The organism is Ensifer oleiphilus (assembly GCF_013371465.1).
Lineage (GTDB): Bacteria > Pseudomonadota > Alphaproteobacteria > Rhizobiales > Rhizobiaceae > Ensifer > Ensifer oleiphilus.
This window is the reverse complement of the sequence record NZ_JABWDU010000010.1, coordinates 57,672-115,342: the sequence shown is the minus strand read 5'-3', so window position 1 is coordinate 115,342 and position 57,671 is coordinate 57,672. Positions and strand designations below refer to the sequence as shown.

Annotated in this window: 52 protein-coding genes (1 of these 52 only partly in view); 43 read left to right on the top strand and 9 right to left on the bottom strand. The window is 61.2% G+C overall.

Features of this window, described 5'->3' with window-relative positions; all coding sequences use genetic code 11:
- Nucleotides 1-59 precede the first annotated feature (59 nt).
- Complete coding sequence (locus HT585_RS27680; RefSeq protein ID WP_176356007.1) at nt 60-548, top strand: RidA family protein; 489 nt, start codon at nt 60-62, stop codon at nt 546-548.
- Between the two features lie 84 nt (nt 549-632).
- On the opposite strand, the gene HT585_RS27675 is transcribed toward HT585_RS27680, so the two are convergent.
- Entirely contained in the window at nt 633-1,622 is a 990-nt protein-coding gene (locus HT585_RS27675) for an SCO family protein (RefSeq protein WP_176356006.1), read from the bottom strand.
- A 103-nt stretch (nt 1,623-1,725) separates the two neighbouring features.
- Entirely contained in the window at nt 1,726-4,047 is a 2,322-nt protein-coding gene (locus HT585_RS27670) for a multicopper oxidase family protein (protein ID WP_176356005.1), read from the bottom strand.
- A 365-nt stretch (nt 4,048-4,412) separates the two neighbouring features.
- On the opposite strand from HT585_RS27670, the gene HT585_RS27665 reads away from it, so the two are divergent.
- From HT585_RS27665 to HT585_RS27625, 9 genes are read left to right on the top strand one after another with little or no spacing between them, the layout of a single operon-like run.
- Nucleotides 4,413-5,543, top strand: coding sequence for a type II secretion system F family protein (locus HT585_RS27665; protein WP_246707975.1), 1,131 nt, complete (start codon nt 4,413-4,415; stop codon nt 5,541-5,543).
- Nucleotides 5,544-5,548: 5 nt separating this feature from the next.
- On the top strand, nt 5,549-6,013 hold the full coding sequence (gene gspG / locus HT585_RS27660) for a type II secretion system major pseudopilin GspG (protein ID WP_176356004.1): 465 nt from the start codon (nt 5,549-5,551) through the stop codon (nt 6,011-6,013).
- Entirely contained in the window at nt 5,982-6,458 is a 477-nt protein-coding gene (locus tag HT585_RS27655; RefSeq protein WP_176356003.1) for a prepilin-type N-terminal cleavage/methylation domain-containing protein, read from the top strand. The genes gspG and HT585_RS27655 overlap by 32 nt, the downstream gene beginning before the upstream one ends.
- Before the next feature lie 10 nt (nt 6,459-6,468).
- Nucleotides 6,469-6,882, top strand: coding sequence for a type IV pilus modification PilV family protein (locus HT585_RS27650; RefSeq protein ID WP_176356002.1), 414 nt, complete (start codon nt 6,469-6,471; stop codon nt 6,880-6,882).
- The gene (locus tag HT585_RS27645; RefSeq protein WP_176356001.1) at nt 6,879-7,544 is read left to right on the top strand and encodes a PulJ/GspJ family protein; all 666 of its coding nucleotides are present in this window, start codon (nt 6,879-6,881) and stop codon (nt 7,542-7,544) included. The genes HT585_RS27650 and HT585_RS27645 overlap by 4 nt, the downstream gene beginning before the upstream one ends.
- The gene (locus HT585_RS27640) at nt 7,531-8,412 is read left to right on the top strand and encodes a type II secretion system minor pseudopilin (protein WP_176356000.1); all 882 of its coding nucleotides are present in this window, start codon (nt 7,531-7,533) and stop codon (nt 8,410-8,412) included. The genes HT585_RS27645 and HT585_RS27640 overlap by 14 nt, the downstream gene beginning before the upstream one ends.
- Nucleotides 8,413-8,428: 16 nt before the next feature.
- Complete coding sequence (locus HT585_RS27635) at nt 8,429-9,484, top strand: PilN domain-containing protein (protein WP_176355999.1); 1,056 nt, start codon at nt 8,429-8,431, stop codon at nt 9,482-9,484.
- Nucleotides 9,481-10,047 (top strand): type II secretion system protein GspM, encoded by a 567-nt coding sequence (gene gspM, locus HT585_RS27630; protein WP_176355998.1) that lies wholly within the window; start codon nt 9,481-9,483, stop codon nt 10,045-10,047. Before HT585_RS27635 ends, gspM begins: the two co-directional genes overlap by 4 nt.
- Nucleotides 10,044-10,496: a hypothetical protein gene (locus HT585_RS27625; RefSeq protein WP_246707974.1), complete on the top strand. Its 453-nt coding sequence runs from the start codon at nt 10,044-10,046 to the stop codon at nt 10,494-10,496. Before gspM ends, HT585_RS27625 begins: the two co-directional genes overlap by 4 nt.
- On the opposite strand, the gene HT585_RS27620 is transcribed toward HT585_RS27625, so the two are convergent.
- Nucleotides 10,497-12,191, bottom strand: coding sequence for a GspE/PulE family protein (locus HT585_RS27620; protein ID WP_176355997.1), 1,695 nt, complete (start codon nt 12,189-12,191; stop codon nt 10,497-10,499). It lies immediately after the preceding gene.
- A gap of 310 nt (nt 12,192-12,501) precedes the next feature.
- Between HT585_RS27620 and gspD the strand changes: the two genes are divergently transcribed.
- Together gspD and HT585_RS27610 are read left to right on the top strand one after the other, a co-directional pair.
- Complete coding sequence (gene gspD, locus HT585_RS27615) at nt 12,502-14,505, top strand: type II secretion system secretin GspD (RefSeq protein ID WP_246707973.1); 2,004 nt, start codon at nt 12,502-12,504, stop codon at nt 14,503-14,505.
- On the top strand, nt 14,505-15,083 hold the full coding sequence (locus HT585_RS27610; RefSeq protein WP_343214097.1) for a prepilin peptidase: 579 nt from the start codon (nt 14,505-14,507) through the stop codon (nt 15,081-15,083). The genes gspD and HT585_RS27610 overlap by 1 nt, the downstream gene beginning before the upstream one ends.
- 92 nt (nt 15,084-15,175) lie before the next feature.
- Here the strand turns inward: HT585_RS27610 and HT585_RS27605 are convergent, their stop codons facing one another.
- From HT585_RS27605 to HT585_RS27595, 3 genes are all read right to left on the bottom strand, one after another.
- Nucleotides 15,176-16,141, bottom strand: a complete 966-nt coding sequence (locus tag HT585_RS27605) for a CorA family divalent cation transporter (protein WP_176355996.1) — start codon at nt 16,139-16,141, stop codon at nt 15,176-15,178.
- Between the two features lie 72 nt (nt 16,142-16,213).
- The gene (locus tag HT585_RS27600) at nt 16,214-18,112 is read right to left on the bottom strand and encodes a potassium transporter Kup (RefSeq protein ID WP_176355995.1); all 1,899 of its coding nucleotides are present in this window, start codon (nt 18,110-18,112) and stop codon (nt 16,214-16,216) included.
- A 315-nt stretch (nt 18,113-18,427) separates the two neighbouring features.
- Nucleotides 18,428-19,072, bottom strand: coding sequence for a TetR family transcriptional regulator C-terminal domain-containing protein (locus HT585_RS27595; RefSeq protein WP_176355994.1), 645 nt, complete (start codon nt 19,070-19,072; stop codon nt 18,428-18,430).
- 256 nt (nt 19,073-19,328) lie between these two features.
- Between HT585_RS27595 and HT585_RS27590 the strand changes: the two genes are divergently transcribed.
- From HT585_RS27590 to HT585_RS27545, 10 genes are all read left to right on the top strand, one after another.
- Complete coding sequence (locus HT585_RS27590) at nt 19,329-20,156, top strand: uracil-DNA glycosylase family protein (protein ID WP_176356133.1); 828 nt, start codon at nt 19,329-19,331, stop codon at nt 20,154-20,156.
- Between the two features lie 3 nt (nt 20,157-20,159).
- Nucleotides 20,160-21,785 (top strand): GMC family oxidoreductase, encoded by a 1,626-nt coding sequence (locus tag HT585_RS27585; protein WP_176355993.1) that lies wholly within the window; start codon nt 20,160-20,162, stop codon nt 21,783-21,785.
- A 12-nt stretch (nt 21,786-21,797) separates the two neighbouring features.
- Nucleotides 21,798-22,118 (top strand): NIPSNAP family protein, encoded by a 321-nt coding sequence (locus HT585_RS27580; RefSeq protein WP_176355992.1) that lies wholly within the window; start codon nt 21,798-21,800, stop codon nt 22,116-22,118.
- A 107-nt stretch (nt 22,119-22,225) separates the two neighbouring features.
- Nucleotides 22,226-23,251, top strand: a complete 1,026-nt coding sequence (locus tag HT585_RS27575; RefSeq protein ID WP_176356132.1) for a BMP family ABC transporter substrate-binding protein — start codon at nt 22,226-22,228, stop codon at nt 23,249-23,251.
- 246 nt (nt 23,252-23,497) lie between these two features.
- A complete protein-coding gene (locus tag HT585_RS27570; RefSeq protein ID WP_176355991.1) occupies nt 23,498-25,078 on the top strand; it encodes an ABC transporter ATP-binding protein in 1,581 nt (526 codons plus the stop codon).
- Nucleotides 25,075-26,112 (top strand): ABC transporter permease, encoded by a 1,038-nt coding sequence (locus tag HT585_RS27565; RefSeq protein ID WP_176355990.1) that lies wholly within the window; start codon nt 25,075-25,077, stop codon nt 26,110-26,112. Before HT585_RS27570 ends, HT585_RS27565 begins: the two co-directional genes overlap by 4 nt.
- Nucleotides 26,109-27,002, top strand: a complete 894-nt coding sequence (locus tag HT585_RS27560) for an ABC transporter permease (protein WP_176355989.1) — start codon at nt 26,109-26,111, stop codon at nt 27,000-27,002. The genes HT585_RS27565 and HT585_RS27560 overlap by 4 nt, the downstream gene beginning before the upstream one ends.
- Before the next feature lie 8 nt (nt 27,003-27,010).
- The gene (locus tag HT585_RS27555; RefSeq protein WP_176355988.1) at nt 27,011-27,436 is read left to right on the top strand and encodes a VOC family protein; all 426 of its coding nucleotides are present in this window, start codon (nt 27,011-27,013) and stop codon (nt 27,434-27,436) included.
- On the top strand, nt 27,433-28,371 hold the full coding sequence (locus HT585_RS27550; protein WP_176355987.1) for a nucleoside hydrolase: 939 nt from the start codon (nt 27,433-27,435) through the stop codon (nt 28,369-28,371). Before HT585_RS27555 ends, HT585_RS27550 begins: the two co-directional genes overlap by 4 nt.
- The gene (locus tag HT585_RS27545) at nt 28,368-29,894 is read left to right on the top strand and encodes an amidohydrolase family protein (RefSeq protein ID WP_176355986.1); all 1,527 of its coding nucleotides are present in this window, start codon (nt 28,368-28,370) and stop codon (nt 29,892-29,894) included. Before HT585_RS27550 ends, HT585_RS27545 begins: the two co-directional genes overlap by 4 nt.
- Before the next feature lie 14 nt (nt 29,895-29,908).
- Here HT585_RS27545 and HT585_RS27540 read toward each other — a convergent pair whose 3' ends face one another.
- Nucleotides 29,909-30,808, bottom strand: coding sequence for a LysR family transcriptional regulator (locus tag HT585_RS27540; RefSeq protein ID WP_176355985.1), 900 nt, complete (start codon nt 30,806-30,808; stop codon nt 29,909-29,911).
- A 118-nt stretch (nt 30,809-30,926) separates the two neighbouring features.
- Between HT585_RS27540 and HT585_RS27535 the strand changes: the two genes are divergently transcribed.
- The 15 genes from HT585_RS27535 to HT585_RS27465 all read left to right on the top strand — a co-directional run bounded on the left by HT585_RS27535 (nt 30,927) and on the right by HT585_RS27465 (nt 47,226).
- Nucleotides 30,927-31,859, top strand: a complete 933-nt coding sequence (locus tag HT585_RS27535) for a VOC family protein (RefSeq protein WP_176355984.1) — start codon at nt 30,927-30,929, stop codon at nt 31,857-31,859.
- A gap of 147 nt (nt 31,860-32,006) precedes the next feature.
- On the top strand, nt 32,007-32,693 hold the full coding sequence (locus tag HT585_RS27530; protein ID WP_176355983.1) for a hydrolase: 687 nt from the start codon (nt 32,007-32,009) through the stop codon (nt 32,691-32,693).
- A 68-nt stretch (nt 32,694-32,761) separates the two neighbouring features.
- The gene (locus HT585_RS27525; RefSeq protein WP_176355982.1) at nt 32,762-33,043 is read left to right on the top strand and encodes a XapX domain-containing protein; all 282 of its coding nucleotides are present in this window, start codon (nt 32,762-32,764) and stop codon (nt 33,041-33,043) included.
- Nucleotides 33,043-35,025, top strand: coding sequence for an amidohydrolase (locus HT585_RS27520; RefSeq protein WP_176355981.1), 1,983 nt, complete (start codon nt 33,043-33,045; stop codon nt 35,023-35,025). Before HT585_RS27525 ends, HT585_RS27520 begins: the two co-directional genes overlap by 1 nt.
- Nucleotides 35,026-35,269: 244 nt before the next feature.
- Nucleotides 35,270-35,713: a DoxX family protein gene (locus HT585_RS27515; RefSeq protein ID WP_176355980.1), complete on the top strand. Its 444-nt coding sequence runs from the start codon at nt 35,270-35,272 to the stop codon at nt 35,711-35,713.
- On the top strand, nt 35,710-37,314 hold the full coding sequence (locus HT585_RS27510) for an MFS transporter (protein WP_176355979.1): 1,605 nt from the start codon (nt 35,710-35,712) through the stop codon (nt 37,312-37,314). The genes HT585_RS27515 and HT585_RS27510 overlap by 4 nt, the downstream gene beginning before the upstream one ends.
- A gap of 168 nt (nt 37,315-37,482) precedes the next feature.
- The gene (locus HT585_RS27505; protein WP_176355978.1) at nt 37,483-38,319 is read left to right on the top strand and encodes an alpha/beta fold hydrolase; all 837 of its coding nucleotides are present in this window, start codon (nt 37,483-37,485) and stop codon (nt 38,317-38,319) included.
- A gap of 475 nt (nt 38,320-38,794) precedes the next feature.
- Nucleotides 38,795-39,319 carry an Lrp/AsnC ligand binding domain-containing protein gene (locus HT585_RS27500; protein WP_176355977.1) on the top strand — a complete coding sequence of 175 codons (525 nt, stop codon included), beginning with the start codon at nt 38,795-38,797 and terminating at the stop codon, nt 39,317-39,319.
- Nucleotides 39,316-40,863, top strand: coding sequence for a hydantoinase/oxoprolinase N-terminal domain-containing protein (locus HT585_RS27495; RefSeq protein ID WP_210270589.1), 1,548 nt, complete (start codon nt 39,316-39,318; stop codon nt 40,861-40,863). Before HT585_RS27500 ends, HT585_RS27495 begins: the two co-directional genes overlap by 4 nt.
- Nucleotides 40,860-42,023 (top strand): DUF917 domain-containing protein, encoded by a 1,164-nt coding sequence (locus HT585_RS27490; RefSeq protein ID WP_176355976.1) that lies wholly within the window; start codon nt 40,860-40,862, stop codon nt 42,021-42,023. Before HT585_RS27495 ends, HT585_RS27490 begins: the two co-directional genes overlap by 4 nt.
- Nucleotides 42,023-43,600, top strand: coding sequence for an ABC transporter substrate-binding protein (locus HT585_RS27485; RefSeq protein WP_176355975.1), 1,578 nt, complete (start codon nt 42,023-42,025; stop codon nt 43,598-43,600). Before HT585_RS27490 ends, HT585_RS27485 begins: the two co-directional genes overlap by 1 nt.
- A 19-nt stretch (nt 43,601-43,619) precedes the next feature.
- The gene (locus HT585_RS27480; protein ID WP_176355974.1) at nt 43,620-44,639 is read left to right on the top strand and encodes an ABC transporter permease; all 1,020 of its coding nucleotides are present in this window, start codon (nt 43,620-43,622) and stop codon (nt 44,637-44,639) included.
- The gene (locus HT585_RS27475; RefSeq protein WP_176355973.1) at nt 44,639-45,478 is read left to right on the top strand and encodes an ABC transporter permease; all 840 of its coding nucleotides are present in this window, start codon (nt 44,639-44,641) and stop codon (nt 45,476-45,478) included. The genes HT585_RS27480 and HT585_RS27475 overlap by 1 nt, the downstream gene beginning before the upstream one ends.
- Entirely contained in the window at nt 45,465-46,418 is a 954-nt protein-coding gene (locus HT585_RS27470) for an ABC transporter ATP-binding protein (RefSeq protein WP_176355972.1), read from the top strand. The genes HT585_RS27475 and HT585_RS27470 overlap by 14 nt, the downstream gene beginning before the upstream one ends.
- Entirely contained in the window at nt 46,411-47,226 is an 816-nt protein-coding gene (locus HT585_RS27465) for an ABC transporter ATP-binding protein (RefSeq protein WP_176355971.1), read from the top strand. The genes HT585_RS27470 and HT585_RS27465 overlap by 8 nt, the downstream gene beginning before the upstream one ends.
- A 129-nt stretch (nt 47,227-47,355) precedes the next feature.
- On the opposite strand, the gene HT585_RS27460 is transcribed toward HT585_RS27465, so the two are convergent.
- The gene (locus HT585_RS27460; protein ID WP_176355970.1) at nt 47,356-47,583 is read right to left on the bottom strand and encodes a nodulation protein; all 228 of its coding nucleotides are present in this window, start codon (nt 47,581-47,583) and stop codon (nt 47,356-47,358) included.
- Between the two features lie 339 nt (nt 47,584-47,922).
- Between HT585_RS27460 and HT585_RS27455 the strand changes: the two genes are divergently transcribed.
- The 5 genes from HT585_RS27455 to HT585_RS27435 all read left to right on the top strand — a co-directional run bounded on the left by HT585_RS27455 (nt 47,923) and on the right by HT585_RS27435 (nt 54,890).
- Nucleotides 47,923-50,991, top strand: coding sequence for an ATP-binding protein (locus HT585_RS27455; RefSeq protein WP_176355969.1), 3,069 nt, complete (start codon nt 47,923-47,925; stop codon nt 50,989-50,991).
- Nucleotides 50,992-51,058: 67 nt separating this feature from the next.
- Nucleotides 51,059-52,213, top strand: a complete 1,155-nt coding sequence (locus tag HT585_RS27450; protein WP_343214108.1) for a YcaO-like family protein — start codon at nt 51,059-51,061, stop codon at nt 52,211-52,213.
- Nucleotides 52,214-52,221: 8 nt separating this feature from the next.
- On the top strand, nt 52,222-52,992 hold the full coding sequence (locus HT585_RS27445) for a TfuA-like protein (protein ID WP_176355967.1): 771 nt from the start codon (nt 52,222-52,224) through the stop codon (nt 52,990-52,992).
- Between the two features lie 34 nt (nt 52,993-53,026).
- On the top strand, nt 53,027-54,211 hold the full coding sequence (locus HT585_RS27440; RefSeq protein ID WP_176355966.1) for a gluzincin family metallopeptidase: 1,185 nt from the start codon (nt 53,027-53,029) through the stop codon (nt 54,209-54,211).
- A 16-nt stretch (nt 54,212-54,227) separates the two neighbouring features.
- Nucleotides 54,228-54,890 (top strand): hypothetical protein, encoded by a 663-nt coding sequence (locus HT585_RS27435; protein ID WP_176355965.1) that lies wholly within the window; start codon nt 54,228-54,230, stop codon nt 54,888-54,890.
- A 56-nt stretch (nt 54,891-54,946) separates the two neighbouring features.
- Here the strand turns inward: HT585_RS27435 and HT585_RS27430 are convergent, their stop codons facing one another.
- Nucleotides 54,947-56,326, bottom strand: a complete 1,380-nt coding sequence (locus HT585_RS27430; protein WP_176355964.1) for an enoyl ACP reductase FabMG family protein — start codon at nt 56,324-56,326, stop codon at nt 54,947-54,949.
- 379 nt (nt 56,327-56,705) lie between these two features.
- Between HT585_RS27430 and HT585_RS27425 the strand changes: the two genes are divergently transcribed.
- Nucleotides 56,706-57,671: the 5' end (the start) of a carboxy terminal-processing peptidase gene (locus HT585_RS27425; RefSeq protein WP_176355963.1), read on the top strand. Its footprint extends 1,128 nt past the window's final position; only the first 966 of its 2,094 coding nucleotides appear in the window; its start codon is at nt 56,706-56,708; its stop codon lies beyond the right edge, outside the window.

Genomic DNA, 57,671 nt, shown 5'->3' with positions numbered 1-57,671 from the left:
TTCAATCCTGCAGACCGCGAGCGTACGTTGCTCGCAGTTCTCAAGGCCGGGAGAAAATCATGTCACGCACAATGAAGCATGTGCTTATCGGAGGGATAATCAGCATGACCATGGTAGTTCCCACGGTGGCGCCAGCGAATGAGAAAGATCGCAAGCTGACCATCGTCAATCCACAGACGCTCTATGACCCGACACCGAACGGCTACAGCACGGTCGTGATCATGCCGCGCGAAGCCCGGGTCGCCTATATCTCCGGGCAGGGAGGCCAAGACAGCACTGGAGCCTTGTCGCCCGACTTCGCTATTCAGGTTAAGCAGAGCTACGCAAATTTGCGCACTGCCCTCGATGCGCTCGGCGCCCAGCCCGATCAGGTTGCCAAGCTCACGGTCTTCGTGGTCGACCATGATATGTCCAAGCTTGGAGTGTTGACCGAGGGCGTCAAGGAAATGTTCGGCGAGGCGCTGCCGGCTCAGACCTTGATCCCGGTACCGAAACTGGCCGTCGACGGCATGCTGTTCGAAGTGGAGGCCGTGGCCCTGCTTGATTAGCAAGGCAGTGCGTCGTCATCGTCTGCCTACCGGGTGATGTGGCGGGTGGGCGTTCGCGCTCTCTGCAGCCACCGGCCTGCCGAATTAATTGTGCTGGTGGCCAGCGCCATCCGTGCTTTGGTGGAGATGCTGCTCCTCGGGTTGGGCCCGCAATTCGTTAATCTGCGCCGTCCTGGTGGTCAGATACGAGATGAGGTCCGATGCGTCGCTTGCCGACAGGCCGAGATTTGGCATGCGGACGCCTTTGTATTTCGCGTCGAGATCGGTGAGGATCGGGTCTTTGTTTGCGCGCAGTCCGGCCGGATTCATGATCATCTCCGACAGCCACAGCCGGTCACGACGGTCGGTGACACCGAGCAGATCGGGGCCGACGTGGTCGGTTACGCCGACTGTGTGGCAAGGTGCGCAGATCTTCTTGAACAGAACTTGGCCCGGCTCACGGCCGATCGTCAGGTCTCGCGGGTCATGGTTTGCCGCCAGCGCATCCTGAGGAACGTGACGGCGGTCCCGCCAGTCCGGGTCCATGTCCCGGATGGCAAGCTCGAGGTTTTCGATGTCTGCGAACGGCGAGTTTCGCGTCCATTCCCCCGTTCTGTCGTTGCCGAGAACGATTTCATTGCGGTGCTGGGTCGCCACATCGCTCTTATTGCCGAGCTTTGAATTGATGGCACGAATGTCGGCGGGTTTCCCGGTGATGAACGTCCAGCCAGGGCCACTGTAGAAGGCGTCGGCGAAGGTTTTCAGTTTCTCCGGCGTGTCGTTTTCGGGATCGACGGTGATCGAGAGGACAAAAATGTCCTTGCCGATTTCGTCCCTCAACCTGTCAACCACCTGCGCAATACGCGCTGTCGTCAGCGGGCAGAGGTCCGTGCAGCTGGTGAAGATGAAGCTGATGAGGACGATCCTATCCTTGATCAGGTCGTCATAGAAGCGAACCCTTTCGCCATCCTGAGTGACGACATCGACATTCGGGAAATAGTCCTTGCCCCAACGCGAGCTCTTGGCCGCCGGTCCGCCGGGACTGAACAGAAGGATCGCGGTTATCGCCGCGACGACCGCAAACCATCGTTTCATCTGCTTCTCCAAGCGGTGGGCATGCCGGCGCGGCCAACGCGCCAAGCAGATGCAACAGGAACGAATGTCTTCTGGTTGACCGGGTTTCGGTGCGGCCAACCCTTTAAGGAGTAACGGTTTCTGCGAGCTGCGCCGCCTGTATCGGCTGACTGTCCCGCCAGCCTTTGGGCGCACCTTCCGGCATGATCTCCGGGGTGGTGAAAACGACGCCGTCCGGGGTCGGGTTTGGAGTGGGGGTCACCGCGGTTTGCGGCGAACCGGCCACGCCGGTCAGCAATTGAATGCGCGCCAGCATTGCGAAGTCCTCATGAATGGTGTTGTGGCAATGATTGACATAGGCCCCGCCGAACTCACCAAACTGCACCTGGAAGGTAACGCTGCCGTTTTCACCGAGCCGCCAGACATCTTTTCGCTGGAAAGCCTCGGTCGCTTCGAGCTTCAGACCTTTCCGCGAAATGGTGACGCCCTCTTCGAAGTGCAGATGGATAGGGTGATCCCAGCCGCCGCCGCCGTTCCTGTAGGTCCAATGCTCGACCTCGCCGGCTTTAGGGACCAGCAGGGAAATTCGGTTGGCGTTCATGGAATGCGACGTTTCGCCATTGATGCGAATGGTCCAGGGGAAATTGACATATTCGCCGCAATCAGGAGTGCATCCGTCCGGCCCGCGGGAATCGCCTTCTCCCGATCTACCGAACTCGACGACCCTTGTGCGCACTGGCGTCACGATGGGTATCTGTTCGGTCAGTTTGAGCGGAACGCGGCTGACATCCGGGTCCGTGGCGCGGTGAATGACGCCAGGCACATCAACGCTTTCGACTGCGCCGACCACCCGAAACTCAAGCATCGGCCCCACGACCGGATCCTTGGTATCGCCCTTGATCGCCTTTGCCAGGCTGAGTTCTTCTTTGGGCCCGCGACCATCGTCATGGAGGATTTGATTGACGACCCGTATCCTGTCGCCCACCCGAAAGCCGGAAAAGTCGACGATGATATCGTAGCGTTCGGCCATGCCCTGGACGGGAAGGGAGGTCAGGGTCAGGGGTGCTACCACCAGGTTCCCGTCATTGGCGATGAACTTGATCGGAACAGGATTCCCTTTGGCATCAGCCAGGGCAAGCTTAAGGAAACGCGACATGCAGGCGTTCAGTATCCGGAAGCGATATTTTCGCGGCAGGACTTCGAAGAATGGCGCATAGCCGAAATTGACCAGCGGCACGTCGCCGACCATCCCGTCCGTATCGAAAATATCGAAGAAGAGTTGGCCCGACGCGTCGCATACGCAATCGGAAAAGACCAAGTTGACGTCGAAGTCGATGTTGCCCCAACCCAGAAGCTTGCCGCTGGGTAGACGCAGGTTGACCCCGTCTGCAAGCTCTTCGTTGCCGCGGTCGGGGCCGCTGTAGTAGTTGATCGCACCAAGGTTGCCCTTGTAGACGTTCTCCGCGGTAAAGAAGAAGCGGTGATCATGCGCCCACATCGTTCCCTGCAGTTCGCGGAAGTCTCCCGGGACGTTGATCAGGCCGGTGCTGTCGTCCGGGCCTGATGCCCGGCGATCGGTGGCCTGTGTGTTGATCTTGTCACGTCTGGCAAGCGTCGTGCTCCAGCGATAATCGTAAAACGTGCCTGGGAAATGGTGCACATTCGCCGCGCCATCGCTTTCCGCGCCATTGTGCGCATTGTGAAAGTGAAGCTGGGTCTCGTTGCGCCCAAAGCCGTTGTTCTGTGCCCTGTTGACGGGCAGGTCGTTGTAGACCCTCGTGATGATGGGTTCGCCGTAGCGGCCCTTGATGAGGAACGGTGGCAGGCTGCAGTCGCCGGTCCTGCCGCTACCATAGCACCAGACGCTGTCTGCCTGCTGCAGCGGGAAATGGTCGTGGAAGTATCCGCCGCCACCTTGCGTGATCTGGCCGAGCCTCATGATGTAACCCACTTTGGGAAAGTACTCGTCCCAGCGCTGGTGCGCGAAGATCTCTCCCGGCGGGCGCCCCTCGATCGGGCCGCGGTAGGTTCTGGGATTGATGAATTGCCTGTTTGTCGGATCGGCCGAGAAGTCGGTGTGATAGGACAAACGCTTCGCCGGCCGTTCAGCCAGATGTGCAGGAAACGCAGCGTGACCCTGCGACGTCCGCGTCATCGGCACGGGGTTGAGCAGGTGCAGACGATGCATGGGTTGGGAGAATTTCTTGACGCCGAAAAGCGGGGTGCGCGGCGCGCCGGTCGGGACCGCCGCATAGGCGCTCTTCGCAAAAGGACTGAGCCCGTTTTTCATCGCGAGCATTCCGCTCGCGGTGAAGAGGCCCCATCGCAACAGCTCGCGACGTGTCACCTGTTCCTGATTAATTGCTCTTGCAATCTCGGCACGGTTTTCCCGTGCGAGCTGCGCTTCTCTCTGTCGCGCCCGCGACGCATCGTTGGAGATGTACATTTAATCCGCCCCTATCAAATGTAGTTCATGGTCCTCCGATCTGGATTTCTACAAATAATACGCCTCAACACTTGTGATCACAATAATTAGACCAGACCTTAGTCTTATAACTATTCCGACTTAGATCGAACGATTTGCTGCGGTTTCCGGTTTTGCAATGTTCCTCTGTTGAGGAATCCCGACATTCTCTTATAATTACCTTAGGCTTAGTATTCGATCCGGCTTTATCACCGGGGTTGAGCGGCCGCCAGTATGCAGAACTCCGGTGGTGGTGAATGGTTATGCCGAGCTTCCGGTATCGGGCTATCGACCAGTCCGGACACATACTTGAGGGGTATCTGGACGCGGCTTCAAGCGCGGAGATGATGACTGAGCTGGAGCGCAGATCGCTTCTGCTGATAGACATAGAAGAGGTGAACCGGTCCAGTTCCGCACGGCGCGTCTCTATCCTCGCGGGCAGTGCGCCGTCATACGAAGATGTAACTGCGCTGACCGAGGATCTTGCGGCCCTGCTTTCCGGCAGCGTCGCCTTGGATCGGGCTCTTCAGATCATCTATCAATCGACCAAACGCCGGGCGCTATCAAGCATCGTCTATTCGATTTGGGAAGTGATATCGAAAGGGCACAGTCTTGCCGAGGCGATTGCCGCTTACCCCAAGGCCTTTCCGAGAACCTACGTCAAAATGGTGGAAGTCGCGGAAGTCGCCGGCAATCTCGACGCAACCCTGCAGGTGATTGCCCAGGATCGGCGGCGCCAGAGTGAGCTCAACCATCGGCTGGCCGCAGCCCTTGCCTATCCCTGCCTTCTGTTGCTTGCCGCGATCGGCGTCTTCTTCTTTGTGCTCATTGTCGTGGTTCCACAGTTCGATCAAGCCCTTGTCGAAACCGGCAACGCGTCACGCGCATCGGAGCCTCTGGTGTTCACTCTGTCGCGCATTGCCGTCGGGCACAGCATATTTTTGGCATTCGCAGGGATGGCTCTGGCCGGTTCGGGCAGCGTCGCAGCCCGCAGCGACAAGGCAAAAGCGGCCTTGATCTCCCTGCTTCGCCAAATCCCTGGTTTCGACACACTGCTCATGCAGCAGCGCGCCGTCGTCTTCTGCTCGACGCTTGCGATGCTGAGCAGAAGCGGTGTCGACCTTCCGACCGCACTCCGGCTCATCCGAGATCTCATGCGGGATGCGAACTCTGCCAACCTCGTGGCCCAAGTACTCGCCGACGTTCGCGACGGGAGCCGCCTTACCGATGCGCTCGCGCGCACAGACTTTCTGCCAGCTTACGGCCTGCAGATAATGCGCGTCGGCGAAACCACCGGAGAGGCCGACAAGGCGGCATGGCGGGTCGCGACCTACTATGAAACGAAACTCGACCGATCGATCGCGCGTGCCACCGCGATAGCGGGTCCGATCGTGCTGTTGGCAATAAGCGCCTTCATCGCCTGGATCATCGTCTCGGTAATCACTGCCTTGCTCAGTCTGAACGAATTGCTGCTGTGAGCCCCATGAAAACACTCCGTCGCTCGAACCCAACCGAACGCAGCGCCTGCCGACAGAGGCGCGACGAGGGAGAAGGCGGGTTCACACTGCTCGAGTTGCTGGTCGTTCTGATTATTCTCAGCCTTGTCGCCGGCATCGCCGCGCCGCGGGTGCTCGGCTATCTCTCCGAAGCGCGTGTCCGCGCTGCAAAGCTGCAGATCGAGGCCCTCACTTCGGCGTTCGATCTCTTTTATCTCGATGTTGCGCGCTATCCGACGGAAAGGGAGGGCTTGGATGCGCTGGTGGACGGCGGTTCGATCAAGCGCTGGAAAGGTCCCTACATCCAGACGGCGTCCGTGCCGCTCGATCCGTGGGGTAACCCGTATCAATATCGGATGGGTGACAAGGGGAGGCCGCAGATCATCTCTTATGGCGCAGACGGCGTCGAAGGAGGAGCCGATGGTGCGGCCGACATCGCCATCCAGCAATGACGCGGGATACGACGGCGGATTTGCGTTGCTCGAGATCCTGGCTGCGCTCGCCATCGTGGCGCTTGTTGCGGCCATGTCGTTTCCCTTCCTGACGCAGGCGAGCCGCGCCATCGGCCTGAAGGTGCGCGCAGCCGAGATAGCTGCTCTTTTGCGCCACGGCAGGAACGCGGCGATGGAGCAGGGGCGCCCGGTCCAGTGTTCCGTCGACCCGCAAACTAGGACGGTTTCCTCTGGGGCTTCGGGTCGAAAGGTCGTTCTGCCCGACGGTACGACGATGAGGGTGGTGCGTTCCGGCCATCTGCGATCGGCCGATGGTCTTGGGTTTGTCTTTCTGGCGGATGGACGCGCGCTCGGCGGCGTTTTGAGCATTGAGGGCAGCAGCCTGACTTATCGCATAACGGTCAACCCGCTGACTTCAGGCGTCACACTGTCGGAGGTTGAGTAAGGATGCCTCGATGATCCCGTACGCTGTCCACCCAAGTAGGCCCGAAGGCGAGCGCCGTCCCGATGCGGGGTTCACCCTGCTTGAGGTTTTGGTTGCAGTCGCAATCCTTGCGGCCGTGATCTCGGTCGTTCCTCGCAGTCTGGTATCCGCCCGGACGTCGATCGGTCACTCCCGCGCCTGGCTAGAGGCCAGACTGGTCGCCGAGGAAGTTTTGGCGGCGGAGCTGCGAAACGGGCGCATCCGGCCGGGAGCCTTTTCCGGCGCGGTGCGGGGACACCGATGGCGCGTGGTGGTCGTGCCAGCCGCAGTCGCCGACGCGCAGCCGAGCAACGGTCGCGTGCTGCTTGAAGCAAGGCTTTCCGTCGAGGTCTCCGCGTCCCGCGTCCTTGCTGTTGACCGTCTCTTAGTCGGGGGCAGCCAATGAACAGTGTGCCCGCACCGAAGGACGAAGGCTTCGCACTCCTTGAGGCGCTGGTCGTGCTTATGCTGACCGCGATTGTCCTGCACGCACTCATGCTCACGGTTTCGCTCGTGACACGGTCGTCCGCCGCCGCTTCGAAAGGTGTAGCCACGCTTGAAGAGCTTGCGACCGGCCTTGCCGCAATGCGAAGGGATTTTTCGCAGATCGCAGCAGTAAAAACAGGAGCGGAAGCGAATGCGCCTCTCCTGTTTTACGGCAGCGGCGAGGCGCTCGGGTTGGCCACACGAACCGATCCGCAGCTTGAGCCGGATCAACTGGTGTGGATTGCGGTGAGGATCAGGCCGCCCGCGCTTTTGAGATCGTCGGCGGTACGGGTTCCCGGGCAGGCGAGTTTCGAACGGGCCCGCTCATCCGCACCGATCGCGATATTCGAAGGGGCGTGGCGTTGGCGCTTTTCCTTCGCCGAAACGACGGAGCGTGGAACCATCTGGACTGGATCCTGGATTGCACAGCAAAAGCTCCCCGACATCGTTCGGCTGGAAATCTGGGACAGGTCTGACGAACGACGATCACCGCTGACGCTGCTGATGTCGCCGCATGTCGACCCGCCTTCGGACTGTCGCGACGGAGATTTGTGCGCGGGAGGCGACAATGCAGCGCGATGACGGGTTTGCCACGCTCGCCGTTCTCGTCGTCAGCGGTCTGCTCGCCGCGCTCGTGTCGATGTTGGTGCTGCTGTCGCGGCCGGCTCTTGTGTTGACCAAGCTCGGCGCCGACGATCTGGTGATGGAGAACCTTATGGAGAGTGGCGTTGCAGCGGCCGGATATCTCCTCTTCCTTGCGGATGTCGACGCCGCATCGGTGGATGGCAGGACAATTCGCCTGCCGAGCGGTAGCGTCATCCTGCATGTTTCGGTGGAGGCCGGGCGGGTCGATCTGAATGCGTCGCCACGCGAATTGCTGGAGGCTGTATTCAAGGCGGCAGGAGGGCAGTCGCTTTCACCCAGGTCGTTCGCCGCCCGGGTCGTCGACTGGCGTGACGAGGACGATGAGAGAACGACGGGTGGCGCCGAGCGAGCCGACTATTTGGCAAGCGATGCAATCGGTCTGCCGGCAAATGTCGCGTTCCAATCCGTAAACGAGTTGCGCTTCGTTCGTGGTCTGAGCGAAGGAGATTATCTGCGTCTTCAACCGTTTGTAACGGTCTACAACCGAACGGGTCTGCTCTATCCAACTGCTTCCTCACGCCGTGTCTTGATGGCTATACCCGAGATGAGCGATGCGGATGCCTCCGCCTTGAGATCTGTTGAAGCGCCTGGTGCAGAAGGTGACGATGGCGAATTGCGAGGGCTGTCCCAGCGGTACGACGACTTCGTCACGCTGGAGGCACCCAAAGTGTATCGGCTTGATGTCGTCGTTCGCAGCGAAAGTGGCAGAACAAGTGCTGCTCACGTCGTCATAGCGGATGCCGAAGACGAGGCGAAAGGCTATGCTGTGTATGACTGGGCACCTGCTGGTCGGGAGGCCCGTTGATGGCGGGGCGGATTGGATGAGTGCTCTTGGCGCATACTTCAAGCGCGGGATAACCGCACTTCTCGACGAGATGACGTCGTGGCAGGCCATGATGGGTTTCCCGCACACAGCACGCGGAACATTTCTTCTTGTCGATGAAGGGACTAAGCTTGCCTGCTATCGCGTCGCCCGCGCCCGCCCCGTGCACAAGGCAGATGGCGCGCGCGAGGCTTTGCGCGACGGCTGGCTGAACAGGATCGTCGGCACACACCCCATCGAGCTGCGGCTGGCAGGTGACGGGGTTGTGGTGCGTTCCTTGCGGCTGCCCGCGGCCAGCCGTGGCCACATCGAGGCGATCATCCGCCATCAGGTCGAGCAGATCATGCCGTGGCCGTCAGAGAAGATGGTGTACGACTACGACATCCAGGAGAGCGAAGCCGCCCGGTTTTCGGGCCAGTTCGATGTGCGGATTGTCGCGACGTCGCTCACGGCGGTGCGCAGCGCAATCGAGCCCTTCCAGTCCGTTGGCATTACCCCGGTCGTTGTGGGGCTTGCGTCGGACCCGTCGGATCGCCCAAGCGCGATCAATCTTTTGCCGGGGGCCAAGGCGGCGCTGCGCCTGAGGCGACGGCACAACGCCCTGGTTTGCCTCTGCATTCTGGCAGCCGCGGGCGCGGCCCTGCTGGCAGGTGCTGGCTGGAGCATCAATCGCGCTATCGCTGAAACGGCCCGCATAGAGGCGTCGCTTGCAAGCCTTCGTGGCGCCGTCGAGGCGGCTCGCAAGGAGGCGGAGACAAAGAACGATCCCGCGATGGACGTGGCGCGCAAATGGGACGCCGTTCCCATGGTCTTGCTGCTGGAAGAGCTCTCCAGGCGCGTTCCGGACACCACTTACCTCACCGCACTTGACGTGGACGACCGGAATGTCCGCGTTACAGGGCTTTCCACAAACGCCGCCGATTTGATCAGCCTGCTGGAAGGTTCGGATATGCTGGAGGCCGCCGGTTTTTCCGCGCCGATCGTTCGTGACAACGACAGCAAGCTTGAGCGGTTCGAGATCCTGGCGCATTTTTCGGAGAAGGACCGGCCATGAGCGCCTCAAGTAGCAGCGCGCGACGCGTCACGGCAGCGGCGGTTGCCGCGCTTTCCTGTCTTGTAGTGCTGCCGGTCCTGACGGCTGCGTGGAGTGCGACTGTCGTGTCTCGTCTTGGCGAGCAGAGCAGGAACGACACGGCCCTGGCCGAAACACTCAAATCCAGGCTATCTGCGCTTGGCGGCGGTGCGGGAAGCGAAGGCGACAGCGCGAGCGCACGCGTCTATCTGCAGGGGAATACGCCCGCTATCGCCGGCGCCGAGCTTCAGCGGCTCGTCACGGATATCATCGGGCGGACCGGTGCTGTGGTCTCACAGTTCGAATTCGTCGCGTCCGAAGAGGCCGACCCGGCCGGCGGCACCGTCGAAATGCGGATTCTATTCCACACCACCATCGAACCTCTTCAGAAGATACTGTTCGCCACCGAAACCAATCCGACAGCACTTGTCGTCAAATCCATCAATATTGAGAGCTTGGCGTCCGACGAAGAGGCGCTGCAGGCAGCGCCGACATTACGCGTGCTGGCGCTCGTCGAAGGCTATTGGCGGAGGGCTGAACGATGATGCTCCTTTCAGCTTCGCGTTTGTCGGTCATCGCCATCGTCTTGCTGCTCGCAGGCGCGGCGTCGTCCCAATCCCCTTCATCCGACGAGGTTCCCTGGCTTCGAGGCGTGAGCCTCGACAGGCTGGAAGCGACGCGATTGCGTCCATTGTTCACGCCGGCGCGGCAGCCTCCCACTGTCTCCGAGACGGTGGACACGCCAGCGCCGGTTGCCGTCACGGAAGTCGAGGTCGTGCCGGACGCCCCACCAGAGCTCAAGCTCGTCGGCATCATTTCGACAGCCGACAGTCAGCAAGCCCTTCTGCAGGATGCCGCAAGTGGACATATCCATCGGCTCAAGGATGGCGAGAAATTTGGGAACTGGAACCTTTCGATTGTCGACAGCCGCACCGTCGCCTTCGAGCAGAGTGGACGCAGCCGGGACTACAAGATGTTTCTGCGCCTTCAATAATCAGACCGTCACGCGCAGCACCTCTTCGATCGAGGTGACGCCGCGCCGGTACTTCGAGAGCCCATCTTCCAACATGGTCGTCATGCCTGCCTGGACGGCGACGGTTTGAATCTTCTGAGGATCGGCATCCTTGCGAATCAAAGCGGTGATCTCGCTGTCGACGGGCAGGACCTCAAATATTCCAACGCGTCCACGATAGCCGCTGTCACCGCAATAGGAACAGCCGACCGCGCGAAAGCAGGTGTCACCGGGGCGTTTGATAAAGCGCTGGCGCGCCGCAGATGTCGACACGGCGGGCGCCATCTCATCGATCGGCGCCTTGCAGCGCTCGCAAAGCTTTCTGACCAAGCGCTGAGCAATCACGCAACGCAGTGCGGACGCCAGAAGGAATGTTTCGACGCCCAGATCCATCAACCGTATGATGGCGTCTGCTGCGCTATTGGTGTGGAGGGTCGTTAGAACCAGGTGGCCTGTCAACGCTGCCTGAAGACTGATCGAGGCGGTTTCGCTGTCGCGCATCTCACCCACCATCATGACGTCGGGGTCCTGACGAAGGAACGATCGCATCGCATTGGCAAATGTCAGGTTTATCGATGGCTTGACCTGAGTTTGGCTGACCCCCGCGATCTGATACTCGATCGGATCTTCGATCGTCATGATCTTGCGTTCGGGGCTGTTCAAGGTGGACAACGCGGCGGTCAGGGTGGTCGTCTTGCCGCAGCCGGTCGGGCCGGCCACGACAACAAGGCCATGAGGCTCTGCCAGCTGTGTATGAAGAACAGAGTAATCACGCGAAGACATGCCCAGGCGAGAAAGATCAAGGGCTTCGGCGCCTTTGACGAGGATGCGCACGACCAGCGCCTCTCCGTGCAACGTCGGCATCGTCGCCACCCGGAAGTCAGCACGCGTCGAGTTGATCAGGATCCGCGCGCGCCCGTCCTGCGGCAGCCTGCGTTCGGCAATATTCAACCCTGCCAGGATCTTGATACGAGAGATGACGCCGCGTGCAATCTCGGCGGAAAGTGGTTGCATCGTGCGCAGCATCCCATCAACCCGCATCCTCAGCCTTACGCCGTCCGATTGAGGCTCGATGTGAAGGTCCGTTGCCGATAGACTGAGCGCTGTTTCGAGCAATTGGTCCACGGCCCGAACGATCGGCGCCCCGCTCGCGATATCATGGAGGCGATCGAGATCCTCCTCGTTCCGGTCGCCGGCAGCAGGCGTCGCCGAGCGCTCTGTTCCTGAGTCCTTGGCCGGTTCCCTCGACAGCATCCGTTCGAAGAGCATTGCCATTTCCTCGAACGTCGCGATCCTCAACTCAACCTGACGGCCAAGTGCTGCCAAGGCAGCTTCGATCGCGTCATTTCGACTCGGATCGGCAACGACGAGCAAACGGGCATCACCTTCGAGCGCCGGCATCGCCCATGCGGCACGCAGGAACCGCGCCGACAAATCTTCAGTCAACTCCGGACGAAATTCGACGCGGTTGAATGCTGCGCGATTGAGGTTGTGAAAATCGGCAATCGCATCAGCGAGTAGCTCTCCGGACAACAGCCCTGTTTCCCAAAGGACACCGTAGTTCGGGGGCGCTTCCACAAGAAGTCGTTCCAGGGACAGCCGTTCTGCCGGGCCGACCAGGTCCTCTTTCGTCAATAGATAGCGAATGAAATGCGTTACAATCGTTGCCGTATTCATCCGTCCCGCCGCTGTATACTACAGCAAACCCCCATTCGCCCGATCGCCACTTTGATGGCTTGTCGACACCGAAGGCAGTTACGTGCTGCCCCTTGGGATCTTGAGCGGTTATCCCCAAGAACCGCGATGCAAGAAGTGGATTAGCAGCCGATAATAATAGTGATCCGTTACAGAAATGCTAGGCTTCGCCATGGGTGAGGCAAGAATCAGTCGTGACAAGATGAGAGCCAGCGAGACAGTTCTTCGGGCGGCTTTGTTTTCCGGTATCTGCCTGCTTTCCCCCGGCTGCCTCGCTCCTGAAGAAGGCCGATTGGGAAACGACGTCGACTCGATCCTGGGTTCGGTGACGAGCGCGGACCTGCAGGCGCGTTCACTCAGAAATGGAAGCAATTCGACCCTCGGCTATGCGTCCGCGGGATCGACAGACGCCCGCCAGCCGGCGATATACTCGTCGACGCGCCTCGGCGTTGTCGCTGCTCCAGCCGGAGCGGATGGTGCAGCCGGGGATAGCGTCAATCTGAATTTCCAGGGGGCTGAACTCCGCGACGTCGTGCAAGCCATCCTGGGCGATACGCTTGGTCAGACCTATACGATCGACCCGAAGGTAGCCGGGACGGTGACACTGTCGACCGCTCGGCCGGTCCCCCGTGACGATCTCGTGTCCATTCTCGAAACGATGCTCGAAATGAATGGCGCCGATCTCGTTCGGCGCGGCAATACCTTTCAGATCGTCGAGGCAGGATCTTCGGTCGCTGGCCAGGTCAGCACGAAAGGTCGCCCCACCGGCTTCGGCATCACGGTCGTGCCGCTGAGATATGTGTCGGCGCAGGCGCTTTCGCGGCTCGTCGACGGTTTCGGCGCGCGTCCAGGTTCGTTGCGAATTGACACCACGCGCAACGCTATCCTGATCGCCGGCAGCGGGCCTGATCGCGAAGCGGCGCTGGAGACGGTGACGGCATTCGATGTCGACTGGATGAAGGATCAGTCGGTGGCCGTCCTGCCGCTCCAGCATGCACGCCCCGAAGCCGTCATTCCCGAACTCGAGCGCATTTTTGCCAGCAAGGGCAGCAATGGCGACAGCGTCATACAGTTCATGTCGATGCCGAGACTGCGTGCCGTTCTTGCGGTCTCGCAGAACCGGGCACTCACGGAGCGCGCCCACACCTGGGTCCGTCGTCTCGACCGGGAGAACCCCGACCTAGGACAGAGCGTTCATGTCTATCGCGTCAAATATCGTGACGCGACGAAGATCGCCGAACTTTTGCAGCGTCTGTTTGCAGCCAACGAAGAGACTGAATCCGAAGAGCAGGCCGCTCCAGATGAAGCGACCGCGCAGGAGGCAGCAGCCAGCGACGAGGAGGTCGTAGACATCGATCCGGCGCGCTTCGGCGGTTCGTTGCAGCCGGAGCTCGGCGCCGAGCCGGTTCGCATCCGCTCGGATCCATCCAACAATTCGATCGTGATCTACGCCGACCTCGAGATGCGCAAGCGCGTGCTTGCCGCCCTGACACGGATCGATGTTCCCCAACTGCAGGTCGCCATCAGTGTGACGATGGCGGAGGTTCGGCTCACCGACGAACTGCGCTTCGGCGTCCAGTATTTCGTGAAGAGCAAATCGGTTGGTCTGGGCACTGACGAAGGTTCGTTCGGTCTCTTCAAAACGCTTGCCGACAACATTGCTCGTGAGGTGCCCGGCTTCAATTTCGTGCTGGGGGCGAACAGCAGCCCGGATGTGATCATCAGCGCGCTCGATAAGATCACGGATGTACAGATCCTGTCGTCGCCTTCGCTTGTGGTGCTTGAAAACGAAGTGGCACGTTTCCAGGTCGGCGATCAGATCCCGATCATCACGCGTACCGTCGTGCCTGTCGAAACCGCCGACGCCCCGGTCAGCAACCAGGTGGAGTACCGGGACACGGGCATCATCATGAACGTGCGTCCGAGGATCGCCGAAAACGGCGTGGTGGCGATGCGAATCGACCAGGAAATATCGAACGCTGCTTCAGGCGACAGCCTGACGCCGGTCATCTCCAACAGAAGCATTTCGAGCTCTGTATCGGTCCTCGATGGCCAGACGGTGCTGCTCGGAGGTTTGATCAGCGAAACGCAGGAGCGCGGCAAGGACGGTATTCCCTTCCTCAGCCGCCTGAAGCATGTCGGCAACCTGTTCGGCAGCAAGAACCGATCGAACGCCCGGACCGAACTGCTGATCATGATCAGGCCGATGGTCATCCGCGATTCGCGCGATGCCCAGAGTGTTGCGGAGGAATTGCAGGCGCGGATGTGGGGCATGGGTTCGCGGGCGTTGAAGTAGTGCTGCCGTTCAAACGCATCGATCCGGATCTGATTCCTGTCTTCGCCGCAGCCATGGCAGCGCTGCCGATCGGACTCGCGACCCTGCAGGGCCCACAAATATTGTTGCTGATGTTGCTTGCTGGCTGCGTGACACGCATCGCCCTTCAGGATTGGCGAAGCCTCAGGGTTTCTGACTTTATGAATGGCATGGTCGCCGTTATCGGTATCGGGGCATGGTTCGTCGGCATCGATCCGGCGCGCGTTGACGCGTCGCGCACGTTTCTCGAGATCGTGCGCGATGTGACATTGACCGGCGGCGCTCTCCTATTGGTGCGAGCGCTTTACTTCAGGCTTCGCGGAATTGAGGGACTTGGGCTGGGTGACATCAAACTCGGCGCTGCCGCCGGTATCTGGATCGGTTGGGAAGATTTTGCCTTGGCTGTCTTTGGCGCAGCGTTGGGCGCCCTTCTATTCGTGCTGGGTTCGACGATGAAGCACGGGCATTGGTCGGCAGGACGCCGCATACCCTTCGCCTCGTTTCTCGCCCCGGCAATTTTGGGGGCATGGTACTTAGGCCAACAACTTGCCGCCGTCTGAGCGATCTGACAGGAGGCATAGTGGCACCCGCTGCCGCCTTGCGCACAAGACTGCCCCAGCCAATGGCGACAGCGTGGCGGTACGTCACCTTCCTAGAGCCAGCCGGACTTCCGGAAGCGCCAATAGAGGATGGCACAGAGAGTGACGATGACGCCGAGAACGGCAAAATAGCCGTAGCGCGTTCCAAGTTCGGGCATGTTCTCGAAGTTCATCCCGTAGATGCCCGCAATCGCTGTCGGCACGGCTAGGATCGCCGCCCATGCCGCAAGCTGCCTTGTGATCGTGCCCTGGCGCTGTTGCTCAAGCAGGTTCGAGGCTTCGAAGACGGACGTCATTATTTCGCGAAGGCCGCTGACCAATCCCTCCACACGCTTGATATGATCATGGACGTCCTTGAAGAACGGCTTTGCATTGTCGTCGATGCAGGGCAGGTCGAGGTGGCTCAGTTTTCCCACCACTTCGCCCATCGGGCCGAGGACGCGCTGGAACCGGATGACGTGACGGCGCATACGGAAGACGCGCCTGATCTGCTCGGGTTGCAGGAAGGACATGAGGACGTGCTTTTCGAGCTCGAGGATTTTGTCCTCGAGGGTCTCGACCATAGGCAGGTACCCGTCGACAACGAAATCGATGATGCCGTGGAGCACATAGTCGGGTCCGTGTTCAAGGAGTTGCGGCGACTGCTCGAGTTGCCGGCGCAATTCCTGGTGCGAACGGGCCGAGCCGTGACGCACCGAGATCAGATGGTGCTTCCCCACGAAGATGCAGGTTTCGCCATAGGCAATCTTCTCGCCTTCGAGGTGGGCCGTCTTGATGACGACGAAGAGTTGATTGCCATAGATGTCGACCTTGGGCACCTGCATGCCGTTGAGAGCGTCTTCCACCGCCAGTGGATGAAGGCCGAACATTGCCTGGAGGTTGGCCATTTCGTCCGCGGTGGGATCGGTCACGCCGATCCAGATGAACTCACTTTCCCGGGCGTCAACGGGCGTTGTTACAAGCGGTACCTCTTCCGCGCGTTTACCGGCTCGATACAGATAGGAGGCGACGACTGTCACTTAGATTTTCCCAAATTGGTTTGGCCGCTGGTCATATGACGGCAGCGGCCAAAGGTGCGCCATTGCGCGGGATCAGATCGTAACCTGCTCGCCGATCTCGACCACACGGTTGGCGGGAAGCTTGAAATATGACGACGGATCGATGCCGAGACCTGCGAGCGCGATATAGAGATGGTCCTGCCAGGCGGGCAAGCCGGAGTTCGGATCGCTGATGAGAGTTCTGCGCCCGAGATAGAATGAGGTCTGCATGATCTCAAACTTGAAGCCCGCCTTCTTGCAGAGCGAGAGCGCCTTGGAAACGTTCGGTTCGTCCATGAAGCCGAAACAGAGTTCCAGCCTCGCGAACCTGTCAGAAAGCTTCGTCAGCGACACACGGTCTTCCTCCGCGACATATGGGTGCTCCGACGTGCGGACGGTGAGAATGACGTTGTGTTCGTGAAGGACGTGATTGTGCTTGATGTTGTGGAGCAGGACGGCCGGCGTCTTGTCGCCCACGCTGGTCAGGAAGACCGCCGTCCCGCGGACCGTCTGCGGTGCATGCGCCGATTTCTCTATCGAACGGATGAATGTCTCCAAAGGAACATCGTGGCGCGCCGTCTTTTCACGAAGCATCCTGGACCCACGCGTCCAGGTCCACATAATGACCATGATGGCCAGCGCGAGTGCGACGGGCACCCAGCCGCCGTCATGGATCTTGAGTAGGTTGGCGAGCAGGAAGACGCTTTCGACGACCAGCAGCGGCAAGAGGAGCAAGCCCGCCACGAGCGTCGAATATCCCCAGACGGAGCGCAGGAACTGAAAAGCCATGACTGTTGTCACGACCATCGCGCCTGTGACCGATATACCGTAGGCGGTGGCAAGAGATTCCGAGTCTCCGAAAGAGAAGATCAGTACGATCACGCCGACAAACAGCATGACGTTCACGGCGGGCACGTAGATCTGTCCGGTGTTGGTCTCGGACGTGAACTTGATGAGCAGACGCGGCAGGAAGCCCAGATGGACCGCCTGTCGGGCGAGCGAAAAGGCGCCGGTGATAACGGCCTGGCTCGCGATGATGGTAGCCATGGTGGCAAGGATCACCATCGGCAGCAGAGCCCAGTCGGGGTAAAGGAGGTAGAATGGATTCTCCATCGCCTCCGGATGGCTGAGCACGAGGGCTCCCTGGCCGAGGTAGTTGAGCGCCAATGCGGGGAAGACGAGCGAGAACCACGCCGTGCTGATCGGCTTGCGCCCGAAGTGACCGAGGTCGGCGTAGAGTGCTTCCGCTCCCGTGACCGTCAGGAACACCGCGCCGAGCACAACCAGGCCTGTCCAGCCTGCGTGCGTAATGAACCAGAGAGCGTTGATCGGATTAAGGGCCTGCAGGATCGTCCAGTCGTCGCCGATGTGGATGAGGCCGCCCCAAGCCATCGCGAGGAACCACACGACCGTGATCGGCCCAAAAAAGCGAGCGACAGCCTGCGTGCCTTTCGACTGGACAGCGAAAAGCGCGACCATGATGCCGGCAGAGAGCGGCAGCACATAGCCGGATAAGGCGGGGGTGACCAGCTTCATGCCTTCAAGTGCCGACATGACCGACAGGGCAGGGGTGATCATCGCGTCGCCGATGAACAGTGCTGCCCCTATCAGGCCAGCGAAGAAGAGAACGGGCATGAAACTGCCTGTCTTCTTCATGAGGAGGGCGAGAAGCGACAGCGTTCCTCCTTCGCCGTCGTTGTCCGCGCGCAGGAGGAAGAGCACGTATTTGAATGTGACGATGATCGTCAGCGTCCAAACCATCAGGGAGATAAGCCCAATCACCTCGTTCTGATGAACGCCGTCGCCAGAGAATGGCCGCAGTGCCTCGCGAAACGCGTAGAGCGGGCTCGTTCCGATGTCACCATAGACGACACCGACACAGCCGAGGAGAAGGACAAGAAAATCACGCTTCTCCGATTGGGATTCGGAACCTACATTACGCAAGGCAGTCATGGGGTCTCCGGAAACTGGGCCGTTGTGTCGCGGAGGCAGTATATGGTGCAATGCGCAAAAACTGGCAATCAGTGTTGTGCGGGCCATGAACAGCGGCAGACGCATCCTGGATGCCGCCTGAGCCCCCTCTGACACATTGGAGGTTCCCTGCTGTTCGAGGAGGAATGAACGTCTCCTTTTACATCGCGAGCGGTACGCCCATGCCGATCTTTGGCGCGTACTTCATATCAGGCAGGTTATGCCGCAATGGATGCGCGCACGTCTGAGCGCCTCGCTCGGCATGCGACGCAGCAGACGGGACCCAGCCCGATTCATTTATGAGCCTGATTCGGGTGCCGGAAGAATGCCCTTCAGGATCGTCTCGGTGATCGTTATCGCCGCCGTCTCGTAATCCTCCGCCTTCAGACGTGCCTTCTTCAGGCCGTCGGCGGCGATCGGCTCGAAATCCGCATAGTATTGCGTCGATGCCCAGAGCATGATGAACAGGTGGCGTGGATCGACCGGCAGTAACTTTCCTGCCGCAATCCACCCCTCGACAACCGCCACATGCGCATCCGTGACCTGGCGCATATGGTCGCGATCCTTCTTCTTCAGGAACCGCGCGCCCTGGATGATCTCGCTGGCAAAGAGCCTCGATTCTGCAATGTTTTTGCGGGTATAGTCGAGCTTGGCCCTGATGTAGAGGCGGAATGCCTCAGCCGGCTCCCGCTCGGGCGAGATGTACTTCAGTGCATCGTCCCAGCTGGCGATGAGGTGCGCGACGATCGCCCGGTAGATCTCCTCCTTGGAGGAGAAATAGTAGTAGACGTTGGCTTTGGGCAGGCCCGAGGCCTCGGCGATCTCGGCGATGCGCGTGCCGTCAAAGCCCTTGCGCGCGAATATCTCGATCCCGGCCTTGATGATCAGGCGCATATTGCGTTCGCGGATACGCTCTTCCGGATCTCGTGCTGCCCTTGCCATGCGATCTCGCCTCCATCTCGCCGCCGCTTCCTACCAGACAATCAGGCGTGGCGGCGAGGTCGTTTCCGCAATTGCCGAGTTTTCCGGCGAAATGCAAGCGCATCACCTTCAAAAAAACTGACGATCTGGTCAAATAAAGTTGACGATCAAGTCATTTTTTCATTTTCGAAAGTTGACACTTTGGTCAGCTTTTGTCTAGTCTCCTTGCAACGAGGAAAAGGGGAGCGGCGCAATGCCGGCACGACTGAGAGAGGCTATGGCGGAAACGCTGGCCGGGTGGGAGGCCGATCTGCCGCAAGACTGGCAGGATGCGCTTGGCCGCATTGGCGACGATTTTGAACGGGTCGATGCCGGTCTCGCGTTCGAAGCCTGGGAGCCGATCTTCCCGGCGCGCCGTGGCAGGATCTTTCCCGGCCAACCGAAAGGCGCGCATGCGCTTGCCGCCTTCGATGGAATTGCGCCCGATGGCGTGCGCTGCATGATCCTTGGCCAGGATCCCTATCCGGAGCCGGGTTTTGCAACGGGCCGCGCCTTCGAGGCGGGCAATCTCGCCACCTGGGCCGAGCTGGACAAGATGTTCTCGAAGAGCATCCGCGCGTATATGCAACTTATCGCCGCCGCGCGTCTCGGCGACGAGAGCCTGAGTGAGGACTTCGGCCGCTGGCCGGAGGTGCGGCAGTTGTTGTGCGACCCTTCCAGTGCGTTCGAGGCGCCAGGCGCTATCGCCAACCGCTGGGTAAGCGAGGGCGTGCTGCTCCTCAACGCATCCCTGACGCTGTCGCGTTTTCGCGTCGATATCGACCCGCACCAGTCGCGCGGCCATCTGCCCTTCTGGCGGCCGTTGATGCTGCGCGTGATCGAGATGCTGCTTTCGCGCGGCGAGCCGATCGTCTTTCTCGGCTTCGGTGCGGCTGCAGCCGACATTTTCGCCGAAACCGGCATTCGCGAGGGCCGTCACGGCAAGGTTGCCTGCGTCGAGCGCGAACACCCCGCTTTCACCGACAAGGTGCTCGGCCGGGAAAATCCCTTCCTTCTCTGCAATCTCTACCTGGAGGCGATGGGCGCCCGTCCCATCGCATGGTGAACCATGGCGTCTACCCCGGAATATGACTTTATTATTGTTGGCGCCGGTTCGGCCGGCTGCGTTCTTGCCAACCGCCTGTCGAAGAACCCCGCCAACCGCGTGCTTTTGATCGAGGCAGGTGGTAAGGACCGCAATCCCTTGTTCCGGCTGCCGATGCTGATGGGCAAGCTTTTCCATTCCGGCATCTACAACTGGCATTACCACACGGAGCCCGAGCCCTATCTCAACGGCCGCTCGCTTTATTGGCCGCGCGGCAAGGTGCTGGGCGGGACCTCGACCATCAACGGCATGATCTATGTCCGCGGCAACCGCCACGACTATGATCGCTGGGCGCAGCTTGGCCTGCCCGGCTGGTCCTATGACGAGGTTCTCCCTGCTTTTCGGCGCTCGGAGGCGCACATCGAGCGCAAGGACGCGTTTCACAGCACCGACGGCGAACTCACCGTCTGCCGTGCCCGTGGCCACAATCCGCTGATGGACGTGTTCTGCGAGGCCGGCCTGCAGGCCGGCTATCCAGCGAACGACGACTTCAATGGCGCGAGCCAGGAAGGCTTTGGCCGCTACGATTTCACCATCCGCAAGGGAAAGCGCTGGTCCACGTCCTGGGCGTTCCTGCGCCCGGCGCTCGGCCGCAAGAACCTGACCGTCCTGACAGGCGCTGAAACGACGCGTCTCATCATCGAAGGTGGCCGGGCTTGTGGTGTCGGGTACCTGAAGGACGGACGGCCGGGGATCGCGCGCGCCGGGCGAGAGGTTATATTGTCCGCCGGCGTGGTCAATTCGCCCAAGACGTTGCTGCTTTCCGGCATAGGGCCAGCAGACGAGCTGAGCGCACTCGGCATCAAGCCGCTGCTCGATCTTCCCGGCGTCGGGAAAAACCTCCAGGATCACGTCGACTGCGTCATGAGCTGGGAATGCCGTGAACCCGTAACGCTGTTCGGTGACCTGCGCGCCGACAAACTCATTCCCGCAGTCGCGCAAGGCATGCTGTTCGGTGAAGGCATCACGACGACCTTTCCCTACGAGGCGGGCGCGTTCGTGCGCTCGCACGACGGCCTAGTCTCGCCCGATATCCAGCTGCATTTCATGCCGGCGCTGGAAAAGACGGCCAACCTGCATTTTCCCAATCCCTTCGCCAAGAAGCGGGCGGTCGAGGCGGATCACGGCTTCACCATCCGCGTGGGACCCGTTAATCCGGCGAGCCGCGGCGAGATCACACTGAGGTCGGCGAACCCGACCGACAAGCCGAAGATCCAGGCGAACTACCTGCAGTCCGATTTCGACATCCGCACGATGATCGACGGCATCCGGCTGACGCGCGACATCGTCGGCCAGAAGGCATTCGACCGCTTTCGCGGCAAGGAACTGGCGCCCGGGCCGGAAGCGCTCGACGATGCCGGGCTGACCCGCTGGCTGCGCGCCACGGCGATGACGACGTTCCATCCCGTCGGCACCGCCAAGATGGGCAACGATCCGATGGCGGTCGTGGATGCTGAGCTCAAAGTGCACGGCATTGAGGGCCTGCGCGTTGCCGACGCCTCGATCATGCCGATCATCGCGAGCGGCAACACCAATGCACCCGCCATCATGATCGGCGAGAAATGCGCCGAACTGATCCTGAATAGCTAAGGAAGTGATCCGATGATCCTCGAACACCGCACCTATACGTTCAAGCCCGGCACGGTCGACAGGTGGATGAAGAAATACGAGGCCGACGGTCTGCCGGTGCAGAAGCGCCATCTCAACAAATTCGTCGGCCTCTATGTCTCGGAACTGGGGACGCTCCACACCACCGTTCTGATGTGGGCCTATGACAGCCTTGCCGATCGCGAGGCGCGCCGCTCGGCCATGTATGCCGATCCGGATTGGCAGAAATTCATCTCCGAAGTCTGGGCGCTCGACGCGATCCAGAAGCAGGAGGTGATGATCATGAACCCCGCCTCCTATTCACCTCCGCTTTGAGACGGACCGGGCGCGCCAGCATTGCCCAGGCGCGTCAAGGTAAGCATGACACAAGACAATCAACAAAAGAGGGAACGATCATGACTGACAAGGCTTCACAACACATGATGCACCGCCGCACCTTCCTGCAGGCAAGTGCCGGCGCGGCAGCGCTCGGCTTTGCCGCCAGCATCGTGCCGGAATTTGCGAGGGCGTCTGGCGGATTGGTGGCACTGGTGCATACGCAGGCGGCCGGCGACAACGGGCCGGTCGATCAGATGATCTCCAAGCTCAAGCAGCTGTCGGAAGAAAAGGGGTTCGAACACCGGGCCATCTACGCGCAGGACCCCGCGACCTACGAGACCATCTACCGCACGCTCGGCGACGCCGGTGCCCAGATCATCATCTCCACCTTCAACGAGGTGGCCGAGCCCTTCAAGGCGCTGGCGCCGTCCTACCCCAACACCAAGTGGATCCAGCTGTTCGCCGACCCCTTTGAACCGGCGATCCCGAACGTGGTGACGGTATCCTACGACTACTACCTCGGCTGCTATCTCTCGGGCGTGTTTGCGGCCAAGATGACGACGACGGGCAAGACCGGTTTCATCGGCGGCGTTTCTATCCCGCCGCTCAATGCCGATTTCAACGCCTTCAAGGCCGGCGTGCACTCGATCAAGCCGGACGCCAGCGTTGTCGCCGCTTTTGCCGGCTCGTTCCAGGATCCGGCAAAGGGCCAGGAAATCGCCACCCAGATGTACAATGACGGCATCGACTACATCCAGACGGACGCAGCTGCCACCGACGGCGGCATCATTGCCGCGGCCAACGAGAAGGAAGGCCGCATGGTGAGCTGCCTTGCGCCGGGACAGTACGCGCTCGGACCGAAGTCGCTCATCTCCATCGTTGGTCTCGATTTCGGCGTTTCGCTCTACAACGAAGCAACGAAGGCCGTCGGTTCAGACTGGAAGGGCGGCACGCATGAGCATACTGGCCTGGGCACCGGTGTCATCGACTTCATTCCATCCCCGGTTTTTGCCGAACAGGGACCGGCGGAACTGAACGCCAGGGCGAAGGAGGCGCTTGTCGAAGTCGAAAAGGCCCGCGCCGGTATTCTGGATGGCTCCATCAAGGTGCCCTTCAACACCACGCTCTGAGCCACTGGAACATCCCGCTATCAAGTGGAATGACTGAAAGCGCGATATTCCAGACTCAAATTGCCAGTGCGTGCCTGGCGCGTTCTTCCAAACGCGCGGGCTCTGGCGCCAGCCCACCGGGTCGGCGCGGAGCCTTGACGGAATGCCGGCTACTCTTTCCCGTCGGGAAAGACCGCCGGATGTTCACGGATCGTCTGCTCTGCAGTTGGTGATCCGTGAACCCATGCTCTCAATGGGAACCTTTTGATGTCGAATCCTCCGAAACCCGCGCTGGAGTGCCGTGACGTCACCGTGAAATTCGGCGACGTCACAGCGCTGTCCGACGTTGCCGTCTCGTTTGCCCCCGGCCAGATCCATGCGGTCGTCGGGCAGAACGGCGCCGGCAAGACGACCTTCGCCCGCGTCGCTGCGGGACTTGTTCAACCGACCGCCGGCGCGGTCGATGTCATGGGTGAAGAAATCCGAACCGGACATGTCAACCAGAGCCGGGCGGCGGGTGTAGAACTGGTTCATCAGAGTTTTGCCCTGCCGCCTTCCTTTACCGTTGCCGAGACCATGGAGTTCGGCGCGACAGGCAAAGGTGGCGTCTACAGCCGCAGGGGGCTTTCCGAAAAATGGCGGTCGCATCTCGCAAGCCTTGACGTCCAGGTCGACCTGAACACGCGGATCCGTGACCTACCGATCGAGACACAGCAGGGCATCGAGATTGCGAGAGCGCTGGTCATGGATGCGCGCGTGCTCATTCTCGACGAGCCGACCGCGGTGCTGTCGCCCACCGGCATAGACATGCTATTTGCCCGCGTCCGCCGTCTCAAGGAGCGCGGCGTGACGGTGATCCTCATCCTGCACAAGATCCGCGAAGTGCTCGGCATCGCCGACACGGTCACAGTGTTGCGCGGCGGCCGAAAGGTCGAGGGGCCGCTGCCGATCGCCGAGGTTTCGGCCGAAAGGCTCGCCAACCTGATCGTCGGTGATGCCATCGCCAAGACGCTCGATCGGCATGAGCGCGACGCGCTGGTCGGCACGAAATCGCCAGTGGGCGAGGGCGCAGGCCATCCGGAGACGGCGCATGGTCCAAGCGTGCTCTCCATGAAATCCGTTTCGACGCGGCCGGACAGTGAAGGCACCGCGCTTGACGGCGTTGATCTGGATATTCGCCCTGGCGAGATCGTCGGCATCGCTGGCGTGGAGGGCAACGGGCAGAAGACGCTCGTGCGCGCGATTTCGGCGCTTGCCGATCTAGCGAGCGGATCGATCCGGCTTGCAGGCCATGACGTGACCGGCGAACCGCTCGGGGCCCGTCGTGCGATCGGTCTGAGGATCATTCCCTTCGAGCGCAATGTCGAAGGTCTGAGCCTGACCAGTTCGCTCTGGCAGAACTGGAGCGCAAGGGAACTGCTACAGGGCAGTTTGCTCAGGGTGATCCGCCCTGCGACGGTGCGCGAAGCCTGCGACCGGTCGCTTAGGGAATGGAGCGTCCACTACCACAATTCCGCTCAAAAGGCGGGATCTCTGTCCGGCGGCAACGCCCAGAAAGTGATCCTTGCCCGCGAGGTCGACCGCGGCGCCAGGCTGATCATCGCCGCCCAGCCGACGCGAGGTCTCGACATCGGCGCGACCGCCTTCGTGTGGCAGGCGCTCCGGCAGGCGCGCGATCGCGGCGTCGCCATCCTCCTTATTTCGTCGGACCTCGACGAGTTGTTCGACATCTCCGACCGTGTCGTGGTGATGCTGTCGGGACGTGTGAACGGCGAATTCCGAGCGCCCTTCGACATTGCGTCGGTGGGGGCTGCCATGACCGATGCGGCTGCGAGGAAAAGCGCATGAAAGACAATCTTATCGCGGTTGTCCGCAGTCTGATCTTCGTCGGCCTCGCGCTCATCCTGTGCGCGCTGGTGTTCCAGTTTGCCGGCTACAATGCCCTGACCATGCTCTGGGCGGTGGCCGACGGCGCCTTCCTGCGTAGCGGTGCGATCGAGCAGAGCCTCAGATGGGCGCTGCCGCTCTTCATCACCGCCGTCGGCGTCGGGATTTCTTTCCGGGCGGGTTTCTTCAATATCGGTGCCCAGGGCCAGTTCTATGTCGGTGCGATCTGCGCGGCCTTCGCCGCCGAGGCGTTCAAGGGCGGGCCGGCTTTCCTCGTCATCCCGGCGCTGCTGATCTCCGGCATGCTCGGCGGTGCCCTCTGGGCGCTCTGGCCGGGGCTTTTAAGGCTACGCTCTGGAACTGACGAGGTCATCACCACCTTGATGGGCAACTTCATGGCCGGACTGCTGCTGGTCTATGTCACCTCAGGCCCGCTGAAGGATCCTTCCGGGTCCGGCCAGCAGGCATCGAGCCGCCCGCTCGATGCAGCCTACCGCATCTCGGACTCGCTCGGCCTGTCGCCGACCATCATCGCCATTGCCGTCGCCGTCGGCGTCTTGATGTGGCTATTGGTCAACCGTACTGCCTTCGGGGTTCTCGCAAGCCTTGCCGGCCGCAATGGCACGATGGTGGAGTGGCAGGGGGCGCGACTTTGGAAGCTGGGCCTGTCGAGCTTCCTCATCTCAGGCGCGCTGGCGGGTCTTGCCGGAACCATCGAGTTCATGGGGCCGAATGGCCGCATCGCATCCGGGTTCCTGCCGGCCCATGGCTTCACGGCAATCCTGATCGCGCTCGTCGCCAATCTCTCGGTTGTCGGCACGGCCGCGGCCGCGGTGTTCTTCGGCGGCCTTGCCTCCGCGGCTCTCTATCTGCCGATCATGGCCGGGCTGCCGGCTGCCGCGATCGACATCATCAATGCGGCGATCGCGCTGTTCATCACGGCAAGGTCGAAGCTCGTCGACAAGGTTCTGCGTCTCGGAGGGCGCCCGTCATGAACGAGATCATCATCGCCATCCTGCGCTCCGGGACGCCGCTGATCTACGTCACCCTTGCCGGCGTCATCGCACAGAGGGCAGGGGTGTGGAACCTCGGCCTCGAGGGCCTGATGATCATCGGCGCCTGCGCCACGATTGTCGGCATCATGCTGACCAACTCCATTCTCGCCGCCATCTTGATCGCCGTCTTCATCTGCGTGCTTGCCTCCGTCCTCCTCTGGTTCGTGATCGACAGGCTCAAGGCCAATCCGATCATTGCCGGCCTTGGCTTGACGGGCCTTGGTGTCGGCGGCACGGCGCTCGCCGTCCAGTCGATCTTCGGAAGCCAGGCGAGCGTGACTGCGCCGTTCGGCCTTCCCAAGCTTGGCCCGGCTTTCGGCGCCTACGGGGTGCTGTCGATCTCGGTCGCCGCCATGCCGTTTGTCGTCTTCGGCATGTGGGTGCTGCTGCGCCGTACGCGCTTCGGCCTCAGGCTTGCCGCCTGTGGCGAACATCCCTTCGCGGCCCGCAGCGTCGGGGCCAACCCCTCGCGCATGCGTCTCGTGGCCCTTTCGATCGGTGGCGTTCTCTGCGCCATCGGCGGAGCGGAACTCGCGGCCGGCAGCCTGCAATTCTTCGCTCAAGGGATGACGGCAGGCCGTGGCTTCATGGCGTTCGCCGCCGTCATCTTCGGGGCGTCCCATCCGGTGGGAGCCACCTTTGCCGCGCTGTTTTTCGCCGTCGTCGGCGCGCTCGGCATCCGGGCGCAGCTGATGTTCGGCGACAAGATCCCGCACGACCTGCTGCAGGCGCTGCCCTATCTCGCCACCGTCTTTGGCGTCTGGCTTTCCGGCAAGTTGCGTGGCGGCGCAAAGGCCGCCAGTTCCTTTGCCGAACTCAAGGATCAGTAGGAGCCACCATGACGTTTGCCCAGCGCCATCCGATCCAGGACGTCTGCATCCTGGTCACCGACCTCGAGGCGTCGATCCGCTTCTACACGGAAAAGCTCGGCTTCAAGCTTAAGCATCGCGCCCCCGGCTTTGCCGATTTCAACGGCGCCGGGCTGACACTGGCGCTTTGGGAGCGGTCGCATATCGAGCAGCATGCCGATGTGCGCGTGCCCAAAGGGTCGGCCTCTGCCGTGCTCGTGGCGGTGCGGCTCGACAGTCCCGCCGAGATTGATGGTCTCTACGCCGATCTCAAGAATGAAGGCGTCACCTTCGTCAATCCTCCGGCCGACTATCCGTGGAACGCCCGCTGCCTCTATTTCCACGGGCCCGATGGCGAGACCTGGGAGCTCTACGCGTGGCTCGATGGCGGCGCGCCGGGAAAGGTGGCGGCATGACCCGCAAGCTGATCATCCTAACCGATCCCGGCCAGGACCAGGCGGCGGCCATCCTGATGATCCTTGGCCAACGGCAAACCTTCGATGTTCTCGGACTGGTCGCCACGGCCGGCAACATCAGTCTCGATCACACGATCGCCAACTGCCTGAAGCTGATGGAGCTGGCTGGCCGGCCGGATATTCCGGTCTTTGCCGGTTGCCTGCATCCGATCATCCGTCCGTTGGTCATGGCCGAACACGTGCATGGTCCGACCGGCCTTGACGGCCCGGACCTGCCGCGGCCGTCGATCGGGCCACAGGAAAAGCACGGCGTCGACTTCATCATCGATACGGTGCGCGCCCATCCCGGCGAGATCACCATCTGTTCGCTGTCGCCTGTGACCAATCTGGCGATGGCTTTGCGCAAGGCGCCCGACATTGCAGGCAAGATCCACGAGGTCGTCGCGATGCTCGGCGCCTATTTCGAGGTCGGCAACATCACGCCGACGGCAGAGTTCAACTGCTATGTCGACCCCGAGGCCGCCGACATCGTGCTGAATGCCGGCATCAAGACCACGCTGCTCCCGCTCGACGTGACGCACAAGATGCGCTCGACACCGGCGCGCCTCGGCGCCATGCGGGCGCTTGGCAACCGTTGCGGCGTGGCGACTGCCGAAATGCTGGAATTCTCGGAAACCTTCGACCTCAAGAAATACGGCTGGGACGGTGCGCCGCTGCACGGGCCCTGCGTGCCGGCCTTCATGCTGGCGCCGGAGATGTTTTCGGGGCGGCAGATCAATGTTTCCGTCGAGCTCAACGGCACGCTGACGTCTGGGATGACGGTCGCCGACTGGTGGCAGATCACTGATCGGCCGAGGAATGTGTTCTACGTCACGGATGGCGATCCGGTCGCCTATTACGATCTTCTCCTGAAATCGCTGGAAAACCTTCCATGACTGAAATCCTGATCCGCAACGCGACGATCGTGGCGATGGACGCCGGCCATGGCGCAGCGCCGTTTCCCGGCGACGTGCTGGTCGAGGGCGAGACCATCAAGGCGATCGGTGAGGCGCTCACGGCCAGCCCGGACGCGCGAATCATCGACGGTCAGGGCAAGCTGGTAATGCCCGGACTGGTGAACGCCCACACCCATTCCAGCGAGACCTTCCTTCGTGGCCGCTACGAGCGCATGCCGCTCGAAATCTGGCTACTTTATGCCTATCCGCTGCTGATGAACGATCCGATCGGCGAACGGCTTCTCTATCTGCGCAGCCTGCTGCTGGCGATGGAATCGCTGCGCAATGGCGTCACCACCTTCTGCGACGATTTCTTCGATCCGCCGCGCCACGATCTCGATCGCCTCGCAACGGTCTTTCGCGCCTATGACGACGCCGGAATTCGTGCCAATGTTTCGAGCGCTGTCATGAACGTCCACACGCTCGATGCGCTGCCCTTCGCCCGCGAGGTGATGCCGGCCGAGTTGCAGGCCCTTCTCGATTTTGGCCCGCCGATGACGGCGAATGCCTATATAGACTATTGCCGTTCGGCTTTTTCCAGCCTGCACGGCAAATCCGGCCGGCTGAATTTTATGATTGCGCCTTCGGCGCCGCAGCGCTGCTCTCCGGATCTGATGGCAGCGTGCATGGACCTGGCGGTCGAAAAGCACGTGCCGTTCCACACGCATATTCTGGAGACCAAGACCCAAGCCGTCACCGGCCAGATGCTGCATGGCAAGTCGCTGATCGCCTACATGCACGACCTTGGTCTGTTGAAGCGCAACACCACGATCGCGCATTCGGTCTGGGTCAGCGACGACGACATGCTGCTGATGGGGAAGGCCGGTGTCTCGGTCGCCCACAATGCCGTGTCGAACCTGAAACTCGGCGCTGGCATCGCTCCGATCCGCCGCCTGCTCGATGCCGGGGTGACGATCGGCCTTGGGACCGACGGCGTCTCCTCGAATGATACGTCCCGCGTTTTCGACGTCATGCGCGTCGCCGGCCTCGTGCACAGCGCCGCCGGGCCTGACTACGAAACGTGGGTCGCGGCGGACGAAATCCTGACAATGGCAACCATCGGCGGTGCGAAGACGGCGCTGCTGGAACAGGTGACCGGCTCGCTGGAGGTCGGCAAGGCGGCAGACCTCCTGATCCTTGACCTTCGCAACTATCCCTTCATGCCGCTCAACGACATCGCCAAGCATCTGGTCTATTCGGAAAACGGCTCTTCGATCGAGACCGTTATAGTCGCAGGTCGGATCGTGATGGAAAACGGGCGTCTGAAAACCGTCGATGAGCAGGCCATCTTTGACGAGATCGCCGAACTAGTCCCCGCCTATCTTGCCGAACATGCCGATCTGGAGCGCCGCAACAGTGTTTTCGAGCCGATCATGGCGGAAATCCATCGCCGCGCCACGCGCACCGATATCGGCATCAACCGATATCAGGGGGATGTCGTCGACAGGCATTCCATGTCCTGAGCCGCTGACGCGGCTTAATGAACCGGGATCACGACGCTCAGGATCTGCTGCTCGAAGAACTTGGAGAAGGCCGCGATGCGCGGCGGCAGCGCCTGGTAGGGCGGATAGTAAAGCGTCAGCCACAGATCCTGCGGCGCCCAACCTTTGAAGACATGGACGAGGCGTCCGGTCCGCAGATGTTCGGCGATGTGAAAGCCGGGAAGCAGCGCCACGCCCGCACCGTCGGCCGCCATGTCGGCAAGGATCTCGCCGCTGTTGGCGCTGAAGGCCCGGCCTGCCGATATCGTTACGGATGAACCGCCGTCCGAGAGAACCCAGCTTTCCCGGCGGCTCTCGCCGCTATAGGCGAGGCACTCTTCGGGCGTCAGTTCGCCGGGATGGCCGAGGCCGGCGCAGCGGCTGCCGGGGGCGGCGACCAAGATGCGCGGTATCGCGCAGATCTTCCGCCAGATGGTGAACTTGTCTGAGGGCTGCGAAGAGATGCGGATTGCCAGGTCGTAGTCGTCGTTGACGATGTTCACCATCCCGTCCGACAGCACGACCTCGAATGATATCTTCGGGTAGAGTTCCTTGAATCCCGAGATGATCGTTGGCAGGAAGGTTTTCCCGAGCCAGGTCGGTGCGCTGATCCTCAGGCGCCCTTCATCCGACTTATGGGCGTTCATGACGTCGCGTCGCGCACTTTCGAGCGTTTCCATCGCGGGCTGGATCTGGGCCGCAAAAATCGCGCCGTCCGTCGTCAGCGACACCTGCCTTGTGGTTCGAACGAACAACTGAACACCAAGATCGGCTTCAAGTGCTGCAATCGCGCGGGTGACTGCGGCTGGCGTCATGTCCAGTTCGCGAGCAACCTGCGCGAAATTCCTCTTTTCGGCGGCCATCAGGAAGGTGCGGAGCGCTTTGTAGTCGTTCATCTCATTATTTCAAAAATCGCAATTCATTCGAAATTAATATTGCAATTCCGCGATCACCGCAATCTGCGTAGGTTTGTTTTCAGCAACAGACACCGGACAAACCGCAGGAAACACGATCATGATCAAGGGTATCAAGGGACTTCATCACGTGACCTCCATGGCGTCGGACGCCGCGCGCAACAATGGTTTCTTTACCGACACTCTCGGCCTGAGACGGGTGAAGAAGACCGTCAACTTCGATGAGCCGAGCATCTACCACCTGTACTACGGCGACGAGACAGGTGCTGCCGGAACAGTGATGACATACTTCCCGTTCGACCACATGATGCGTGGCCGCCCTGGTGTCGGAGAAGTGGGCGAAACCCAGTTCTCGGTTCCCAAGGGGTCGCTCGCCTACTGGAAGGACCGACTGGTGTCGCAAGGTGTCGCTGGCCTCAAGGCCGACACGATCTTCGGTGCCAACCGCCTGCGGCTTGCCGGACCTGATGGTGACGGGCTGGCTCTGGTCGAAAAGGCCGACGATGTTCGCTCTGCCTGGACCGCCGGCGGCGTGCCTTCCGATGCCGCCATCCGTGGCTTTGCCGGCGCCAGATTGAGCCTGCACGATACGGCAGCGATGGAGGAACTCCTCGGGTTCATGGGCTACGAGCGCGCAGAAAAAGAAGGCAACGTCACGCGGTTGATCATCCCCAACGGCAACGGCGCCGACACGATCGATCTCGAGGCTTTGCCGCAAACCACGTTTGCTCGCCAGGGTGCCGGCTCGGTCCACCACATCGCTTTTGCCGTCGATGACCGTGCAGCACAGCTCGAGGTTCGAAAGGCACTGATGGATACCGGCTACCAGGTCACGCCGGTCATTGACCGCGACTATTTCTGGGCAATCTACTTCCGCACCCCTGGCGGTGTATTGTTCGAAATCGCGACCAACGAGCCCGGCTTCAACCGTGACGAGGACACCGCCCATCTTGGTCAGGCGCTGAAGCTGCCGCAACGCTACGAACCCTTGCGCGACCGGATCGAGGCCGGCCTGGTGCCGCTCGCCGCATAAGCGACAAATGCCTGCGGGCCGCCCGGTGCAGCCCACAGCTCCGATGCCAGAAGCCTGTCGCTGCAAGCCCGCAACATCCGACAGGTCGAGCCTATTCCGTTCAAAACCCGCCGCCAGCCGGCACATCACGCACGAAGGAGAGACCCAATGTCCAAGCTCGAAGTCCTGACCCCGCAGAACAGCCAACTCATCTTCATCGACCAGCAGCCGCAGATGGCCTTCGGCGTCCAGTCGATCGATCGTCAGACGCTGAAGAACAACGTCGTCGGCCTCGCCAAGGCGGCGAAAATCTTCAACATTCCGACGACGATCACGTCGGTCGAGACCGACAGTTTCTCGGGCAATACCTATCCCGAACTGCTCAGCGTCTTCCCTGAAAACGACATTCTCGAGCGCACCTCGATGAACTCCTGGGACGACCAGAATGTGCGCGATGCGCTGGCGAAAGGTGCTGCCGAGGGCCGCAAGAAGATCGTCGTCTCGGGCCTGTGGACCGAGGTCTGCAACACCACCTTCGCGCTCTCGTGCCTCAACGACACCGACTACGAGATCTACATGGTGGCCGACGCCTCGGGCGGCACGTCACTCGAGGCCCACAAATATGCGATGGACCGCATGGTGCAGGCAGGCGTCATTCCGGTCACCTGGCAGCAGGTGCTGCTCGAATGGCAGCGGGACTGGGCGCGCAAGGAAACCTACGACGCCGTGACGGGCCTGGTGAAGGAGCATTCCGGCGCCTACGGCATGGGCATCGACTATGCGGTCACCCATGTGCACGGCGGCGCCGAGCGCGTCAGCCACGGCAAGCGGATCGGCCCCAACCCCGCAAAGTAACGATCGCCCATCAATCCGGCAGGGAACCCTGCCGGATTGAGCTATCCTTCACCGCGCGAGGTTACCCCATGAAAGTCTATCTTCTCTCCCTCGGCGCCGGCCTGCTGGTGGGCGTGATCTACAGCCTCTTGAATGTGCGCTCCCCCGCTCCGCCCGTCATCGCGCTCATCGGGCTGCTCGGCATCCTGGTCGGCGAGCAGCTTGTGCCTTTGGCAAAGAGCGTCTGGGCCCGCGAGCCGGCTGCTCTATCCTGGCTTCATCAGGTCAAGCCGCATATGTTCGGCCATCTGCCTAAGGGCGGCGCGACCGTGGTTGCTTCCAGCCAGCATTCGCAGGAGGACAAAAGCTGATGACGACGCGTCGAACCTTCCTGGGTGCGGCGACCAGCCTCGCCTTTCCAAGCCTCTTCTCACCGGCAAATGCCGCCGACCCCAGCAAGACCGGAGCCGACCCCATGCACGCCGATACCATCCTTCACAGCGGATTGATCACCACGCTCGATCGCGCCAACCCGAACGCTACGGCGATCGCCGTCAAGGACGGCCTGTTCATGAAGGTTGGTGCCGACGCAGAGGTCATGGCGCTTGCGGGACCGAAGACGAAAATCATCGATCTCAAGGGCAAGCGCGTGCTACCGGGGCTGATCGACAATCATACCCACGTGGTGCGCGGCGGCCTGAACTACAACATGGAACTGCGCTGGGACGGCGTTCGAAGCCTTGCCGACGCCATGGATATGCTGAAGCGACAGGTGGCGATCACGCCCGCTCCGCAATGGGTTCGCGTCGTCGGCGGTTTCACCGAACACCAGTTTGCCGAAAAACGCTTGCCGACCATTGAGGAGATCAACGCGGTTGCGCCGGATACGCCGGTCTTCCTGCTGCATCTTTACGACCGCGCTCTGTTGAACGGGGCCGCCCTTCGCGCCGTCGGCTATACGAGAGACACGCCCAACCCGCCGGGCGGCGAGATCAACCGCGATGCCAACGGCAATCCGACCGGCATGCTGCTCGCCAAGCCGAACGCCGGGATCCTGTATTCGACGCTTTCCAAGGGGCCGAAGCTACCCTTCGACTACCAGGTCAACTCCACCCGCCATTTCATGCGCGAACTCAACCGTTTGGGGATCACCGGTGTCATCGATGCCGGTGGCGGCTTCCAGAACTATCCTGACGACTATGCCGTCATCCAGAAGCTTTCCGACGAAGATCAGCTCACCGTTCGCCTCGCCTACAATCTCTTCACCCAGAAGCCGAAGGAAGAAAAGCAGGATTTCCTCAACTGGACGCAGTCGGTCAAATACAAGCAGGGCAACGACTATTTCCGTCACAATGGCGCCGGCGAAATGCTGGTGTTCTCGGCGGCTGATTTCGAAGACTTCCGCCAGCCCCGGCCGGAGATGGGACCGGAAATGGAGGGAGAGCTGGAGGGCGTCGTTCGGGTGCTGGCCGAGAACCGCTGGCCCTGGCGCCTGCACGCCACCTATGACGAGACCATAACCCGGGCGCTCGACGTCTTCGAGAAGGTCAACAAGGACATTCCGCTAGAAGGGCTGAACTGGTTCTTCGACCATGCCGAAACCATCTCGGATCGATCGATCGACCGCATCGCCGCGCTCGGCGGTGGCATCGCCACCCAGCACCGCATGGCCTATCAGGGCGAATACTTCGTCGAGCGTTACGGTCACGGCGTTGCCGAGGCGACACCGCCGATCAAGCGCATGCTGGAGAATGGCGTCAACGTCTCGGCGGGAACGGATGCGACCCGCGTCGCCTCCTACAATCCCTGGGTCTCGCTCTCCTGGATGGTCACCGGCAAGACCGTCGGCGGCATGCAGCTCTATCCCCGGGCCAATTGTCTCGACCGCGAGACCGCGCTGCGCATGTGGACCGAGAAAGTGACGTGGTTTTCCAACGAGGAGGGCAAGAAGGGTCGCATCGAGAAGGGCCAGTTCGCCGATCTGGTCGTCCCGGACAAGGATTTCTTTTCCTGCGCCGAAGACGAGATTTCCTTCGTGACCTCGGAGCTCACCATGGTGGGCGGCAAGATCGTCTACGCTGCCGGCATCTTCAAGGCCCTCGATGAGAACGACGTGCCGCCGGCCATGCCGGACTGGTCACCGGTCAGGGCCTTCGGCGGATATGCCGCCTGGGGCGAGCCGGAAGGGGCAGGCAAGCGTTCGCTGCGCCGCACGGCCATCTCCACATGCGGCTGCGCCAGCGACTGCGGCGTGCACGGCCACGACCATGCCGGCGCCTGGACATCGAAACTGCCGATCGCCGATCTCAAGGGCTTCTTCGGAGCGCTTGGTTGCTCCTGCTGGGCCGTCTGAGGCCCGCTCTGTCATCACGCATTGAACGGGCAGCGCTAATCGGCTGCCCGTTCTTTCCACTCTCTCAGACCCCGTCTGGCGCATGACGTCGTCACGAAAGTCCCCACAGGAAACTGTTGCGAAAATCGCAATTAAATCGAAATGATTACTGCAATTGTTCGGGGCGGCAACCCCGGGCAACATGGCCTCCATCAGACGAACACACCGCTGCTCCTGCCGAGCGGCGAAGATCGCAGGAGCAGACATGACAGAGCATTCTCTTTCCATCATCCGTCCCGGCGGCCCACTCCATAGGTTTGCCGGATCGCCGGTGGCGCGGACCGTCGCTCTTCTCTTCCTGTGTGCGGCCTTTATCCAGGGGCCGCTCACCAAGCTCTTCGACTTCTCCGGCGCGATTGCCGAGATGGAGCACCTCGGTCTTCATCCGGCGGGGCTGTTCGCGGCTACCGTCATCGTGTTCGAGCTCACCGCCTCGGCCATGGTCATCTCAGGTTTCCTGCGTTGGCTCGGTGCGTTGGCGCTCGCCGCCTTTACGCTTCTCGCGACTTTCATCGCCCTTCGCTTCTGGGAGCTTGCGCCGGGCACGGAGCGGATGATGGCGACCAATGCCTTTTTCGAACATCTCGGCCTTGCCGGCGCCTTCGTCTTCGTCGCGGCAATCGATATCACCAAGGGAGCGGGCAAATGAGCGCCTCGAAATCGTCCGGCGGCAGCTTTGCTCCGCTTCGCCAACCGGTCTTCGCCGTCCTTTGGGCGGCGACGGTTCTCGGCAACACCGGCAGCTTCATGCGCGATGTCGCCAGCTCCTGGCTGATGACGGACCTTTCCGCAGCACCCGCCGCCGTCGCCATGGTGCAGGCGGCCGGTACCTTGCCTATCTTTCTCTTGGCAATTCCGGCCGGCGTTCTCTCCGATATCCTCGATAGGCGAAAATTTCTCATCGGCGTTCAGCTTCTTCTTGCCTGTGTCAGCATAACGCTGATGACTTTGTCCCATATGGGCCTGCTGTCGGTTAGTTCGCTGATCGCCCTGACCTTCATGGGCGGCATCGGCGCGGCCCTCATTGGCCCCACATGGCAGGCGATCGTTCCGGAACTCGTGCCGCGGGAAGACGTAAAGAGCGCCGTCGCTTTGAATTCGCTCGGCATCAACATCGCGCGCTCGATCGGCCCGGCGGCAGGCGGCCTGCTGCTTGCCTCTTTCGGTGCGGCCGTCACCTATGGCGCCGATGTGGCGAGCTACATTCTCGTCATTGCAGCGCTTGTCTGGTGGCCGCGCGCGAGGAACGCGGACGATGCGCTTTCGGAAGGGTTCTTCGGGGCATTCCGGGCAGGGCTGCGCTACACCCGCGCCAGCCGGCCGCTGCATGTCGTGCTATTGCGCGCGGCGATCTTCTTTGCCTTCGCCAGCGCGGTCTGGGCGCTGCTGCCGCTGGTTGCGCGTCAGCTGCTTGGCGGCGACGCGAGCTTCTACGGCATCCTGCTCGGCTCTGTTGGTGCAGGCGCGATCGGCGGCGCTCTTTTCATGCCGAAGCTACGCCAGCATCTCGGCGCCGACGGCCTGCTGCTCGGATCCGCGCTCGTGACGGCATTGATCATGGCGGCAATGTCGCTGGCCCCGCCGCAATGGCTGGCGGTCGTCATCCTGCTCTTCCTCGGCGCCGCCTGGATCACTGCCCTCACCACGCTCAACGGTGCCGCTCAGGCAATCCTGCCGAACTGGGTGCGCGGGCGCGGGCTCGCCGTTTATCTCACCGTCTTCAACGGCGCGATGACAGCGGGAAGCCTCGGCTGGGGTGCAGTCGGTGAAATTGCCGGTGTCTCCGGCACCTTGCTGATCGGTGCGGGCGGACTGTTCGTGGCCGGACTGATCATGCACCGGGTGAAGCTGCCGGCCGGCGATGCCGATCTGGTTCCGTCGAACCATTGGCCGGAGCCGCTCGTTGCAGAACCCGTCCCCCACGACCGCGGCCCGGTGCTGATCCTCATCGAATACCATGTCGAGAAACAACACCGCGCTGCATTCCTCCATGCGCTCGACGAACTGTCGCAGGAGCGCCGCCGCGACGGCGCCTACGGCTGGGGCGTGACAGAGGATTCGGCCGATCCGGAAAAGATGGTCGAGTGGTTCATGGTGGAATCCTGGGCGGAACATCTGAGGCAGCACAGGCGCGTGTCACAGGCCGATGCCGATCTTCAGGGCAGGGTGCTTGCCTATCACTCAGGCGCGGATAAGCCTGTCGTCAGGCACTTCCTGACAATCAAGCGGCCGGGTAAAGTCCCCGTGTGAGCAATTGGCTGGCGACTTCGGTCGCCATCCTTTCATTGCTGAATTCGCAATTCAATCGACACGTTTATTGCAATTGCAGGCAATCTCTTCTCGGTCCAATATCTCTGCACAGACAATCACAACACCGCCAAACCAACCTCTCTTCAAGCATTCAAAGGAGAAATGAGCATGGGCTTTGTTACCACCGCAGACGGTACCGAAATCTTTTACAAGGATTGGGGTCCGAAGGACGCTCAACCGATCATGTTCCATCACGGCTGGCCGTTGAGCGCCGACGATTGGGACGGGCAGATGCTATTCTTCCTGTCGAAAGGATACCGGGTGGTGGCACACGACCGCCGTGGCCATGGCCGCTCGACGCAGGTCTCCGACGGACATGACATGGATCATTACGCCGCGGATGCCTTTGCCGTCGTCGAAGCACTCGATTTGAAGAATGTCGTCCATATCGGCCACTCGACCGGCGGCGGCGAGGTCGCCCGCTATGTTGCCAAGCACGGCGAACCGTCGGGCCGCGTTGCCAAGGCGGTGCTGGTTTCCGCCGTTCCGCCGCTGATGCTGAAGACCGCAGCGAACCCTGAAGGTCTGCCAATCGAGGTCTTCGACGGCTTTCGCGCCGCGCTCGCTGCCAACAGGGCGCAGTTCTTCCGGGACGTTCCCGCCGGTCCGTTCTACGGCTTCAACCGCGACGGTGCGACCGCGCAGGAAGGCGTGATCCAGAATTGGTGGCGGCAGGGCATGATGGGTAGCGCGAAAGCCCATTACGAGGGCATCAAGGCTTTTTCGGAAACCGATCAGACGGAGGACCTGAAGGCAATCAGCGTGCCGACGCTGGTCCTGCATGGTGACGACGACCAGATCGTACCGATCGCCGACGCCGCGCTCAAGTCGATCAAGCTGCTGAAGAACGGTACGCTAAAGACTTATCCAGGCTTCGGGCACGGCATGCTGACAATCAACGCCGACGTCTTGAATAGCGACCTGCTCGCCTTCATCAGGGCCTGACAGCCCATGAGAAGGGATGCGGCGCCATCCGCCGCATCCCATGTCCCTCGAAACCGCCCGCACTTCACCGGTCCCGCGTCTATGCCGCAACCCTTGGCGCGCTGCCGCCAAGACGCCACCGTATAAGCCATCCATATCGAAATTCATGTCGCCAACGGCTCAACCAAAGGCATTGCCCGTACTCAGCAAAGTTGTCCGTCAGCAAACGCAATGCCGCGCACTTCCCGATTGGATCTCAACGACGTGGGTGGCAGTGCACTGTCTCAGTGCCAGCCGCCTGGAAGCAGCGCTCACCCTTTGATCGACATTCTGTCTTCAGTCACTTGCGTCGGAAAGCAGTAGCTGCCGTTATGACGGCCGTTGATCTTCCGAAACGGCACAAACTGGCCAATCGCTTCCGATTCGGAATATTTCATTTGACTCAATTCCGGTTCGGCACATAAGATACCCCTCAGATAAACCTGAGGAGCATCTCGTGACGAACCGAGACGATCTGGACGAGCTCGACCGAACGGTCATTTCCATGCTGACAGAGGATGGGCGCCTTTCCGCATCGGAAATTGCCGGACGCATCGGCAATGTTTCCGAGCGCACGGTGCGCAACCGCATCGCCGCGCTCCTGCAAAATCGGCACATCGTTATCGGCGCCATCCCCGATCCGACAGCCATCGGCCGCGACGTTCAGGCGGAGCTGTTGATCGAGGTCGAGCCCGGCAAGGCCGATGAGGTTGCCGCCGAACTCGGCGAATATGACGAAGTCGGGTATCTCGCGGCGATCACCGGCCGTTACACGCTGGCGGCATCGGTCTTTTTCGACACCAACGCCGAACTCTTCGAATTCACCGAAGGCACGGTCGGCAAGATTCCCGGGGTGCACCGGGTCGTCACCAACATGATCCTGCGCATGTACAAGATCTACGGCACCCGTACGACGGCACTCAGCCAGCGTGAGCCGCAGCCGAATGGTGGCGCGGGGCGTCGCGCCAGGAGGGCGAAATGATCGAGCGGTTGCGCATTGGCGTAGACGTTGGCGGAACGAACACGGACGCGGCGCTGCTGCGGGGCAACGAAGTTCTCGCGACAATCAAGACGGCAACGACCGAGAACGTCACGGACGGTGTCTCGGGGGCGATCCGCTCGGTGCTGTCGGCTGCAGGCATCGCCGGTCATCAGATCAGTGCGGTGATGATCGGCACGACGCATTTTCTCAACGCCCTCGTCGAGCGCCGCCGCCTGCAGCGCACCGGCGTGTTGAGGCTCTGCGGATCTTCCACGCGGGCCCTGCCGCCGATGATCGACTGGCCGGACGATCTCAAGCGCGTCGTCGACGGCGGCGCCGCACTTGTCGGAGGCGGCGTAAACTATGACGGCTCGGCGATCGCGTCGCTCGACGCGGACGCAATCCGGCAGGCCTGCAGCGACTGGCGCAGTCGCGACATCAGCGCGATTGCCATTTGCTCGGTGTTTGCATTGGTCGATCCGCGCATGGAACAGCAGGCGGCGGCGATCGTTGCCGAGGAACTGCCGGGGGCATCGATCAGCCTCTCGCATCGCATCGGTCGAACCGGGCTTTTGCAGCGCGAGAGCGCAACCATTCTCAATGCCAGCCTCCACCGTCTCGGACATGAGACGATTGCGGCTTTCCGCCGCGCCTTTGGCGAACTGGGCCTTTCCTGCCCGCTTTACCTGACCCAGAACGACGGGACCTTGATGTCGGCAGACTATGCCGAACGCTTCCCGGTCTTCACCATCGCCTCCGGACCGACCAATTCCATGCGCGGAGCGGCCTTCCTCACGGGCTTGAAGGACGCGGTCGTCATAGACATCGGCGGCACGACGACGGATATCGGCATGCTGATCGGCGGCTTCCCGCGCAGCCGCGGCGAAGGTGCTTCGATTGCCGGCGTTCCCACGAACTTCCGCGTGCCGGACGTGTTCTCATTCGGTCTTGGTGGCGGCAGTATCGTTCGCGACGGGGTGCACATCGGGCCGGATTCCGTGGGTTTCCGTCTGCCGGAAAAGGCGATCTGCTTTGGCGGCGACACATTGACCGCAACCGATGTCGCCGTTGCGGCCGGTCTCGTCGATCTCGGCGACAAGACGCGGCTGAAGCATCTCGACGATGCGATGGTGGCCACTGCTCTTGCCAAGATGAAAAGCGACGTCGAGGCCGTGGTCGACCAGATGAAGCCGGGCCCGGAGCCGATCCCGGCGATCCTTGTCGGTGGCGGATCGGTGCTGATCAACGGTCTTCTGGAAGGAACGAGCGTTTCGTTGCGGCCTGATCACTTCGGCTCGGCCAATGCCATCGGTGCTGCGATCGCCCAGGTCTCTGGTGAGGTCGACAACATCGTATCGCTCGACGGCCAGTCGCGACAGGCGGCGCTCGATGGGGTCATCGCCGAGGCGCGCCGACGCGCGGTCGAGGCGGGGGCGGCTGAACACACGGTAACGCTCGCGGAAATCGATGAAACGCCGCTCTCCTATCTGCCCGGCAATGCCATGCGGATCGCGGCCAAGGTGGTGGGGGATCTCAACCCATGAAGTTCTGGAACTTGCAGGAAAGCGATATCGACCGGATCGCACTCGGCGCCGGCATCCTCGGCACCGGTGGCGGCGGAAGCCCCTATCTCGGCGCACTGATGGCAAAGGCCCAGCTTCGCCAGGGACGCCGCATCAGGGTGGTTCGCCCCGCCGATCTGGCGCCGGATTCCATGGTGCTTGCGCTCGGCGGTATCGGTGCGCCGACCGTCGGTATCGAAAAGATGGATGAGGGCGACGAAGGCATACGGGTGCTGCGCTCGATCGAAGCCTTGATCGGCCGCCGGATGGACGCCGTCATCGCCGATGAAATCGGCGGGGCCAATGGCATCTCTCCGATGATGACAGCGGCGAAGCTCGACATTCCTGTCGTCGACGCCGATGGCATGGGGCGCGCCTTTCCTGAAGTGCAGATGACGACATTCTTCATCAACGGCCATCCTTCCGCACCTTCTGCGCTGGCCGACGCGTCCGGAAATGTACTTGTCGTCACGGAGGCGACCAGCGCGGAAATGCTGGAAAAGCTGATGCGCGCCGGGACGATTGCGATGGGGTGCACGGCGCATATGTGCACGGCGCCGATGAGCGGCGATTTCGTGCGCCAGTTCGGCGTTCCCCACACGCTAAGCCAAGCCTGGCGGCTCGGTGACGCCGTGCTTGCGGCACGTGCCGCCAAGACGGACCCGGTGGCTGCCGTCTTGAACCTGGTAGGCGGGACGCTGCTGCTGCAGGGCAAGGTCGTCGATATCGCTCGCAAGATCGAGGGGGGCTTCGTGCGTGGGCGGATGACGATCGCCGGCCTTGGCGCGTTCTCGGGTCGCTCTGTCGAAGTCGATATCCAGAACGAATATCTGGTTGCGCGCGAGGACGGCCGTACCCTGGCCATGGTCCCCGATCTGATCTGCATGGTCGACAGCGAAACGGGCCGGCCGATCGCCACGGAGGAGCAGCGCTACGGCTTGCGGGTCAGCGTCATCGCGATCCCGTCGCCGGGGCTGTTGCGGACCGAGCGGGCGCTCGCATCCGTCGGGCCACGCGCTTTCGGCTACGCGTTCGATTTCGAGCCGTTGGGGGAGCCGAACGCGGCTGAACCCGTGCATGCCTATGTCAACGACAAACAGATGGAGCGCGAAACCCTTTCGGCTCCCGTGGGAGCACTGTGATGAAGCGTCGTGATCTGCTGAAAACTGCTGGTTTTGCTGCTTTTGCCCTAGGTGCCGGAATGCCCCTCCTGCGCGGGCGCCCGGCGATCGCCGCCGACGGCACTTCCATCTTCACGCTCGCCTATCCCGCGGGATTTCCCGATCTCGATCCAGCCACCTCGTTTTCGAACGATGGTGCCGTGCTTGCAAACACCTATGAAACGCTGACACGCTACATTCCGGCGCGCGACGGTGCGGAAGCCAAGGTGGAGCCGTTGCTGGCCGAAAGCTGGCAGGCTTCGCCGGATGGGCTGACATGGACGTTCCGCCTGCGTCCAGGCATCAAGTTCCACGACGGGGCGGATCTGACGGCACAGGCGGTCAAAGCCTCGATCGAACGGACCAAGAAGATCGGCGGCGGCGCTTCCTTCATCTGGGCGCCGGTCGAGACGATCGAGACGCCGGATGCTGCAACCGTGATCATGCGCCTCAAGACCGCGCAGCCGATGGACATAACCGCGGCCGCCGGTTTTGCCGCGTGGATCTACAGCCCCGGTTCGATCGACAAGGACAATGCCTGGTTCAATGCCGGCAACAGCGCAGGCACCGGACCCTACAAGATCGAATCCTACGAGCCCGGCCAGCGGGCGATCCTCACCCGTAACGAGAGCTATTGGGCCGGTTGGTCCGAGGGTGCTTTCGACAAGGTGGTCTTCGAGATCATTGAAGACGTGGTGCTTGCCCAGAGCAAGCTCGAAAGCGGCGAAGCCGACTGGACCTTCGGCATCCCCTACGACAATCTCGAAAGCCTGAAAGAACATCCGGAACTGAAGGTTGTTTCGAACCCGTCATTCGAAACGCTTGTCGGCATGTACAACACGCGCCGTGCGCCGCTCGACAACGCGAAGGTGCGCCAGGCGCTCTCCGTCGCCTTTCCCTATGACGATGTCATCTCTGCCGGAACCGCCGGTCTTGGTGCGCGCGCCAGGGGTGTGATTCCGCCGGGTATCTGGGGACACGATGCGGAGGCGCCGATCCCTGCAACGGACCTCGAGAAGGCACGGGCCTTGCTGGCGGAAGCCGGTATCGCCGAAGGCGGACTGGAACTGACGCTTACCTATGCGACGGGTGACGCGCTCGAGGCGCTGGCCGGCGAACTCTGGAAAGCCAATTTGGAGCAATTGGGCATTACGCTGACACTTCAACCGATGGCCTGGGAAGCGCAGTGGCAACTGGCCAAGGCCGACCCGGCCGCAGGACAGGACATTTTCCTGATGTACTGGTGGCCGACCTTCGTCACGCCTTATGATTACCTGTTCAATCTCTTCCATTCCGAGACTGCGCCGAATTTCAACCTCGGCTATTACGCCAATCCGGAATTCGACAAGCTGATCGACGAGGCGAACACGCTATCGGCGACCGACAGGCATGCGGCTGAGGTCTCGTTCAAGAAGGCGCAGCGCATACTGATCGACGAGGCGGCGGCGGTGTTTGTCGTCGACAAGCCGAACGTCCACATTCTCCGCGCCGATATCAAGAACTACGCCGACAATCCGGCCTATGGCCATGTGACCTTCGTCCACCAATTGAGCCGCTAGGGCAGGGGAGCGAAGCGCCATGCACCTGATGCGCTATTTGTTACGACGCCTGGTTCTTTCGGTCTTTGTCGTGCTGGGGGTCACTCTGCTGGTCTTCGTGGTGGCTCAGGTGGTGCCGTCCGACCCGGCGGCACTTTATGCCGGGCCTCGCCCGACGGCTGAGCAGATCGAGACAGCGCGCAAGGTTCTGGCGCTCGATGCACCGCTGCATGAACGCTTCTTCTCCTTCGCGGCCCGGATGGCGACTGGAGAATTCGGCGTTTCCTACAAGACCCGGCGGTTGATCGCCGATGACCTGTCCGTGTTTCTGCCGGCAACACTGGAACTCGCTGTCTTCTCCACCGTGCTGGCATTGCTGATCGGCGTGCCTGCCGGGGTGCTGACGGCAGCGGGGCGCGGCGGGTTGCTCGATCGGCTGGGCAGCCTGGGTTCGATTGCCGCCGTGGCGATGCCGACGTTTTTCCTGGCCATGCTGCTGCAAGCCTTCTTTGCCCAGTGGCTGGGCATCCTGCCGCTCTCGGGCAGGCTCTCCAAGGAATTCGCGGTGCTTGCGCCGCTGCCCTCGGCGACCGGTTTCAACCTTGTGGATTCGCTCCTGGCCGGGCGGCCTGCGGCCTTCTTCGATACCTTGTCGCATCTCGTGTTGCCGGCTTTGACGCTCGCCAGCTATCCCGCGGGTGTCGCCATGCGGCTCACCCGGTCGGCGATGATCGAGATCCTCCAGCGTCGGCACATCGTTGCCGCCCGTGCGCTCGGCCTTTCGGGTTCGCGCATCCTCTTCGGGCATGCACTGCCGAATGCCATTGGTCCCGCGCTCACTGTTGTCGGCCTGAGTTTTGCCTATGCGCTGACCGGCGCCGTGCTGGTCGAGATCATTTTCGCCTGGCCCGGCCTTGGCCGCTACGTCTCCGAGGCGATCCTGTCAAAGGATTTCCCGGTGATTGCCGCGGCAACGCTGGTGGTGACGATCTGTTATGTCGCAATGAACCTTTTGATCGACCTTGCACAGGCGATCTTTGATCCGAGGGTGGCCCTGTGATGCGCGATCTGCTCAAGCGGCTGGGCTGGGCCGGCTCCATCAGCCTCTTCATCATCATCTTCGTTGCCCTGTTGGCGATCTTCGCGCCTGCGGTCGCGCCTTTCCCGGCGCAAGGCTTGGGTGCTCCCAACATCGCCGACAAGCTAACGCCGCCGTCAGCGGAGTATTGGCTGGGGACCGATCATCTCGGCCGCGACATGGTCAGCCGCGTTATCTACGGCGCGCGAGTTTCCTTGACCACGGGTCTGTTGATCGTCGCGCTTTCGCTCGTGATCGGCCTGCCGATTGGCTTGCTGGCGGGCTATTTCGGCGGATGGATCGACGATGCGCTGATGCGGGTCACCGACGTCTTCCTCGCGTTCCCGGCACTTCTGTTGGCGGTGCTGATGGCCGCGGCAATGGGGCCGGGCATGGTCAACGCCACCGTCGCGGTCGCCGTCACCTGGTGGCCCTGGTATGCGCGGCTGGCGCGCGCCGAGGTCCTTGTCCTGCGCGGCCAGCCATATATCGAGGCGGCAAGGGTGATGGGGGTCTCGCACGGCACCATCATTCTCAGGCACATTCTGCCGAGCACCAGCCGGCCACTTGCAGTACAGGCAGCGCTCGATTTCGGCCCGGCATTGCTCACGGCATCGGCTCTCTCGTTTCTCGGCCTTGGCATCCTGCCGCCGACGGCCGACTGGGGGCAAATGGTCAACGCCGGTCGCGCCTTCTTTCCGCTGCGCTGGTGGTATGCGGCCGCCCCGGGTGTGACCATTTTCGTGCTGGCGCTGGCCTTTTCGGTGTTGGGAGATGCGTTGCGAGGCGACGACGGAGGGCAGGGCGATGTCGCTCGTTGAAATCAAGGGGTTGTCCATCCGCTTTGGCAGCCTCCACAATCCCATCCATGCCGTTCGTCGAGTCGACCTGTCGATCGAGCGCGGCACGATCCATGGTCTGATCGGCGAATCCGGCTGCGGCAAGACCATTTCCGGCATGGCGCTGCTCGGCCTGTTACCACAAAGCGCGCGTGTCTCGGCTGACGCCTTCCGCTTCGACGGTCTGAACCTTCTCGATGTTGCAAAAAGCCTGCGCGGCCGGCGCATTGCCATGATATCTCAGGACCCCGCGGCAGCCCTCAATCCGGTTCTGCGGATCGGCCGGCAGATGGACGACGTGCTGAAGAGCCATAGCGGCCTGCCGCGCTTCCAGCGGCGCGCCGCCGCGGAGGAGCTGCTGGCTGCAACCGGTCTTGCGGATCCACGCCGCGTGTTGAAGAGCTACGCTCACCAGCTTTCGGGCGGCATGCAACAGCGCGTGGTCATCGCGCAGGCACTCGCAACCGGCGCCGACTTCATCATTGCCGACGAGCCGACGACGGCACTCGACGTGACGGTTGGCGCACAGGTGTTGGCGCTGTTGAAACGCCTTGTCCAGGAACGAGCCCTAACGGTGCTGATGATTACGCACGACATGGACGTCGTGGCCGAATGCTGCGACAGCGCGACCGTGCTTTATGCCGGCCATACGGTGGAGGCGGGGCGTACCGACGAGCTTCTCGCCGCGCCGCGCCACCCTTACACACAGGCGCTGCTCGCCGCTCTACCGGATGCGGTGGCCAAGGGCGAAAGGCTGGCGTCGATCGAAGGCCACATTCCGTCCCCCTTTGCCGTGATCGAGGGCTGTCCTTTCGCGCCGCGTTGCGCAAGCGCCATGGCAGTCTGTCGCCAGGCGAAGCCGCCGGAACGGGATGATGGGAACCATTGTTGGACATGTCACCTGGAGCCGCACCATGGATGAGCCGTTGCTGCAGATCCGCGATCTCGTGGTTCGCTACCGTCGGACCGGTCTTTTCTCCGCGCCGCCGCCGCCCGCAGTCAACGCGGTGAGCCTGGAACTGCCGACTGGCAGCACGCTCGGCCTCGTCGGTGAATCGGGTTCGGGCAAGAGTAGTCTGCTGCGGGCGATCTTGAGGCTTGTTCCGGTCGAAAGCGGCACTATCCGTCTCGACGGCGACGATTGGCTGGCGTTGCCGGAGCAGTCTCTGCGCGAACGGCGCCGTGCGATCGGCGTCGTTGCGCAAAACCCCTTCCTCTCCCTCAGTCCGCGGCTGAGCATTGCGGAAATTCTCGCAGAACCGATGACGGCACAAGGCCGTGTCCCTGCCCAGGAGTCGCGTGAGCGCGCAGCCGAGATGCTCGAGCGTTGCGGCTTGCCTGGCACATTTCTTGACCGTCGGGCGCGGGAGCTTTCAGGTGGGCAGGCGCAGCGCGTCGCCATCGCGCGAGCGTTGATCCTCCAGCCAAAGCTGCTCATTCTCGATGAGCCCACTTCGGCACTCGATATCTCCGTTCAGGCCCAGATCCTCAACCTTCTGGCTGATCTCAAACAAGAGCTGGGGCTGTCGATGCTGTTCGTCACCCACAATCTCAAGGTCGTCCGGCATGTCTCCGATAAGATCGTCGTCATGCGCGGCGGCCGCGTTGTCGAAGCCGGTTCCACAGAACAGATATCACTGGCACCCACCGAGGCGTACACGCGCCAGTTGATGGGATATGGACGAAATCTGTCCGGTGCCGAGGCCGCGTTGTGCCGGAATAGGCATTGAATCTGCCCAAGCACGATTTCGCTCAGGAAGGAGAGGCGCCGACTTCCGGATCTGGGTCGCGTGGAGCAAGAACGACCGACAGTGGCCTGAAGGGACAGTGCCGGGAGACCTGCGCTGAGGCTCCACCTATCATCTGACCATTCGCGGGCTCACGCTAGCCAGTATCCTGATGATATCGTCCTCCAGTTTCTGACAGAGATCTTCATATTCTGCCATGACCGTGGGGTCTGGCGTCCGTTGCTCGCGCAACGCATCGCGCTTGACGGCAGCTTGGCCGTAGGCTTCGAGCAAAGCGTTGATCGCAAGGAAATTGGCGTCGGAGATCTGCTTGCGATGCCGTGGCAGCCGCATCATCATTCGGCTTCGCCCAACCTTCTCGAAGTCCATCATCCGCTCCTCAGTCCACCAGCTAAGGAGATTGTCTCGCACCAGGTTGAAAGTGGCAACAAGGCAGGTCTTGCTGTTCCGGGGAGAGGTTCTCGATGCCCATGCGAGGGCCTGCCGCAATGCCGATTGGTGTTGCAACGGCCTTGCGCGCCGGTGAGGGCGGCTTGCGTGCGAAATCGAGCGGCTGCGCGGCTGGCGACAAGGCCGGCCAGTTGAATTGCCGTGCCGACAAGCGAATGCCAATCGGCTATGTTGTATATTCCAGGGGAACTGCGGAGCCAGCATACACGCGAGCGGTAGGGGCGACGGATGCTTGAAAGTCGGGTCAGCAAACCACGACAGCCGACGAAACCTTCGGGGCGCAAGGGACGCCTCTCCGAATACGGAGGCGAGCGTCGGATCGTCACCGCCCTTTGTTACGATCTCGTCGGGTCGACGAGACTTCTCCACCTGCTCGACATAGAAGACTATCAGGACCTGATGGTTGCCTTTCAGAATGCGGCGAAACAGTCGATAGTTGCCCATTCCGGCGTGATACAGCATGAGGCCGGTGACGGTGGCGTTGCGCTCTTCCCCGTCGAGATCGGTGCGAAGGATGCGGCATCGCTCGCCATTCGCGCGGGCCTCGGGATCGTCGAAGGCTGCGCACGCGTTGGCCGGGAGGCGGGGCGTGACGATTTGCACGTCCGCGTCGGTATCGCGACATCCGTCGCGCTCATTCAAGAGACGCAGGACGAGAAAGGGGAACCGGTTGCGGCGGCGGCACTTGCCATAGCCACCCGTCTGGAAGAGATCGCCACACCAGACACCGTTTTTGTTTCAGGCGACACGCGCGACCTGGCCGGCAGGTCTCACGCATTCGTGTTCGAAGGCGTAAAGACGCTCAAGGGCTTCACGGAACCGGAAAACGTATGGCGTGCACTCGGGCACAAGATCGAGGTCGACAGGTTCTACGCGTTCGGCAGCCTTGGCGGCCGCTTCATTGGCCGGGAGAGCGAGTTACAGACGATCGCCGCCTGCTGGGAAAGGGTCGCCGCGACCGGTGGCGAGATACTCTTGCTGGAGGGAGACGCAGGCATCGGAAAGTCCCGGCTCCTGCGGGAAATCCGCAAGATGACGCGTGACCGGCGATTAGGGCTTTTCTTCTTCCAGTGTTTGCCGGGGGGGCATCGCTCGACGCTGCATCCCCTGTTGAACAGCATAATGGCTGCAGCGGCCGGACAGGACGACCAACTGGGTCTTTCAGCTCACGCTGTGGCAACACTCTTTGAGCGAAACGGCATTCGCGACGCGGAAACGATTGAAACATTCGCGTATTTGCTCGGTGCGTTGGGGCGAAATCAACAGCTCGCCGACCAAGACCCCAAAGCTATCCGGGAAAGGGCATTTCGCGCTGTGTTTCGCGCACTCGCGGCGTTGTGTGCCAATGGTCCGATCGTGTTGGCGGTCGAAGACATCCACTGGATCGATCCGACCTCCCAGGATTTGTTGGCGGAGGCGGCTCGGGTTGCCCGGCAACTTCCAATTCTTCTCGTCGCGACCTCACGTCTCGGCTTTGCGGCGGAGTGGCTGGATGCGGCCAACCCCACGCGCCTGACCCTGCTCCCGCTTGATCGAGACGAAACACGACAGGCGATAGAGGCAAGATGGCCGGAACAGAGGCAGGCAATGCTCCCTGGGCTCTATGAAGTGATCGAGAGGATATCGGGCGGCGTCCCGCTCTTCATCGAGCAAATCTGCCAATGGATCGCGGAGAACGTTGCCGCGGACACTATGAGCCTATCGGACAACGTCAAACCCAGCCACGTGTCCGCATTCGAGGAGATATTGGATGCACGCCTCAACCAATTGGGCACGGCCAGAGACGTTGCGCGAGCGGGCGCAGTTGCGGGCAGCCGGTTCACGCTATCGTTGCTTCGTGCGCTGCTGCCAGGGCTTGGCAAGACGTCCTTGGCCAAAGCCGCAGAGACCCTAAGCGATTCGGGATTCCTGGTGCGCATCAGGGCGCGGGGACATACCGCCTACGGGTTCCGGCACGCTTTGATTCAGGAAACGATCTACAACGCGCTCTTGCGCAGGCAGCAGCAAGCATTGCATCGGCGGCTGTTCCTGGCTGTCAGTCAAAACCGCCACATGGCCACTTGGATCGACACCGGAACGTTGGCGGAACACGCCGAACGAGCAGGACACGTCGAAAGTGCGATCGAACTGTATACTGCCGCCGGCAAGGAAAGCTCCAGCCGATCGGCGATGGTGGAGGCGCGCAACTATCTGGAGCACGCCTTGGCGATTTGCGACCGATTGGGTGAGGGACATGCGATCGAGCCGCTACAGTTGTCCGCACTGACTTCGCTCGGTCCAATATTGACCGGTCTTGTCGGGCTGAACTCGCCTCCTGCACGTAAGCTCTATGAAGATGGCGTGGCCATCGCCCGTCGGCAGCCGATGGCAGATCAATCAAGGTGGTTTCCGATCTATTGGGGGTGGTGGCTCACGGGAACGGATTTTCGCGTGATGCACGACCGCGCCCTGCAAGTGCGGGCGATGCTGGCCGGGGCAGACGATCCTGAGATCAAGCTCCAGGTCAATCATTGCATCTGGGCGATTGATTTTAACCTCGGCCACCACCAGGAGGCCCAGGATGCCATCAAGGCTGGACTGGCGCTTTATGACGAGCAATCGGCCAAAACCAGCCGAACGTTGTTTGGCGGCCATGACGCCAAGGTGTGTGGTCTAGGGCAATTGGCTCTTTCGCTATGGCTGACAGGACAATCGAAGGCATCGGATACGGCGCTTTCGAAGATGGTCACTTTCGTTGACCGGATATCACACGCGCCGAGCAAGGCGCATTCGCTTGATACGGAAGCGGTGTCTGCGTTTTACCGGGACGATCATGCGCATCTCGCCGAAATTTCGAAGAGAATGGCGGACTTCGCGAAGGTGCATGAGATGCAGTCGCTGTCCGGCTTGTCGCTGCTCTTCGCCGGATGGGCTCGCGCGCATGCGGAAAGCCTCACGAACGGGCATGCGATGTTTCTCGACGGACTGTCTCTCTTGCGGAGCCTCGGCGCTGTCGCAGATCTCCCGATCTACCTCTCCATGCACGCCACGCTGCTCGGGCTTGCGGGAAGATATGAGGCGGCGGTTGAGGTTACGAACGACGCGATCGAAAAATCCAGGGAAACCGGCCATGCCTATTGGCTCGCCGAACTCTACCGACGCCGCGCCGTTCTCAACGCGCGGGGCAACGCCGCCAGGGGTTCGATTGTCGCCGACCTGACCTCAGCCGTGGAAATTGCCGAGAGCCAAGGAGCAAAGGCGCTTCTAAAGCGGGCCAGGCATTCAATCCAGGAGCTTGGCGTTGCCGTTCAGCGTTGAACCAGCAGGCCCGCCACCGGATGATCCGTCAAGTCTTGACGGCAGCCTCGCAACCTTTCGCGATGCCATCGTTGCCGGCCTTCGAACCCCCGTTTCGCGCGCCCCAGGTCCGCACGAGGCTGAGCAATGCCTGCGAGCTATTCTCCCGCTCTGCCGTCTTGCGCGCATAACCCGCCTTGGTGATCTGACTGGACTTGACCGGATTGGCCTGCCGGTCGTTCAAGCCGTTCGACCCGCCGCCCTCTCCGAAGTCACATCCCTCGGGCGAGGCCTTGCGATAGCGGTCGCGGCAGTCGGGGCGATCATGGAATCGCTTGAGCGGTTCTACGCCGAAGCCATCCCGCCGGAGAGGGTGTTTTCCGCGACAGCAGACGCACTCAAGATTGCTGACGGCCTGTTTGAAAATCTGCTGGCGCGCGACCGCCGGGGAAACTGGCGTCAACAGACGATACCATGGATCACCGGCATCGATATCGCGGCTGGCGTCCCGCAACCGGTCCCCCTGGAACTGGTTCACACCTGCTATACGGATCCGCCACCCGCCCACGATGGTCTGTTCCTACGCACGACCACCGGTCTCGCCTGTCATAGGACAGTCCTTGATGCGTTTCTGCATGGACTGTTCGAATGTATCGAGCGCGACGCTATCGCTCGCGCCTTCGCCACCCATGGCTTCTTCGATCGAATGCGTATGTCCCCGCTCGGGCTGGGTGAAGGTGTTGACCACATACTGTCCATTGCGGCCGAGCACCACATTTCCTTCGGCCTTTGGCTTGCCCCTTCGCCGGCGAATGTTCCGGTGGTCTGGAGCCAGACAATCGAAACGGGTCCCGGAGAACCGATCCTTGCCCTTCCGACCGAAGGCTATGCAGCGGGACCAAGCATCGCTGCGGCGGCTGAAAGCGCGATGCTTGAAGCCTTGTCCGCGCGGGCCGGGGCGATATCAGGCGCGCGCGACGATCAAACTCGGCAGCACTACAGGCGCAGCACCGACCAGATCGTCGCCAACGCCCGCCAGCTCATTCTTGCCGACACATCCGGATTGCCTCGCCCGGCAATTGACGTGGACACCGTTTCGGACCTCGCCGCGCTCATCGACGGGATTCTTTCCGCCGGCATGGGGCCCATATTGGCTGTGCCGGTGGGAGTGGATGTCGAAAGAGGTGTTGAGTGCGTGAGAACCATCCTTCCCGGTGCCAGTCCCTTTTCGATCCTGCGGTGAGCGTTCACATGGCTGATGAGAGCAAAATGGGTCCGATCCTGGTGTTTCTCGGTCCGACGCTTCGGTTGGCTGAGGCAGCGCCTGTTCTCGATGCCATCTACCTGCAGCCTGCCGCGCAAGGCGACATACTGTTGTCCGCCCACGCATTCCGTCCGCGGGCGATGATCCTGATCGACGGTCAGTTCGAGGATAGGCCGGCTGTCCGACACAAGGAAATCCTATGGGCGATGGCACAGGGCATCGTCGTGATCGGTGCGGCGAGCATGGGCGCGCTCCGGGCGGCGGAACTCAATGAATTCGGCATGATCGGTGTCGGCCTGATCTACAGGTGGTATCGGCGCTGGCGGCTTGCCCCCGATGATGCGGTTGCCGTCCATTCGGGGCCGGCGGAGCTTGGTTTTCTTCCTTTGACAGACGCATTGGTCGATCTCCGAAGGACCTTCTCCACTCTGGCACGCCGGCGTTTCCTAACGGCCGCCGAACGCGACTTGCTCACAACAATGGCGCGAAACACGAATTTTCGAGAGCGTCGGCTGGAAGCGATTTTGCGCACTGCGGGGTGGCGCGAGGAGCGGCTCAAGGAGTTGCGAAAGGAAATCGTGGGACAAAAGAAACTGGATGCTCTCCTGGCGCTACGAAGCGCGCCAACCCTCCTGCTTCAGGCAAATACAGGGCCGCGCGTGAGCAACGCGTGGGTCGCGACAAACACCTTTGTCCGGGATCTCGAAGCGAGCGGCATTGACTCAAATTTAGTTAACACTTATAAATTGAATCCTTAATTTCCGGATTTTCCATCGTGGGGGCAACTGTGCGATGCGTCTGATTCGAGACGAAGCCCTCGATTCCGGCAATGCGCGCATCGGCACGCGCTTCTGGATCTATCCCCAGCCACCCTTCATCCCCGGATACGAACAGCCGGATCGCGTGTGGCTGTCGATCCCGCGCGACGAAATAGGAGAGGGGCCCAGCGACCTCTCCATGTATGTCGCCGATCCGCTCTATGACAAGCAGCCCTATGGTCTCGCGAGACTGCCGCCGTTCGACGGCGCGAAGCGCGCTCCGGTGAGGCCGGGGCCTGACCGTCACTTCGACAACATCGATCCAACCTCCCGTCCATTTCTTGCTGTTCACGCCTACGCCTGCGTGCGTTTCGTTCTCGACATATGGCAGAGCTATTTGGGGCAGCGGGTCCACTGGTTCTTCGATCAGACCTTTCCAAGGCTCGAAATCGTTCCATTTGTCGATTGGGACAATGCTCAAGCGGGCTACGGCTTCCTGGAGCTGGGTCGTTCGGACGTCGATGGCATATTGAGACCCTACGCGTTGAACTTCGATACGATCGCACACGAGGTCGGGCATCTGGTCATGCTCTCCGAGACGGGCATACCAACCGTGACATCGCCTGATGGCGACTTCTTTTCGTTCTCCGAAGCGTTTTCGGATTGCGTTTCACTGATCTCGTTCCTGCACTTCGATTCCGCGATTGACCGGCTCTTGCGGCGAACGAGAGGCAATCTGCTGCTCTACAACGAACTGAACCGCTTTGCGGAAACAAGCCCCGAGACGCAGATCCGCCTGGCGACCAATTTCCGGCGAATGTCCGCTGTAACCCGCGAGGTGCACGACCGCGCGCTGCCGTTCGTTGGCGCCATCTTCGACAGCATCGTCGCGCTCTATCATCGCGATCTGGTCGCGAATGGTTGCGCCGACAGACGGCTTCTGGATGTCGATCTGCGCGAACTGGCGCAGGACGAATTCGACACGTTTCGTCAGGCAACAGCGGAGGCGTTCAGCACCAAGCCATTGTATTTCAAGCTCGCACTGACCGCTGCACGCGACGCGGTGGGCGCAGCACTTGCGACTGCGTTGAAAACGCTTGATCCGAACACTCTGCGTCTTGAGGAAGCGGCAAATGCCGTCACGGCCGCAGCTCAGGGTCCGGCGGCCGAATTGCTCGAAGAGAATTTCGCTTGGCGTGAAATCACCGCTTCAAGGTAAGCCAAAGGAGGGAAAGATGAGTGATTGCTGTGTTAATCCCGTTGTTGGAACCGTGCAAAATCTGAAAGACATCATTGACTATCGATATTATCGCCCGGGCGACGTTAGATTATATGGGCGACCAGCCCAGTTCTATGAAAGAGAGAAGAAAGACGAGGCGATCAGGGAAGCTATATCCGACCTCGAGAAAAGGTTGAAAAGTCTTGGAAACGCCGAAATAGCCAACGAACTTCTGAAGCGTATAAGCGATATTATCGACTATATAATGAAGAGCTCGGGAGTTGTCGGCGACGGCGTAACAATCGCCGTTTTCGATGGTGAGTATTATAGCTTCCTTCCTGTTAGCATGAACGTTCCGAAGAATTACATCAATAGCATTGGCGTGATTTACGGTTATGCGTATGAGGGGCATTGCTACAAGCTGCCAAAACCGCAGATCATGTGCCTATCAGAAAGACCGTCGAAGATCGCTAAAGGCGATTGCGGCTGCGATTGTGGATTTGACCCGGCATTCGGCTACGCGGTCTGGTCGATCGACAAACTCGAGCGCGCGATATCTCTCGATATTCGCGCAGACGATCTGAAAACGTTGGTGCTGGACGAAAACCTGCCCGGTAACCGGTCGCCGCTCGCCTACGCGCAGACGATGGCGCTGGCCCCACAGCGGCTCCGAGATTGACGGGACCGTCTTCAATGTTCCCGCTTGAAGGCGGGATGCTCTGGATTGGGAAGCTGTCAGGCAACCTGAAGGTGAGAGCCTGTCGTCCCTGGTGCGATGCTCGGCGCGGTAGGCTCCCTCTTCAAGTGGGAAGCGTTCAGTCGCCGAGCCACGATATCGTGGTTGAGCCACTGGACGGGACCGGAGGGGGCTGAGGATTCGCCAAAGATGAGCTGGCCGGTCGCCTCTACCACGAGCGCACTCAAGTGGTCGCTAATCATCGCCTTGCCGTCCCGATGCATCTGCGTGATCTCATTGGACGTGCCGATGGTCAGATCGGACTGTGCCTGGCTGTTTGCCATGGGCCACGCCGAGAAATCGTAGAAGGGACGCATGACCTCGTTGGCCTGCATCTCCGTGATTTTCCGAATCACATCGTTCATCGTGAAGCCGTCTGCCAGAAGCTGCTGGCATGCCTGCCACTGGTCCTCTGCCCATTGGCCACCGTTCTCTTTCTTCAAGGCAAGCAGCAACGGTATCAGGGGAAGCTCGATACCCGTGAAAACGTCGGACGAATTGGTCCTGATTTCGGGGCAGTTATAGACGGTTGCCTTGATGCCCGCTGCCCAGGCGTCCTGCGCGATGCCTTCGAGCCGCATCTTGGCATAGCCCTGGGTATAGTTGGTGTAGGTCTGCCAACGATAGTTCCCGTCAATCAGGACTGCCGTTCCATGGTAACCATAGGCAGTGTAGCGGACCTGCGCACCCGATTCCTCCACACGCTCGCGGATCGCCGCGCTGAAGTCGATGAGATGCCGAAAGGTGATTGCCGAGACTTCATCGAAGTTCTGCAGGATGAGCTTGCCCATATCGCTGTCGAGCAGGGCTTGCGACGACATGTGGCGGGCACCACGCCCCTTGTAGATTCGATTGGCGACGACCAGGAACACCTTCGCTTTCGGGATACCTCCGGCCATCGTATGGGCGAAGAAGACATTGCGACCCTCGGCAATCATTCCATCGAGTACGGCCATGACCTGCGAAAGCGAATTCGTAAAGCGTGCCGTGGCGATCTCCCGGCACTGCGCGATGTAATCCCAGTCGAGCTTGTCCTGTTCCCAGCTTTCGAGCGTCATGCTCGCCAGGAGGTCCGTGGGCGTGGGGCCTCCGGCGGGCGCGTCGAGATCGAAGCCAGCCATGAGAGGTATGTTGATAATCCGTCCACCCAATCGGTCCTCGGCGGCAGAGAGTTCCTCGGCGTCCAGAGGCCGCAGCGAGTTATTCTCGTCGCGCCGCCCAACCGTGATGCCAACGATCTCCATTCCGGCCCGCCGGGCTTCATCGAGCAGGCCAGTCGCATATCCGCGACCGAACAGTTCGCCGAACAGGACAAAAACATCACCCCTACGGAAGACGTTGTTTTCGGCGATGCGATTCAATGCGATCGGGTTTTCCATGCTGTCAGCTCTTTAGGTCAGGTGGTCGTCGAGCAATGACTCAGACGAACTTCAATCATCACATGACCGTACTGACCGGGAATAGGAAGTCATTTTACGTGACCGTTCATTTCAATGCGTGAACTCCCGGAGGGGTTTCATGTTATCCAAGGCGGACAAAACAGGCAGGTGCGAGAGCGATTCTTCGGGAAATTCGGCCTCACTTCCGCAGTCAGATTTCGGAAACGACGGCTTCGCCGACACGCGGCCCGACACTCAATCGCCGCGAGCCGAAGGGCCGTTAGATGTCCCGCATGATCCACACGGTTGCCAAAAAACCATAATTGCGCCACCTAGATTGCAGATCGACAATCGGCATTAAGAATTGGACCAACGCTGAATGCGCATTTCATACGTCTTCCTTGGCGCTTTTCTTGCCGTCGTGCAGCCCTCATATGCCGACGTCGCTTCACCGCCTGTATTGGAGCCGGTCAAGCAACAGGCAAAAGCGGCCCAGTTGAGCGCAAAATTCCTCACGCGCTTCAGCTACAAGCCCGTTGCACTCGACGACGCCTTGTCGGCGAGGATCATGGATCGGTTCATCGAGTCGCTTGATCCGGACCGCGCGCTCTTCCTGCAAGCGGACGTCGACAGGTTCATGGCGCACCGCAGCGAGATCGACGACGCCATCGAACGGAAAGACTTGAAGATTCCCTTCGACATCTTCAACGTCTATGGCAAGCGCGTTGTCGACCGCATGGATTATGCACGCCAATTGCTTAAGCAGGGCTTCGATTTCCGCGCGCAGGAAAACTACGCCGTGCTGCGCGACAAAGCACCTTGGCCGCAGTCGGAGGCCGAAAGCAACGAGCTTTGGCGCAAACGCGTCAAAAGCGACTGGTTGCGGTTGAAACTTGGCGGAAAGAGCGACGCGGCTATTCGCGAAACGCTCGACAAGCGATATGCCAACGCTCTCGAGCGCGCCTACAAGTTTAAGAGCGACGACGTTTTCCAGTCGTTCATGAACGCCTACACGACGTCGGTAGATCCGCACACGGACTATTTCGGCGCGAACGCTTCTGCTGCATTCGATATCGCGATGAAGCTTTCGCTGGTTGGTATCGGTGCCGTGCTTCAGGAGCGCGACGATTACACGACAATCCGAGAGCTCGTGCCTGGCGGGCCTGCACAACTATCTGGAAAGCTCGCGGTCGGAGACCGTATTACCGGCGTAGGCCAAGGCAAAGATGGGGCGATAAAGGAAGTGGTCGGCACGCGCCTCGATGAAGTCGTGCAACTGATTCGAGGAAAAAAAGGGTCCGTCGTGCGCTTGGACATCCTGCCGGCGGATGCCGGAACAGATGCC

Bases quoted from the DNA above. Each gene is read 5' to 3' on its own strand.
- HT585_RS27680 (WP_176356007.1), top strand. From the start codon at position 60: ATGTCACGCACAATGAAGCATGTGCTTATCGGAGGGATAATCAGCATG.
- HT585_RS27675 (WP_176356006.1), bottom strand. From the start codon at position 1,622: ATGAAACGATGGTTTGCGGTCGTCGCGGCGATAACCGCGATCCTTCTG.
- HT585_RS27670 (WP_176356005.1), bottom strand. From the start codon at position 4,047: ATGTACATCTCCAACGATGCGTCGCGGGCGCGACAGAGAGAAGCGCAG.
- HT585_RS27665 (WP_246707975.1), top strand. From the start codon at position 4,413: ATGACTGAGCTGGAGCGCAGATCGCTTCTGCTGATAGACATAGAAGAG.
- gspG (WP_176356004.1), top strand. From the start codon at position 5,549: ATGAAAACACTCCGTCGCTCGAACCCAACCGAACGCAGCGCCTGCCGA.
- HT585_RS27655 (WP_176356003.1), top strand. From the start codon at position 5,982: ATGGTGCGGCCGACATCGCCATCCAGCAATGACGCGGGATACGACGGC.
- HT585_RS27650 (WP_176356002.1), top strand. From the start codon at position 6,469: ATGATCCCGTACGCTGTCCACCCAAGTAGGCCCGAAGGCGAGCGCCGT.
- HT585_RS27645 (WP_176356001.1), top strand. From the start codon at position 6,879: ATGAACAGTGTGCCCGCACCGAAGGACGAAGGCTTCGCACTCCTTGAG.
- HT585_RS27640 (WP_176356000.1), top strand. From the start codon at position 7,531: ATGCAGCGCGATGACGGGTTTGCCACGCTCGCCGTTCTCGTCGTCAGC.
- HT585_RS27635 (WP_176355999.1), top strand. From the start codon at position 8,429: ATGAGTGCTCTTGGCGCATACTTCAAGCGCGGGATAACCGCACTTCTC.
- gspM (WP_176355998.1), top strand. From the start codon at position 9,481: ATGAGCGCCTCAAGTAGCAGCGCGCGACGCGTCACGGCAGCGGCGGTT.
- HT585_RS27625 (WP_246707974.1), top strand. From the start codon at position 10,044: ATGATGCTCCTTTCAGCTTCGCGTTTGTCGGTCATCGCCATCGTCTTG.
- HT585_RS27620 (WP_176355997.1), bottom strand. From the start codon at position 12,191: ATGAATACGGCAACGATTGTAACGCATTTCATTCGCTATCTATTGACG.
- HT585_RS27600 (WP_176355995.1), bottom strand. From the start codon at position 18,112: ATGACTGCCTTGCGTAATGTAGGTTCCGAATCCCAATCGGAGAAGCGT.
- HT585_RS27595 (WP_176355994.1), bottom strand. From the start codon at position 19,072: ATGGCAAGGGCAGCACGAGATCCGGAAGAGCGTATCCGCGAACGCAAT.
- HT585_RS27590 (WP_176356133.1), top strand. From the start codon at position 19,329: ATGGCGGAAACGCTGGCCGGGTGGGAGGCCGATCTGCCGCAAGACTGG.
- HT585_RS27585 (WP_176355993.1), top strand. From the start codon at position 20,160: ATGGCGTCTACCCCGGAATATGACTTTATTATTGTTGGCGCCGGTTCG.
- HT585_RS27580 (WP_176355992.1), top strand. From the start codon at position 21,798: ATGATCCTCGAACACCGCACCTATACGTTCAAGCCCGGCACGGTCGAC.
- HT585_RS27575 (WP_176356132.1), top strand. From the start codon at position 22,226: ATGCACCGCCGCACCTTCCTGCAGGCAAGTGCCGGCGCGGCAGCGCTC.
- HT585_RS27570 (WP_176355991.1), top strand. From the start codon at position 23,498: ATGTCGAATCCTCCGAAACCCGCGCTGGAGTGCCGTGACGTCACCGTG.
- HT585_RS27565 (WP_176355990.1), top strand. From the start codon at position 25,075: ATGAAAGACAATCTTATCGCGGTTGTCCGCAGTCTGATCTTCGTCGGC.
- HT585_RS27560 (WP_176355989.1), top strand. From the start codon at position 26,109: ATGAACGAGATCATCATCGCCATCCTGCGCTCCGGGACGCCGCTGATC.
- HT585_RS27555 (WP_176355988.1), top strand. From the start codon at position 27,011: ATGACGTTTGCCCAGCGCCATCCGATCCAGGACGTCTGCATCCTGGTC.
- HT585_RS27550 (WP_176355987.1), top strand. From the start codon at position 27,433: ATGACCCGCAAGCTGATCATCCTAACCGATCCCGGCCAGGACCAGGCG.
- HT585_RS27545 (WP_176355986.1), top strand. From the start codon at position 28,368: ATGACTGAAATCCTGATCCGCAACGCGACGATCGTGGCGATGGACGCC.
- HT585_RS27540 (WP_176355985.1), bottom strand. From the start codon at position 30,808: ATGAACGACTACAAAGCGCTCCGCACCTTCCTGATGGCCGCCGAAAAG.
- HT585_RS27535 (WP_176355984.1), top strand. From the start codon at position 30,927: ATGATCAAGGGTATCAAGGGACTTCATCACGTGACCTCCATGGCGTCG.
- HT585_RS27530 (WP_176355983.1), top strand. From the start codon at position 32,007: ATGTCCAAGCTCGAAGTCCTGACCCCGCAGAACAGCCAACTCATCTTC.
- HT585_RS27525 (WP_176355982.1), top strand. From the start codon at position 32,762: ATGAAAGTCTATCTTCTCTCCCTCGGCGCCGGCCTGCTGGTGGGCGTG.
- HT585_RS27520 (WP_176355981.1), top strand. From the start codon at position 33,043: ATGACGACGCGTCGAACCTTCCTGGGTGCGGCGACCAGCCTCGCCTTT.
- HT585_RS27515 (WP_176355980.1), top strand. From the start codon at position 35,270: ATGACAGAGCATTCTCTTTCCATCATCCGTCCCGGCGGCCCACTCCAT.
- HT585_RS27510 (WP_176355979.1), top strand. From the start codon at position 35,710: ATGAGCGCCTCGAAATCGTCCGGCGGCAGCTTTGCTCCGCTTCGCCAA.
- HT585_RS27505 (WP_176355978.1), top strand. From the start codon at position 37,483: ATGGGCTTTGTTACCACCGCAGACGGTACCGAAATCTTTTACAAGGAT.
- HT585_RS27495 (WP_210270589.1), top strand. From the start codon at position 39,316: ATGATCGAGCGGTTGCGCATTGGCGTAGACGTTGGCGGAACGAACACG.
- HT585_RS27490 (WP_176355976.1), top strand. From the start codon at position 40,860: ATGAAGTTCTGGAACTTGCAGGAAAGCGATATCGACCGGATCGCACTC.
- HT585_RS27485 (WP_176355975.1), top strand. From the start codon at position 42,023: ATGAAGCGTCGTGATCTGCTGAAAACTGCTGGTTTTGCTGCTTTTGCC.
- HT585_RS27480 (WP_176355974.1), top strand. From the start codon at position 43,620: ATGCACCTGATGCGCTATTTGTTACGACGCCTGGTTCTTTCGGTCTTT.
- HT585_RS27475 (WP_176355973.1), top strand. From the start codon at position 44,639: ATGCGCGATCTGCTCAAGCGGCTGGGCTGGGCCGGCTCCATCAGCCTC.
- HT585_RS27470 (WP_176355972.1), top strand. From the start codon at position 45,465: ATGTCGCTCGTTGAAATCAAGGGGTTGTCCATCCGCTTTGGCAGCCTC.
- HT585_RS27465 (WP_176355971.1), top strand. From the start codon at position 46,411: ATGGATGAGCCGTTGCTGCAGATCCGCGATCTCGTGGTTCGCTACCGT.
- HT585_RS27460 (WP_176355970.1), bottom strand. From the start codon at position 47,583: ATGATGATGCGGCTGCCACGGCATCGCAAGCAGATCTCCGACGCCAAT.
- HT585_RS27455 (WP_176355969.1), top strand. From the start codon at position 47,923: ATGCTTGAAAGTCGGGTCAGCAAACCACGACAGCCGACGAAACCTTCG.
- HT585_RS27445 (WP_176355967.1), top strand. From the start codon at position 52,222: ATGGCTGATGAGAGCAAAATGGGTCCGATCCTGGTGTTTCTCGGTCCG.
- HT585_RS27440 (WP_176355966.1), top strand. From the start codon at position 53,027: ATGCGTCTGATTCGAGACGAAGCCCTCGATTCCGGCAATGCGCGCATC.
- HT585_RS27435 (WP_176355965.1), top strand. From the start codon at position 54,228: ATGAGTGATTGCTGTGTTAATCCCGTTGTTGGAACCGTGCAAAATCTG.
- HT585_RS27430 (WP_176355964.1), bottom strand. From the start codon at position 56,326: ATGGAAAACCCGATCGCATTGAATCGCATCGCCGAAAACAACGTCTTC.